The organism is Trinickia sp. (assembly GCF_051953405.1).
Lineage (GTDB): Bacteria > Pseudomonadota > Gammaproteobacteria > Burkholderiales > Burkholderiaceae > Trinickia.
Genome location: NZ_JBQCIV010000032.1, coordinates 1 through 56682, shown reverse-complemented (window position 1 = coordinate 56682; position 56682 = coordinate 1). Strand labels below are relative to the sequence as shown.

The following is a 56682-nucleotide window of genomic DNA, read 5'->3' as shown; positions in this document are numbered from 1 at the left end:
AAGCGCAAGATCATCGGCGCGGAATTCGTCGAGGTGTTCCAAGCCGAGGCGGGCAAGCTGAGCGATGCCAAGTGGCTCGCGCAAGGCACAATCTACCCGGACGTCATCGAATCGGCCGGGAAGGGTAAGAAGGCGACCCATACGATCAAGAGCCACCACAACGTGGGTGGGCTGCCCGAGACGTTGAATCTGAAGCTGCTCGAGCCGCTGCGCGAGTTGTTCAAGGACGAGGTGCGCGAGCTGGGCGTGAAGCTGGGGTTGCCGCACGAGATGGTGTATCGCCATCCGTTCCCGGGGCCGGGCCTCGGCGTGCGGATTCTCGGCGAAGTGCGTCGCGATTTTGCCGATCTGCTGCGTCGTGCCGATGCGATTTTCATCGAGACGCTGCGCAATACGATCGACAAGGAAACCGGCAAGTCGTGGTACGACCTCACGAGCCAAGCCTTTGCCGTGTTCCTGCCGGTGAAGAGCGTTGGGGTGATGGGCGATGGGCGCACGTATGAGTACGTCGTCGCGCTGCGCGCCGTGCAGACGCTCGATTTCATGACGGCGCATTGGGCGCATCTGCCGCATGAACTGCTGGGGCAGGTGTCGAACCGGATCATTAACGAAGTGCGCGGGATCAATCGCGTTGTTTATGACATCTCCGGGAAGCCGCCGGCGACGATCGAGTGGGAGTGAATTGGGATCCTCTGTAGTGGTCTGCAGAGGTCTATAAGTCCCACGATTTCCTTCGGAATCAAAGGCTTATTGTCTTTCTTGGTTTGCTAGTGTCCGACGACAGCCGCGCCTGATCACCGGTACCGGGGACGGTATAGCCTCATCTTTCTCTGCAGCCGGCCCAACTTTGATACCGTCACCGGCGTGACGGTATCAGTTCTCGAGTTGCGGGCGCCGAATCCGACAGGGAATATCTAAAGATCGCCGACCAACTTGGCCCGTATGTGGCGGTGATGGCGTCTGGGGTGGTTAGTTTCCGTTTGACTATCGCCTCAATGGCCGTCGCGAGGCGCTGGTCACGGCTCGCTACGATCCGCGGTTGCCCGCTCCCGCGACTCTAGCCGATTCGACGCGATCGATGGGTAAGTTCGTGTCGAAGCTGCAAAGCGTGCGCAGGATGACTCACCAATCAGACCGAACAGAGCCGAATCCGCAGGTGTGCGCCATGTGTTCTATACAACAAACGCAGCCGCTCGAGAGCAGTGTCGTTCTACTAGATCGGCGGATCACCAGAAGTTGGCCCACTTCAAGCCTCTCCTTCGTCAAACTTCACTGATGCTGAATTGTGAGTGACAAAGAAGCATCACCGAACTTAAAGCAAAATCTCCTTAAAAGAATGAAACTAACGATGGCATTGATATCGATGCACTACGGTGTTCGAGTTATTGCGAGCAAGCTGAAGCTATGGAAACGGCAGCTCGCTTTTGTGACAATTCTGAGCGTCATCTGCCCTGCTTACGCCTACACGACATCGACATGCGATGAGACGTGGTACGCGCCAGCTAAGGGACAGGAATTCTCCGGATCGGTAAAATCTTGGACGAAGGTGAAAGAGCAGTCTTGCGTCAAACATTCCGTAAATTTATTAAAAATCACCGGGCAAACGCAAGACGATTATACCGATACGTCAGGCGCCAACGAGTCGGGTGCATTCGCGATGGTAGACGGCAGTGGCTATTATGTAGAGTTCCTGGATGTTCATCAAGGGGCGTATTGTGGCGGCGGGGATGTTCCGGGGATAGACCCGCAATGCTTTCTTCCCGGTGGTCTAAGGCATAACGAAATTCATAAGTACCGAAGCTACTATCAGGTCAGTCCTGGGCGGGCGCTGAAATTGCTGGCTGCGGACAAAGGCGATTCTTGTGGAGGGCGTTATGCGACCGACGGCCGAGATGTGTTTATGATCTCGCATGCGCTCGATGACGAACACGGGAACTTTCCATATACACCCGTCAGGCTCGGAAATGCAGATGTGCCAACGTTTAAGTGCTTTGTGCCGATAGGTGGCCGGGCAGGGGCGTTTAGTGATTGGGCCATGGACAAAAATCGGATATTTTTCTTTGGGCGAGAAGCTAAGGGGATGAGCGTCAAATATCCGGTGCGTGTGTATGAAGGCGGTTTGGCAAGTGTCTCCGACCTGGCGATAAATGGGGATAAGGTTTTCAAAATAGAATTCGACTCGGTGGATTTGGTGCCAGGCGTGAACGCAGACATCCACATCCTGTCGAAGGAGTTTTTTACCGATGGGACGGCGGTTTTTGATAAAAATTTTAATCGGATTGCTGGCGCAAAGGCAGGCGAATTTGTAGTCCTTATGCCAGTATGTCCGGTGCCGGGAAATCCGAATCTTGCCTGTGTTAGTTTTGATCCGAAGGGAAAATTCGATTCTTCTATACCCGTTACCGGAGGGGGAATTGGCGTTCAGAATGGAAAAATCATGCTTCCTCTGGACGACACTCCTTCTAAAATATCAATCAAAGGTGTAAATGGTAAAAACGCGACTTATTTTCTGGTCGATGGGTATCAAGGTGCGGTTTATCACGTCGCGCCTTTCATGTTGTTCAATGGTCGCTTGTATAACCTAACTGCAATGGCAGAGGGCTTAGGAACGGACGGTATCTCTATCCGCGGTAAGCTGAAAAGTGCAAAATGCGGGTACGTGCTCGACGACATTGGTGCAATCCAGTTGGAGTCGCTGACAAGATCTCCTGCCCAGAAAATCCCCGATTTTTGTTAGTTTGCAGTTCAAATCGCCGACCAAGATGCTTGGCCGCCAGCCCGATTCCTTAAATCGGTTGTGGCAGCCTATCTGCGGCGACGGGGCTGTAGGAACCAGTGGCATTGCGGAAAAATCAGCGTTTTAGCGGGTGAGGCCCTCGAGCGCATGGACTCGATGTTCGCGCGCATGGACGAGAGCGATGCGACTGGCGGCCGGCCAAGCATCCCGCCAGCTGATTCGCGCACTGCTGCTGCAAGCAGCTGTATTCGTGCGAGCAGTCTTTCCTCCGCAAAGCCGGTAGACGGTGGCCGCGCCCGCCGCTTTGTGACGGCTGACGGTCCGTTGCCGCCGCGGCTGGCTGCCCTTTGCGCGCGGCGTGTGACGATCGGTAAGCGCGCAATAAATCATCGTCTTTGTCACTCGAGAGGACAACGAAACCATTGATGTCGCACTGCACGTGGCCTTACTCGATCTCCTGACTTATCCAGGCTATCCGCCTGCCTGGGTGGCGATCGAAAAGGGCCTTAGCAACGACTACGTCGTCGGCGACACCAAAGAGAACCTCTATCCAGTGCGCTACGCGGCAGCATGGGCCCTCGTGCATCGGATCAGCCGGCATCCCGTCGAGCACAAGCTTGCGCCATGGGCGTCAATCAAGGAGGCGGCGGACCACATCGACCCGCAGTTGGCCGCACCGCTGCTGCTCGCGCTCGGCGCGCAGTTGGCCGTCGACTGCGACGCCGGAACCCTGGAGGCCCTTCGCGGCGCCAATGCCTCTGACGTCCGCACCGCGCTCGCTCTATCGATGATCGACGACCGAGGAGTTGCACGAGAGCTGGCGATCCAGCATGGCCTCCTGGCGACCGGCCATCCCTTCATCGACGAAGGCGACGATGTCTCAGCAGCCGATGCCCAACTCCCCCGTTGGCCGCTCTCTTCATGCGGTCGCGCTTGGCTTCTATTTTTACAAGATGGCACCGACGTAGAGTCGACTCTGCTGTGGATGATGGCTAAGCGAACAGGCCTGACCCTAATCGACGACAAATTCGAACCATGGCAGTTTCGAAGAAAAGATGCCTTGCCGATCATGACCTTCGCCGAGATGTTCGGAATGGAATGACGACCGCACTAGAGGTAAAGCTGCAAGGGCGAAGCGGTGTGGACCTCCGCCGTCTATCGAGACGTGTGGCGGCATCTTTCAGATCCCAGAGGCCGCACAAACAAAGTGAGTGCGCTGAAATGACTGGAGGCAATGCTGAAGACATCGTCGACTGTGCGCGACGCACTCTTGATATCATAGCTGTCGATTGACTATGGGCTCATCAGAGTTGCCGCCCGCAAATTGCTCCGTCTCCCGCACCTGCAAAAGGCTTGCGGTCATGACGGTACAAGCGACGGTAAAGGCCTATCTCGATCATCGTAATTCCCTTTAACCATGCGGGTTTGCGAGACCTGTTGATGATCGAGTGGGAGTGAAGGGTTTCTCTCGAACCACTCACTGTTATGACCGACGCACCTCGGCCGATTCTCGTTGGTAAGACCATTGATCTTCGCGTCCTCGAACTCGAAGACGCGCCTCGGCTCGTCGACGCTGCGGCAGACGGCGAGTTATGGAACTTGAAAGTGACCGTCGTGCCGGGGCCGTCGACGATCGACCGATACATCGCTACAGCATTGCAGGGGCTTCACGAAGGTCACGTGATCCCGTTCGTGGTTATCGCCCGCGACAGCGGCCGCATCGTCGGCAGCACACGCTTTTGGAAGATCGACAGGGGGAATAGGAAGCTCGAAATCGGCCACACCTGGCTGAGCAAGTCCGTCCAACGAACGGCGGCAAACACTGAGGCGAAATACCTTCTGTTGAAATATGCGTTCGAAGTAATGCAATGCGTCCGCGTGCAGTTCACGACCGATGAGCTGAACGAGAAATCGAGGGCGGCGATATTGCGCATCGGTGCAAAGCAAGAAGGTGTCATTCGCCATGAGCGGATCATGCCTGATGGCCGCAAGCGGAATTCGGTGCGGTTCAGCATCATCGATACCGAATGGCCCGATGTGAAAGCAACGCTGGAAGCCAAGCTAGCGCGCTCAGCAGAAGCGCCGAATACCGAAAGCGCCTAGCTGCGCTTTTCCAGAGAAAGCGGCCTGAACTCGAGGGGCATCGCGTCCTGCGCCGCTATGTTGTGCCCGGCGAACGCTTGGCGATAGGCGGCGGGTGTCGTCTGCTTGAATGCCCGAAACCGACCGCCCATCTTTGGTTCGATCGGCGATTAGGCGCCGGATACCTGGGGGCGCCGCCTCATGCAACGCGCGGAGCGTCGACAAGCCGAGCAGGAAGGGCAACGCGTCCGCGCGCTCGGTGAACGGGACTATCTGCGCGCAGATCGGCCGATGCTCGACTCCCGGACAACGAGGCTCGGGGGCGCAAAGTACTGGACCGGTGGTCCAGGCACCTCGGATACCGATGCGAGGCGGCTTAACAGCAATTCACTGGCCTTAGTACCGAGTTTTTCCGCACCTGCGGACAATGTGGTGAGCGGTGGGTTCGTATGTTCAGCCGCGACGACGTTATCGCAACCCACGACGGCCAATGCCTTCCCGGCACGCTTTCCCATCCTGTCGAGTTCGTGTAGCACACCGAAGGCGACCTGGTCGTTATAGCAAACAGCTGCGGTTGGCCGAGGCTTCATTCCGAAAATCGCGCGTACCGCCTTCCGTCCACCTTCTGGCGTCAACTCGACGTCGACGATCCATTCATCCGCGACCGTGAGGCCATGCTTCGACATGGCGGACAGGTAGCCCTGGCGCCGCTGATTCGAAACAGCGTAACCGGGACGGTTGCCCACGAACGCGATTCGTGTGTGGCCCTGCTGGATCAGATGCTCGGTTGCAAGCGCAAAGCCGAGGTTGTTGTCTACGCCGACGGTATCGACGTCTGGGCCCATCGGACGCATAACGAGAACAAGCGGGATACCCCACGACGCGATCTCCTTTGGTAGGTCGTCGGGCGTGCCGAGCGCCGGCGACATGATTAACCCCGCCACGTTCTGCTCGCGCATCGACTGCAGCACGCGCGTTTGGGTCGCGAGGCTTTCCGCGGTGTGGGCCATCAGTGTCGTATAACCGGACTGCGCCAGCACGCGTTCGATCGAAACCAGCAACTCGACGAAGAACGGGTTGGTCAGGTCGTTGATGACCATGCCGATCGTCGTGCTGCGACCGCCGCGCAGGTTGGCGGCGCCCCGGTTATAGACATACCCGAGTTCGTGCGCAGCTTTGCGTACCTTCTCGGCGGTCTCCGCCTTAATCTTCGGGCTCTGCTGCAGCACAAGGGAGACCGTGGACTTCGATACGCCAGCCGCGGCGGCGATGTCCTGGATCGTGGAACCCGGTTTTATGGTGCTTCGCACAGTTGGATCGTTCCAAAAAAGATTTGACACACCGCATGCAGTCTACTACAGTTTGTTGGAACGATCCAATGAACGAATTGGAACGATCCAAAAAAATCCCGCATAAACATCCGGCACAACCTTGGCGTCGCGGCTCAACCAGCAGCGATGGTTTCAACGTCGAAATTGGAACGATCCAATTTCTGAATGACCGGCGGAGACGAGCATGAGCAATCGAATAGGGTGGGCGCTGATCGGCGCGAGCACGATCGCCGACGAATGGATGGTTAACGCGATTCGCTCGCAGGATGGCGCCATCGTTACGGTGGTCAGCGGTAGTGAGGCGCGCGCCCGCGAGTTCGCGGACAAGCATGGCATACCGTCGGCCACGGCCGAACTGGGTCAAGCACTGGGCCGGGCCGACGTGCAGGCCGTGTATATCAGCAGCACGAACGAAAATCATTTGCCGCAGGCGGTGGCGGCTGCCGCTTCGGGAAAGCACGTGCTATGCGAAAAGCCGCTCGCTCTTTCCGAAGCGGACGCGCGCCGGATGATCGACGCATGCGCTGCGAACCACGTGGTGCTTGCTACCAACCATCATTTGCGTTGCGCGGCCACGCATCGCAAGCTGCGCGAACTGATCCAGTCCGGGTCCGTCGGCAAGCCGCTTTTCGCTCGTGTATTCCACGCGGTTTCGCTGCCTGCCCATTTGCGCGGCTGGCGTCTTCATCAGACCGATGCGGGTGGCGGTGTGGTGCTCGACATTTCGGTCCACGACATCGATACGCTGCGCTTCGTGCTCGACGCGGAGCCGGTCGAAGTGACCGCGATGACTTCGTCGAGCGGCATGGCCTCGCACGGCCTTGCCGATGGGGTGATGGGCATCGTGCGCTTTGACAGTGGTGTGCTCGCGCAGATTCACGATGCCTTCACTGTCCCGTTTGCACCGACCGGACTCGAAGTGCACGGCACCGACGGCTCGCTGTTCGCACGCGACGTCATGACTCAGCGCGCAATCGGTGAAATCGAACTACGTTCCGCCGAGGGCAGCGAGACGATCGACGTAGAACATCGCGACCTCTACGCCACCGCGGTCGCGCAATTCCATCGTGCTGTGCTGCATGGCGAGGCCCCGGCGGCAACTGGCGCCGACGGCTACCGCTCGCTCGTCGCCGCGCTCGCGATCCAGCAATCGGCAGCGTCCTCGTCCCAAGTCGCGATCCCGTCTACCCCGGAACTCTGAAGCATCGTCAGGAGAAGTGTTGTGGCTTCCAGCAAAGTGGTGTCGCTGGCCCAGGCGGCTAGCCTAATCAACGATGACGACATTGTCACGGTAAGCTCGTCGAGCGGCCTCGGCTGTCCTGACGCGATGCTCGCGGCGATCGGCGCGCGTTTCGAACGGGAGGCTCATCCGCGCCAGCTCACGCTGCTGCATCCGATCGCTGCAGGCGACATGTACGGCATCAAAGGCATCGATCACCTCGCGAAGCATGGCTTGATCCGCACCGTGATCGCCGGCTCGTTTCCAAGCGGTCCGTCTAGCTTGCCCATGCCGGATATCTGGCGAATGGTTGTCGACAACGAGATTCGGGCCTACAACCTGCCGAGCGGCGTGATGTTCGACATGCACCGCGACGCGGCGGCGAAGCGTCCCGGCGTGTTGACGAAGGTCGGCCTCGATACGTTCGTCGATCCGAGCCGCCAGGGCGGTGCCATGAATCGTGCGTCCGAAGCCGAGCCGATCGTGCGCAAGGTCCAGTTCGACGGGCAAGAGTGGCTGTTCTTCCCAAACATCGTGCCGCGTGTCGCGATCGTGCGGGCGACCACGGCCGACGAGAAGGGCAACCTGTCCTACGAGCATGAAGGCGCGCTCCTTGGCGGGCGCGATCAGGCACTCGCGGCTCGCAACAACGGTGGCATCGTGATCGCGCAGGTCAAGCGCGTCGTGAAGGCCGGTTCGCTGCCCACCCAGCAGGTGCACATTCCCTGCAATCTCGTCGACTACGTGGTGGTCGACCCCGAACAGAAGCAGACGACGCAGATCGCATACGACCCGGAAATCAGCGGCGAGATCAAGGTACCGTCGAGCGAGTTCTTATTCGCCGATTGGAACGCGGAGAAGGTGATCGCGCGCCGCGCCGCCATGGAACTCTCTGACGGCGATGCGGTGAATCTCGGATTCGGTATCTCGGCAAATGTGCCCCGCATTCTCCTCGAGGAAGGCCACGACGGCAAAGTGACGTGGGCGATCGAGCAGGGCGCGGTCGGGGGCATGCCGCTGCTCGGCTTCGCTTTCGGATGCTCCGCGAACGCGGACGCGATCATGCCGTCGCCATCGCAGTTCATCTATTTCCAGGGCGGCGGCTTCGACGTGTCGCTCTTGTCCTTCTTGCAGATCGATCAGTTAGGCAACGTGAATGTATCGAAGCTGCCGAGCAAACCGTATTTGACCGCCGGCTGCGGCGGTTTCATCGACATCACGACGCACGCGAAGAAGCTGGTGTTCTCAGGGTTCTTCACTGCCGGCGCGAAGCTCCAAGTGGGCGATGGCCGACTCGAGATTCTTCAGGAAGGCAAGGCGAAGAAGCTCATTGGCGGCGTCGATCACGTCACGTTCAGCGGGCGCATGGCACGACAGCGCAATCAGCAGGTGCTTTATGTGACCGAGCGCTGCGTCTTGAAATTGTCGGAGACGGGGCTCGAAGTACTCGAGATCGCGCCGGGCATCGATCTGCAACGCGACGTGCTCGAGCAGGCCGAATTCCCGCTGTCCGTCTCGCCCGATCTAAAGACGATGAATGCCGCGCTCTTTACCGACGCCCCGTTCGGGCTGCAACTGAAGGGGGCGCGTCGTGGCTGAGATCGAACTCGTGCAGTACGAGCGCCGTGGCGCAATCGCCATCGTCACGCTCAATCGCCCCGAGAAGCTCAATTCGTTGACACCCTCGATGTTGGAGCGGCTGGACGAACTGACAGCTGAGATCGACGCGTCGCCGGACGTGCGGGCGGTCGTTGTGACATCGGCGGGCACAAAAGCGTTCTGCGTCGGCGCGGACATCAACGAATGGTCCGCGCTCGGTCCGCTCGACATGTGGCGCACATGGGTGCCGCGTGGGCATCGCATCTTCGATCGTCTCGCCGGGCTGCGCGTGCCGGTAATCGCGGCGATCAACGGTCACGCCTTCGGCGGCGGGCTCGAGCTGGCGGCGGCCGCCGATCTGCGCGTGACAGACCCTGCCGCGACCTTCGCACTGCCTGAAGCCGGCATCGCGACCTGTCCTGGGTGGTCTGGCACGCAGCGTCTCGTGTCGATTATCGGCGCGAGCAAGGTGAAACTGCTCGCGCTGACCGGGCTACGCATCGATGCAAAGCGTGCCGCCGAGATGGGTCTCGTCGACGAGATCGCGGCCCCGGGCGGCGCGCTCGGCACGGCACTCGAGATGGCTGCGCGCGTGGCGCGTCTCGCGCCGGTCTCCGTGCAACTGACCAAGCAGCTCGTGAACGCGGCGAATGGCGAAGGCGCCGCCGCCACGCTCGAAGCCATGGCCGGCGCGCTGGCCGCTACGACCGCCGATGCGACCGAAGGTATGTCGAGTTTCCGCGATAAGCGCGCGGCCAATTTTGAGGGCAAGTGACATGAGCGCAGCAAACATCAATGCAAAATTGAAGCCGTTGCTGGTGGCATCGTCGGAACCGCCGGTCGATGTGTACCACGGACGTCTTTTCATCGACGGCAAGTGGCGTGCCGCCACCGGCGACGGCTATATCGAGCGGCGCAGCCCGGCGCACGGCACGCTCGTGAGCACCTATGCGGCAGCCGCACCGGAAGACGTCCGTGCCGCGATCGAGGCTGCGCATCGTGCGTTCCGCAAGGGTCCCTGGCCAAAGCTGAAAGGTGCAGAGCGCGCCCGCGTGCTGCTCGCGATCGCGGAAGGCATTCGTGCGCAGGTGGAGCGGCTGGCGCTCGTCGAGTCGCTCGAGAGCGGCAAGCCGCTCTCCCAAGCGCGAGCCGAAGTGTCGGGCTGTATCGATTTGTGGCAGTACGCGGCGAGCCTCGCACGCACGACCTCTGGCGACACCTATGACACGCTGGGCGAAGACATGCTGGGTCTCGTGCTGCGGCAGCCGGTGGGCGTCGTCGGGATCATCACCCCGTGGAATTTCCCGCTCTGGATTCTGAGCCAGAAGCTGCCGTTCGCCCTTGCGGCCGGCTGCACTTGCGTCGTCAAGCCGAGCGAGTTGACCTCCGGCACGACGCTGATGCTGATGGACATCCTCGAACAAGCCGGCGTGCCCGCCGGTGTCGTCAACGTGGTCACGGGGCTCGGCGCACCGGTCGGGCAACCGCTCGCCGAAAGCCCGCTCGTCGACATGCTGTCGTTTACTGGCTCGACGCGTGTGGGTTCGATGCTCGCGGGCCTCGCATCGTCGAAGCTGAAGAAGGTCGCGCTCGAGTTGGGCGGCAAGAATCCGCAGATCGTGTTTCCCGACTGCGACTGGGACGCGATGATCGACGCGGTCGTGTTCGGCGTCTATTTCAATGCCGGCGAATGCTGCAACAGCGGCAGCCGAGTGCTCGTGCACGAGTCGATCGCGGAGCGTTTCGCGCAGGCGGTCGTCGAGCGCGCGAAGGGGGTGCCGGTGGGCGACCCGTTGCATCCCGACGCGAAGGTGGGCGCGATCGTCAGCGAGCAACAGATGAAGGACATCCTCTCGCACATCGAACGCAGCGTCGCCGCGGGTGCGCAGATTCGCGTCGGAGGGGCGCGCTACGAAAGCGCCGACGGCTTCTATCTCCAGCCGACGGTGCTAACCGGCGTGACGCCTGAGATGAGTGCGGCGCGAGAAGAGATCTTCGGACCTGTGCTGTCGGTGATTTCGTTCCGCGACGCGCAGCACGCGATCGAGATTGCGAACGATACCGCCTACGGTCTTTCCGCGGCCGTCTGGAGTCGCGATATCGACACCTGCCTCACGGTCGCGCGCGGCGTCGACGCGGGCACGGTGTGGGTCAACACGTTCCTCGACGGATACCCGGAGCTGCCGTTCGGTGGGTTCAAGGCGAGCGGTGTGGGACGTGAACTCGGGAAGCAGGCGGTCGAGGACTACACGGAAACCAAGACCATTCAATTGCACATCGGCGAGCGCAGCAGCCGGTGGATGCCGCTGGAGCAGTGACGAGCAGCAAGGCACGGGTCCGGCACAGCGCCGGACGCGTTTTTCGCATTCTCTCCGTAAGAGAGAGATCAACCTGGTGGAGTGAGACATGTTGAGGAAGACCCTTCTCGGCCTCGTGGCGGCTACGGCGCTCGGTGTCGGCACGGTTGCGGCGGCAGCCGACAGCAAAACCGTCGAAGTGATGCACTGGTGGACGTCCGGCGGCGAGGCCAAGGCACTTACGGTTCTGAAGGACGGCTTGAAGCAGCGAGGCTATGCGTGGAAGGATGCGCCGATCGCAGGCGGCGGCGGAGAAGCGGCTCGCACGGTCCTTAAGGCACGCGTCGCCTCGGGTAATCCTCCCGACGCCATCCAGATGCTCGGCTTCACGATCCCCGAATACGCTGAGCAGGACTACCTCGCGAATCTCGATCCGCTTGCAGCGAAGGAAGGCTGGGACAAGCAGGTGCCGGCGCCGATTCAACGTTTCTCGAAGTACCAAGGGCATTGGGTAGCGGTGCCGGTCGATATTCACCGCACCAATTGGATCTGGGCAAACAAGAAGATCTTCGACGATCTGCATCTGACGCCGCCGCAAACCTTCGATCAGCTCGTCGCCGATGCCGCCGTTATCCGTAAGGCCGGCTATATCCCGCTCGCGCATGGCGGCCAACCGTGGCAGGAGGCAACGATCTTCGATAGCGCGGTGATGTCCGCGGGTGGCCCGAAGTTCTATACGCAGGCGCTCGTCAATCTTGATCCCGCCGCGCTCGGCTCGAAGACGATGGAGAAGGCGTTCGAGCAGATGCGTGCATTGCGCGGCATGGTCGATCCGAACTTCCCGGGCCGCGACTGGAATCTCGCGACGGCGATGGTCATCAACGGCCGTGCCGCGATGCAGATCATGGGCGATTGGGCCAAGGGCGAGTTTGTGAATGCGGGCAAGAAGGCGAACGTCGATTATCTGTGCTTCCAATATCCGGGCACGCAGGGCGACTTCATCTTCAACACCGACCAGTTTGCGACGTTCAAGAAGGGCGATGCGAGCCTGCCGGCCGAATATGCGTTCGCCTCGACGGTGATGGACAAGGCGAATCAGGCGAAATTCAACCAGATCAAAGGCTCTATACCGGCGCGGCTAGACGTGCCCGCCGACGGCTTCGACGAATGCGGCCAGAAGTCGATGGCGGACCTGCGTAGTGCGCTCAAGAACGGCACGATGGTCGGCAGTTTTGCGCATGGGCACGCGATGCCCGACGGTCCGAAAAACGCGGTGTACGACGTCGTCACGCATTTCTTCAATTCGAACGAGTCGTCCGCCGATGCGGTAAAGCAGCTCGTCGAAGCGGTCAACAACGCGAAGTAAGCGTCTGCGACGACCGGGCGCGTCCACACGAGCGGACGTCCCGGTCCCGAAGTCCCGAAGTGGAAGGTGGCTGCTATGAACATGACTCACCGGACTCACCACGCCTCGACTCAAGATACCGTGGCCATGTCCACTCCCGAATCCGTGCGCCAAGCGAGCCTGCGCAACCGCATCGAGCGGATGTTGCCGAAGCTGGTGCTGTCGCCGACGCTGATCACGACGTTGATCTTCGTGTACGGCTTCATCGTATGGACGACCGTGCTGTCGTTCACGCGCTCGCGTGCGTTCGCCAACCTGCGCTGGGGCGGCGTCATGCAGTACGCGCGGGTCTGGGCGCATCCGCGCTGGCACGTCGCGGTGATGAACCTCGGCCTTTACGCGTCGCTCTATGTGGTGCTGTGCATGGCGATCGGCCTTACGCTTGCGATCCTGCTGGATCAGCGGATCCGCGCCGAAGGCGGGCTGCGCGCCATCTTCCTTTATCCGATGGCGATCTCGTTCATCGTCACGGGCACGGCTTGGAAGTGGATCCTCAATCCTGGCCTCGGTTTGTCGAAGCTGTTCCACGACTGGGGTTGGACGAGCTTCCAGTTCAACTGGATCATCGACGACCACATGGCGATCTACTGTGTCGTGATTGCTGCCGTCTGGCAGGCATCGGGCTTCGTGATGGCGATGTTCCTCGCGGGCTTGCGAGGCATCGACCAAGACATGATCAAAGCCGCGTCGATCGACGGCGCGCGCTTGCCGGCAATTTACCGCCGCATCGTCATTCCGCAACTGCGACCGGCATTCATCTCAGCGTTCGTGATCCTCGTTCACCTCGCCGTCAAGAGCTATGAGCTGGTCGTCGCGCTGACCGGCGCGGGTCCTGGCTATTCGACGGAGCTACCGTCGACCTTCATGTATTCGTTCACGTTCACCCGCAACGAGCTGGGCATGGGCGCGGCGAGCGCAGTGATGATGCTGTGCACGGTCGCCGCGATCATGGTGCCCTATCTGTATTCGGAGCTGAGGCCGCGCCGCGGCAGCGGCTCCCACTGAAGCGAGCAGGGAGACTGTCATGTCGCAACGAGGATGGGATTCACCGCAGATGGTCATGGGGCGACACAACTACGTGTCGCGGATCGTGATCTATGGGTTGCTGGCCGTATTCGCACTGGTCTACCTGGTGCCGCTTGCCGTGATGATGCTGACGTCGTTCAAGCCGCTGCCCGAGGTGTATAGCGGCAACATTCTCGCGCTGCCGCGCGAATGGACGCTGCAGCCGTGGATCAAGGCATGGGGCGAGGCGTGCGTCGGCCTTGACTGTTCGGGCGTGAAAGGGTTCTTCTGGAACTCGACACGCATGGTGGTTGCGGCCGTCGCGATCTCGACCTTCATCGGCGCGCTGAACGGCTACGTGCTGACGAAGTGGCGCTTCAAGGGCGACAACGTCCTATTCGGTCTCGTGCTGTTCGGCTGCTTCATTCCGTTCCAGATCGTGCTGATTCCGATGGCCACGTTTCTCGGCAAGATCGGACTCGCGCAGTCGATCACGGGTCTGGTGTTCGTGCACGTCGTCTACGGTCTGTGCTTCACGACGTTGTACTTTCGTAACTACTACATCTCGTTTCCGGATGAGCTCGTCAAGGCGGCGATGATCGACGGCGCGCGCTTCTTCCGGATTTTTCTACGGATCCTCCTGCCGTCTTCGGGCGCGATTGTCACTGTCACCGTGATTTGGCAGTTCACCAACATCTGGAACGACTTCCTATTCGGTGCTTCGTTCACGACAGGCAGTACCGCGCCGATTACGGTGGCGCTCAACAACATTGTCAACACGTCGACGGGCGTGCGTGAGTACAACGTGCAGATGGCGGCCGCGGTGATCACCGCGCTGCCCACGCTGCTGGTTTATATCATCGGCGGCCGCTACTTCGTGCGCGGCATGATGGCCGGCTCGGTAAAGGGGTAAGCACATGGCTTCGCTGCATATTTCGAATGTCCGCAAGGCCTACGGCGCCACGGAAATCCTGAAGAACATCAATATCGACGTGTCGCACGGCGATTTTCTGGTGCTGGTCGGTCCATCCGGATGCGGGAAATCGACGCTGCTTTCCTTGATCGCCGGGCTCGACACCATCTCCGACGGCGAGATCCGCATTGGCGAGGACCGGGTCAACGATCTGCATCCTAGCGAGCGCGACATCGCCATGGTGTTTCAGAGCTACGCGCTCTATCCGAATATGACGGTCGGCCAGAACATCGGCTTCGGTCTGGAGATGCGCAAGGTGCCGAAGGTCGAACGCGAAAAGGCTGTCGCCGATGCTGCCCGCCTGCTGCAGATCGATCATCTCATCGACCGCCGTCCCGCGCAGCTCTCGGGCGGCCAGCGGCAGCGCGTGGCGATGGGGCGGGCGCTTGTGCGCAAGCCGAAAATCTTCTTGTTCGATGAGCCGCTTTCGAATCTCGATGCGAAGTTGCGCGTCGACATGCGGACCGAGATCAAGAAGCTCCACCAGCGTCTCGGCGCGACGATCGTGTACGTCACGCATGACCAGATCGAGGCGATGACGCTGGCGACACGCATCGCAGTGATGAAGGGCGGCGTGATCCAGCAGTTCGGTACGCCTGCCGAGATCTACAACACGCCAGCCAATACGTTTGTCGCGACGTTCATGGGCTCGCCGTCGATGAATCTGATTCCGTCCTCGCTTGCCACGCAGGACGGCAAGCTGTTCCTGACGATGGGCGAAGGTGCGGCGGCGGTCAGTCTGGAGCTGCCGCAGCAGCAGGGCGAGGCCGTTTTCAGTCACGCGGGGAAGAAGGTCATTGCGGGTTTGCGGCCGGAAGCGATCGGTGTCGAGCATAGCCGCTCGCAGAGCGCGGTGCGCGAGGTCGACGTGAAGATGCTCGTGATGGAGCCGACGGGCCCCGACGTGTTCGCGGTCATCGAGATGGGCGGCGTCGAAGTGGCGGCACGCCTAGGCGCCGATATTCCTCATTGCGCGGGTGAGCGTTGCACGCTGCGCGTGGATTTGTCGAAGCTCGTGCTCTTCGACGCGCAGACGGAACAGAGGATCGGGTGATGAATACCGCTGTCGCTGTCGCTGACGTTGCGGGAAGCGGGCCGGGGCTCGGCGAGGGTCGTCCTGTCGCGCTGGTCACGGGCGGTAGGCGCGGCATCGGCCGGGCCATTGCGATCGAACTGGCCAGCCGCGGCTATGACGTCGCGATCACGGACCTCGAAGACGATGAGGAGGCGTCGATCACGCTACGCGGTATCGAATACCACGGCGGCCGCGCGCTGTTCGTCCAGTCGAATCTCGGCGACGTGGCATCGCACGTGGCGGTCGTCGAACAGGTGCTTGGCTGGGCCGATCGGATCGACTGCCTCGTCAACAACGCGGGAATCGGTTCGCCGGTTCGCGGCGATCTGCTTGACGTCGAGCCGCGAGCGTTCGACCAGGTGCTCGGCGTGAACCTCAGAGGGACATTCTTCATGACGCAGGCCGTGGCTAAGCACATGCTGTCCGTGGCGTCCCCGCATCCACGCTCCATTGTGACGGTCTCGTCGGTGTCCGCGACGATGGCTTCGCCGGAGCGCGCAGAGTATTGCCTCTCGAAAGCGGCGCTGCCGATGATGACCCGGCTCTTTGCGCTTCGGCTCGCGAAGTGCGGCATTCCCGTGTTCGAAGTGCGGCCTGGGATCATCCGCACGCCGATGACCGCAGGCGTCGCACAGAAATACGAAGCGCGCTTTGGCGAGGGGCTTGTACCGATGGCGCGCTGGGGCGAGGCCGGCGACGTAGCCAAAGCCGTAGCACAACTGGTCGGCGGCTCGTTGCAGTTCGCCACGGGGAGCGTGCTGAGCATCGATGGCGGCCTGTCGATTCCGGCGTTTTGAAGGTAAGCACCATGAACACTGAGACGTTCGATTACATCATCACGGGTGGAGGGTCGGCCGGCTGCGTGCTCGCGAACCGCCTAAGTGCCGATCCTGCGATCAGGGTGCTGCTGCTCGAAGCGGGCGGCAGCGATCGCCACCCGTTGTTTCAGATGCCCGCCGGCTTCGCAAAGATGACGAAGGGCATCGGCTCGTGGGGCTGGCACACGGTACCGCAGCAACACCTGAAAGGGCGCGTGCTGCGCTTTACGCAGGCCAAGGTGATCGGCGGCGGATCGTCGATTAATGCGCAAATCTACACACGTGGCGTGCCGGACGACTACGACGCATGGGAGGCGCTGGGCGGCGCCACAGGCTGGAGCTATCGCGACGTCTTACCGTACTTTCGCCGATCGGAGAACAACCAGCGCTTCGCGAACAAGTATCACGCGTATGGTGGCCTGCTCGGCGTATCGAACCCGATTAGCCCGCTGCCGATCTGCGAGGCGTTTTTTCAAGCCGGGCAGGAGATGGGGATGCCGTTCAATGCCGACTTCAACGGTCCAAGTCAGGAGGGGCTCGGCTATTACCAACTGACGCAGCTCGACGCACGCCGCTCGTCCGCGTCGGTCGCCTTTCTCGAACCCGTGTTAAGTAGGCCGAACCTAACCGTGCGGCTGCAATCGCGCGCGTTGCGCGTGATCGTGGAGGGCTGCCGTGCCGTTGGCGTCGAGGTGGCATGCGGCGCCGATCGCACGCCGGCCATCATCCGTGCGACGCGCGAGGTGATCGTGTCGTCGGGCGCGATCGGTTCGCCGCGCCTGTTGATGCACTCGGGCATCGGGCCGGCCGATCACCTCGAGTCGGTGGGGATTCGTCCCGTTCTCGATCTGCCGGGTGTAGGCGCCAATCTTCAGGATCACCTGGATCTGTTCGTGATCGCCGAATGCACGGGCGATCATACGTACGACAAGTACAACAAGCTTCACCATGCTGCGTGGGCGGGACTTCAATACTTGTTGCTGAAGAAGGGTCCGGTAGCGTCGAGCCTCTTCGAGACCGGTGGATTCTGGTACGCGGATGGCGCGCCGTCGGCAGCGGTTCGTTCGCCGGACATCCAGTTTCATCTCGGGCTTGGCTCCGGCATCGAGGCAGGCATGGCGAAGCTGAACCATGCGGGTGTCACGTTGAACACCGCATATCTGCGTCCAAAATCGCGCGGCACCGTGCGGTTGCCGAATGCGGATCTCGATGCGGCGCCGCTGATCGACCCGAACTACTGGTCGGATCCGCACGATCGCAAGACGGCGCTCGACGGATTGCGGCTTGCGCGCGAACTGATGAGCAAGCCGGCGATGAAGCGCTACGTGCAGATGGAGATATTGCCAGGCGCGAAGGTGCGCACTGAAGACGAACTGTTCGACTACGCATGCGCAAACGCAAAAACGGACCACCACCCGGTGGGCACTTGCAAGATGGGTCCGCCGGCCGATCCGATGAGCGTCGTCGCGCCGGACTTGCGGTTGGTTGGGATCGAGAACCTGCGTGTCGTCGACGCGTCAGTGATGCCGTTTTTGCCATCGTGCAACACGAATGCGCCGACGATCATGATCGGCGAGAAAGCCGCCGATCACATCCTCGGACGCATCCATCCGCTGGGCGCTGCGAATTCCGATCTTCAGTCAACCAAGGCAGCCGCATCGAACATTCATTGAGACATCCGACCATGAAAATTCGCCTTCCTGCCGCGGACGATCGTATCGCGGACTATCTCCTGCGGCGCCCTGAATCCGGGGAGTTGCCGCCTGCTTCGACTTTCAACCGTGTCGCATATGCGGCTGCACACGTCGTTGTGAATCCGTTGCAACCGTATGATCCGTGGTCCGCCACGCCGGCGATCGACTGGGACAAAACGCTCGAGTTTCGCAGCTATCTCTACGGGCTTGGCTTCAAAGTAGCCGAAGCGATGGACACCGCTCAACGCGGCATGGGGCTCGGTTGGCAGAGCGCGGCTGAACTGATCCGCCGCAGCGTTGCGCATGCCAGGCAGATTCCGGGCGCCGACCTCGCGTGCGGCGCGGGCACCGACCACCTCGACGACAGCCGCAGACACAACCTGTCGGACATCATAGGCGCTTACAAGGAGCAGTTCGACGTCGTCGAAAGTGCAGGAGGCCGGGCAATCATGATGGCGAGCCGTGCGTTGTGTGCGGCAGCGCGCTCGTCCGACGACTACAAGCATGTGTACGACGCCGTCATTGCCGAAAGCCGCAACAAGGTCGTGCTGCACTGGCTTGGTGAAGCGTTCGACGCATCGCTCACTGGCTACTGGGGTAGTGGCGATGTGCGGACCGCCATGGCGACCGTGCTGGATATCATCCGCCTTCATGCGGGCAAGATCGAAGGCATCAAGATTTCGCTGCTCAACGCGGAATACGAACGCGAACTGCGCTCGCAGTTGCCCGATGGCGTGAAGATGTACACCGGCGACGACTTCAACTATGGTGACCTGATCGCAGGCGACAGCACGGGCATCTCGCACGCGCTGCTCGGCATCTTCGATCCGATTGCCCCGGTCGCTGCGAAGGCGCTAGGTTTGCTCGCGAGAGGCGATCTCGATGGCTACCGCGCGGCGATCGATCCGACCGTTGCGCTGTCGCGCGAACTGTTCCGCGCGCCGACGCAATACTACAAAACCGGCGTGGTGTTCCTCGCGTGGTTGAACGGGCATCAAGATCATTTCTCGATGGCGGGCGGCATGGAGTCCGCGCGCTCTGTGTTGCACTTCGCGGAGGTCTTTCGTAAAGCCGACGCGGCGGGCGTTCTAATTCGACCGGAGCTGGCGGTCGAGCGCATGGCGCGCTTCCTGAGCGTGCGTGCCGATATCGCGCAGTGATTCGGTCGGTGGGGCGGGCGCTTGCCTACGTGGAATAGCCTTTACTCCTCAGGCAAGCGCCCGCCCCACCGACCCACGGGCCGGTTATGTGCCTAGCCGCGCTTTTCCAGCGAAAGCGGCCTGAACTCGAGGGGCATCGCGGCCTCTGCCGCCAGGTTGGGTCCGGCGAACGCTTGGCGATAGGCGGCGGGTGTCGTCTGCTTAAATGCCCGAAACTGCCGGTTGAAATTGGCGACGTTCGGAAACCCGGAGCGGGAAGCCACTACGGATACCGGCCATGATGTATCGACGAGCATCCTGCACGCGTGGCCGATGCGGACGCGGTTTAAGTATTTGCCAACGCTTTCGCCGAGATGTTGAACGAAGTAGCGATTTAGCGTTCGCTCCGAAAGGGTCGCTGCTTCGGCGAGTTCGCGCAGCGTCAGGCGGTCCGCAAACCGCGCGTCGATGATGCTCAGCGCGCGATTCAGACGCTCGGGTTCGTGGCCTGACGGCCGCCCCACCTGTGCTTGGCTAAATGCGGTGGGGGAGGCAAGCGGTGTCGCATCTGCGTCTGCGAGCTGGCACAAGACACCGAGCACCGCGCTCAGGCGTTCTCTCGGCGATTGCGACAGCAGCGCAACAAGCTGTCGACTGACCGCTGCCCCGGCCTCGGGTGCAAATGCGAGGCCAGACGCGCCTTTGCGCAAAAGCCTTCGGAGCGGCTCGTATTCTGGGCAGCAATCAGCCAGACGCCTCGCCCAGTCGCCGCTAAACCAGACAACGATTGCCACCTGCGGCGCGCCTGCGTCGATCGACCTGTTCGAGGCCCATGTGTGCGGCAGATTCGGCGGCACGAGCACCAGGTCGTTGCCTTCGTAGTCGGTCACCGAGTCGCCGATGTAGCGCTTGCCGCGGCTGTTCATCGTGAGGGTGAGTTCGTACTCCGGATGGTGATGCCATTCGAACGGTATGCGGGCGAGCTTGCGGTGGTAGACCCGGATGGAACACCCTGCATCCATCGTCACATGTTCGTATGCGGGTTTCATGGCAAGAAGCGCAAAGAGATTGTCCGAATTCTATCGCTATTGTCGCGTTCTGGGCGCTAAGCTGTGAGCACACACAGAACACATGGAGACGCGCTGTGGAATCCCTGCACATCGAAGACATGCCAGCGGCAATCCGCTCGGTGAAGAAGCAACTGCGCCAAAGTCTTCCCAACTACCGAGAAGTATTCGAGGAAGTGGACGCCGAAATTAGGCGCAAGGTAGACGTCATCCTAGGTCAGCGCCAACGAGGTGAATCGGTCATCCCGGAGATCCAGTACGCGGACATTGCCGCGGGACAGGTGAGCGATTCGGCTATTGCGGCGATCAAGGATCGCGGCGCATGCGTCGTGCGCGGCGTATTCAGCCCGGAGCGCGTCGACGCGTGGGACAACGAAATTGCGCAATACGTCGAGCGAAATCGCCTGGACGAAAAGCTCGCCTATAGGGCAGAAGATAAGTTTTTTGGCACGCTCTCATCGAGCAAGCCGCAAATTTACGGAATTTACTGGTCCGCCCCGCAAGTGGAAGCGCGACAGTCTCCCGAACTCACCCAGACACGCGTCTTTTTGAACAGTCTCTGGAAGTGGCAGAGCGAAGGTCGCATTCACTTCGATCCGAAGAGCGCTCCGGTCTACGCGGACCGCCTGCGTCGGCGTCCTCCGGGTTCCGAATCGTTAGGGCTCTCGGCCCATTGCGATGGCGGGTCGGTCGAGCGCTGGCTCGATGACAACTTCCGGCATGTCTATCGTCACGTGTTCAGCGGCGAATGGCGCCGGTACGATGCTTTCGACGCGGCCTACCGGCCGCAGGTGCGTGAGATTCGCTCCCCGACCGTATGTTCGATGTTCCGCACTTTCCAAGGATGGACCGCTCTCACTCGCCAAGGGCCGGGGGACGGCACCTTGCAACTCGTGCCGATCGCAAATGCAATGGTCTATGTCCTGTTGCGAGCGCTTCAAGATGACGTTCCCGATGACGATCTATGCGGCGCCATGCCGGGACGTGCGTTGTCGATCAACACGGAATGGCATGGGCCCCTTCAGGAGGCGCTTACGTCGATTCCCGTCATGCAGCCCGGTGACACTGTGTTTTGGCACTGCGACGCGATTCACGCGGTCGAGGATGCGCATCGCGGGACCGGATATAGCAACGTCATGTATATCGCGGCGGCCCCGGGCTGCGAAAAAAATGACGAATATCTGAAACGGCAACTGCCCGCATTCCAGAAAGGCGAGAGCCCGCCCGACTTTCCCGCGGACAACTTCGAGTGCGATTTCGTCGGCCGTGCGACCGAGGCCAGTTTGACGGAACTGGGAAAACGGCAACTGGGGTTCGATCTCTAGGCGCGACGTACCCGCATCGTGAATCCCGCGCGAAGCCATTCGCGCGAGGAAAGGCTCGCGCCGCGAAATGGCCGACGCGAGCGTTTCAAGCAATATTCGGAGACAACAATGCACGCCGACGTCGTCATTATCGGTTCAGGTGTGGGAGGGAGCGCCGTTGCTTGGCAGCTAGCGTCGACGGATGCGCGCATTCTGATTATCGAACGTGGGGACGATCTGCCGCGGGAGGCGGAGAACTGGGATGCCGAAGCCGTGTTCGGACAGCTCCGGTATCGGACGCGCGAAACTTGGCTGAATAGCGCGAACCAGCGGTACCGTCCCGGTCAGTACTACTACGTCGGCGGGCATACGAAGTTCTTCGGAACAGCGATGTTCCGATTCAGGGAGGCGGATTTCGAGGAGGTGCAGCACGAGGAGGGCGTCTCTCCGGCGTGGCCGATCTCGTATTCGGACCTCGCACCGTACTACGATCTTGCCGAGTCGCTCTTTGGCATCAGAGGAGATGCGAGCGGCGATCCGTCCGAGCCGCCTCATAATCGCCCGTATCCTTATCCTCCCGTACCGGACGAACCGGCTATCGCGAGGCTGCGCCGCGAGTTCGAACGCCTGGGGCTGCATCCTTTTCACATGCCATCGTCGATCGATCTTGGCTCGGGCGGGCGTTGCGCGCGGTGCGGAACCTGCGATGCTTTTCCATGCCGCATCGATGCGAAGGGCGACGCGGAGACATGCCTGTTGCGTCCTGCAATTCAGCGCGGTTCGGTCACGCTGATGACTGGGGCCCGCGTCACTCGCCTCACTACCGACGAGACCGGAAAAAGGATCGTGTCGGCGGAAGTCGAATCTCGTGAAGGTCGAAAGACAATTACCGGCGACACGTTCGTCCTGTCTGCCGGGGCGATCAATAGCGCGGCCCTGTTGCTTGCATCGGCTAACTCGCGCATGCCCAAAGGGCTCGCGAACTCGTCGGGCGCCGTAGGGCGGTACTACATGAATCACAACTGCACGGCGATTCTGGCGATCGATCCGCGCCGTATCAACGACACCCGATTTCCGAAAACGCTATCCATCAACGATTTCTACTTCGCAAGCGAGCACGACAAATGGCCGCTCGGCAACATTCAGATGCTCGGGAAAATTCGCGAAGCGATGCTGCGCGGCGCCATGCCCTACATGCCGATGCGAATGCTGCGCTACCTGAGCGATCATAGCGTCGATCTGTATGCCATGTCAGAGGATTTGCCGGATCCAGACAGTCGCATAGAACTGACTTCGCAGGGGGAAATCAGGCTTCTTTGGAAACGCACGAACCTGAAGCCGCACATGCGGTTAGTCGAGAAAACGAAGGAACTGCTGCGTCTGTCGGGGTTTCCCTTGGTCGTTGGCCGGCGATTTGGCGAGGACACGCCTTCTCATCAATGCGGCACCGTTCGCTTTGGCTCCGACCCCGCGTCGTCACCGCTGGATTCCCTGTGTAAAGCGTACGACCACCACAATCTCTACGTTGTCGATGCCGGATTCTTTCCGTCATCCGCAGCATTGAATCCAGCGCTGACGATCGCTGCGCAAGCACTACGCGTGGGTGAATCGTTGTGCCGCACACTGGGTTATCGGGTGCAGGACAAGCCGATTCGCACCCGCACGGAAGGAGCGCGGCAGCCGACGCGGATATCCATGAAGAGCGAACGGCCAATGTGAGTAAGCGGGGCGTCGGCACCGTCTCGACGTTGTGATGGACTGTTGCCAGCGTAGGCCCCACCCAAAAAGTTGAGGGGGAACGCCGTTGCAAGCGTTCCGCCGTCTTCGGTCGCTCAAGTCGGCAACTGATTGAATTTCCGAATGGCTTTGTCCACGAAGGATTCGGGCAGATAGCGGCGCAGAAAACGCACCTGACCGGCCTGTTTGCCTGCGGTGTAGCGCCGCTTCGGCGTGATCTCCGTCGCCGCTTTCAGCACCGTGGCGGCGACGATCTCGGGCGCGTCGCCCGCTTCCATCATGGCCGGCAACAGTGCATGAACGCGGGCGCGATCCGAATCGTAGACAGGCAGCGCGCGGTCCGGCTTGATCGTGTTCTCCTCGAACGACGTACGGGTCACGGCAGGCTCTACCAGCACGACACGAATGCCGAGCGTGCGCAACTCGTGGTCCAGCGATTCCGAGTAGCCCTCCACGGCGTGCTTCGTTGCGGCGTACAGCGCGTTGTACGGCGATGGGATCAGACCTAACACGGAACTCATGTTGATGATGCGCCCTCGCTTTTGGCTGCGCATCGCCGGCAAAACCGCGTTGGTGACGCGCAACACGCCGAAGACATTCACCTCGAATAGCGACCGAGCCTGCGCAGCAGACGACTCTTCGGCCCCGCCGAGCAAGCCGATGCCTGCGTTGTTGACCAGCAGGTCGATCCTGCCTGCGGCTTCCAAGACTTCGGCGACCATGTTCTGGACGGAGTCGTCGTCGGTGACGTCGCACGTCAGCATCGTGATGTCGTCAACGCTCGCGGGAGATGTCTTGCGGCTGGTGCCGAACACACGGTAACCCGCTTGCCTGAGGGCCAAGGCCGTGGCCCGTCCAATGCCGGAGGACGCTCCAGTCACGAGGGCGACGCGCATGTCGTTCTTGCTCATCAATCGATTCTCCAAAGGGTGGGCGAGCGGCATCGTCGAAAGTGTTACTATCGATTCGATACTAAGTATGCTAGCACAGTCACTATCGAAATAGTATGGACAAGGAAATTCCCTGCGATGAACCGTGCCCGATCGCGCGCAGCCTGGCCGTGTTCGGCGACGCCTGGAGCCTGTTGATCTTGCGGGATGCCCATGCGGGGCTGACCCGCTTCGACCAGTTCCGTAAGAGCTTGGGCATTGCCCCGACGATCCTTTCCCGGCGGCTTGCGACGCTGACGGAGGAAGGCATGTTGGAGAAGCGGCTTTATTCTGAGCACCCACCGCGAGAGGAATACGTGCTGACGGCGGCCGGATCCGACGTGTTGCCGGTGCTCTTCATGATTGGCGAGTGGGGGCGCCAGCACCGTAGCAGCGGTGACCTTGTGCGCTTCCTGGATGCCGAGACAGGGACCGAAATCAAGCCGGTGGCCATTGATGAGAACACAGGCGCCCGGATAGGATCGCGCCAGATACGAGTCATCCCGCCAGGGTGATCAGCCCTGAAGACGCGAGATGGTACGAACTGGCTGAATTGAAACCGCGGGGGCGTTTTATGGTCGGCGTCGGTTGGGCTCAGGCCGGGTTGCAACGCTGTACATTGCTGGACAGGAACGTGCTCCGGAGATCGTCGTGCCAAAGTCCAGCCAAATGAAACCTACCGTCGCGAAGCGAGGTGGCAAGGGATCGGCCGCTAAAGCCGCCCCAATTCAACTGGCATCTGCGAAGGCTAAGCAGCGAACGGTCGCCCCGAACGTCGCAAAGACGGCGGGCAAGCTGAGTGTGACGTTCGGCGAAGTCTCTGTCGTTGTCACGCAACCTACCGATGAAGCCATCCAGAAAGGCGTCAAGGCCAGCGCGAAGGTCATCAGGGATCTCGGCAAGCGTTTGTTGACCCCCGGAGTCGAAATCAAACGGGCGCGGGACATCCCCGTGTTTACCGCTGATCCGCACAATCCCACCCGGGTCATCCGGAAACTGAACGGCAAGTCGGAAGTCGGGCACTTCGTTCGCGGTGAATTCAGGGTGGATGCAGTAGCGGCATAAGCGATAGGCCATTATTCCCGAGCCTGGGCGCGATGGTCGCCTGCGGTCATGGGCCCAGAAGCTGCGGGATATTGATGAGATGTGGATGGCTGTCGCGCAAAAGGGCGTCCAGAGTACGGCCACGTTTAGCGCAACTTTCGATGCGGCCCGGCGAAACCCGTTTACCGCCCGGCCTGTTTTTCGATATCGCTAGCGATATAGGGATAGCTAGCCTGCAGAGCAGCGCAGCGCTCGCGCAGGAAGACATGCAACGCATTGATCGCGGGCGTCAGTTGCGTGCGGTGGGCACAAACCAGGTGGAGCGGCGCCGGCTCGCAATACGCCGGCGGAAATAACTCCACCAGCCGGCCTGCCTTCAAATCGTCGATCAAATCTAGCCGCGACTTGTAGACAAGGCCTTCCCCGGCTATCGCCCAGCGGCGAACGGCATCGGCATCGTCGCTGATGCGATTGCCCGTGACCGCCACCGTGCGCTCGCCGCCAGGCGGGGTAAAGCGCCAGCGTTCATGGATCTGCTCGCTCCAAACATACCGAAGGCAATTGTGTCGCTGCAGGTCGTCTACTTTGGTGGGTATGCCGTGCCGTTCGAGGTACGACGGCGCGGCACACAGCGCGCGTCGGTTGTGCTCGACCAGTTTCATGGCCAGCAACGACGAGTCGGGCAGGGTTCCGTAGCGCACGACCGCATCGAGCGGCTGACGGATGAGGTCGGCGGCACGGTCGCTCATTCTCACATGCAGCGACAGGCCAGGGTGCAGGTGCTGAAATTCGTCGAGCCACGGCAACAGCAGGTTTCGACCGAAGTCGGACGGCGCCGACAGCCGCAGCGGCCCGGACAACGCCCCCCGGCCGCTCGCCAGCGCCAGCTCGCCTTGCACGAGCGCGCCAATCATGACCCGCGCGTGCGGTAGATAACGCTCGCCAGCCTCGGACAGTTGCATGCTTCGCGTCGAACGCGTGAACAGCCGCGTGTCCAGCGCGCGTTCGAGCCGCTGCACCGAGGCGCTCGCATGTGCCGGCGCGATGTTCAACTGGCGTGCCGCCTCCGAGAAGCTTCCGTAGTCCACCGTGTGCACGAAGATCTGGACGTCGTCGAGTCGGATAATTTTCATCGAAACACCGAAAGTGTTTGATCGAGCAGGGTGTTTATCAGCATATCGGAGAAAGATAACATGCGCTCAAACCTTCTCGGAGAGCAAGCATATGAAAGCGATCGGCTTCTATCGGAACCACCCCATCAGTCACCCGCAGGCGCTGCAGGATATCGAGCTGCCGACGCCGGAATTGCGCGACCATGACCTGCTGGTGGAAGTGAAAGCAGTGTCGGTCAATCCCGTCGACACCAAAATCCGCCGCGGCGGCGATATCCCGGAAGGCGGTGTGCGCATTGCCGGCTGGGATGCGGCGGGGATCGTCCGCGCAACCGGCGCGTTAGCCTCGCGCTTCAAGCCGGGCGACCGTGTCTGGTACGCCGGCGACATTACCCGGCCCGGCAGTAACAGCGAGCTGCACGCGGTGGACGAGCGCATCGTCGGACCGATGCCGACAACGTTGGACTTTGGACAGGCCGCGTCGTTGCCCCTGACGACGATCACGGCGTGGGAACTGCTGTTCGACCGCCTGCGCGTTCAGGCCGCGGACCCGAGCGACAACAACGTGCTGCTGGTCATTGGAGCGGCTGGCGGCGTCGGCTCGATTCTGACTCAATTGGCGCGCGAGTTGACCGGCATGACCGTGATCGGCACGGCCTCGCGGCCCGAAACTCGCGAATGGGTGTTGGCTCATGGCGCGCACTACGTCCTCGATCATGGTCAGGCCTGGGCCCCCCAATTGGCCGCGCTCGGCATCGAGCACGTGACCCACGTTGCCGGGTTGAACAACAGCGCCGCCTATGTGCCGCAAATCGCTGCCGTGCTGCGCCCCGAAGGCCAATTCGCCCTGATCGACGACCCGGTGGGACTGGACATCGGTCCATTCAAGGGGAAGTCCATCTCGATTCACTGGGAGCTGATGTTCACCCGCGCAATGTTCGCCACCGACACCATGGCACGGCAGCACGCTTTGCTGCGCCGCGCGGCTCAACTGGTCGATCAGGGCCGCCTCAAGCACACCCTGACCCGGCGCATCGACGGCATCCATGCAGCCAGCCTCATCGAAGCGCATGCGCTGGTCGAAGCCGGCAACATGATCGGCAAAGTCGTCGTGGCCAACCCCTGAACCCGTTCGAGAAGGAGTATCGATATGAAATCGCCAATCGTCAGCACGGCCACGATTAGTCTGGAAGCCGCGCAAGCGCTGCTGGCCGAAGCGCGCCGCGCGTGCGCCGCGCGCGGGTTCGACGCGACCGTCGCCATTGTCGATGCAGGCGGACACTTGCGCGCGTTCGAGCGCGCAGATTCCGCCCCATTCCTGACTGTCGACGTTGCCATCGACAAGGCATGGACTGCCGCATCGTTCGGCATGGCCACGCAGCAATGGAATCAGTACATGGCCGAGCCGACCGTGGCCCCGCTGGCAACCCATCCACGGCTCATGCCGGTGGGCGGGGGCATCGCGATCTTGCATGAAGGGCGCCTGATAGGGGGCATCGGCATTTCCGGCGGAACATCGGTTCAAGACCATGAGGCCGCGCAGGAGGCGCTGCGACAAGCCGGTTTTTTGCAGTAGGCACTAGGGGTGAATGGTTTCGCCGCGTGCGAGCATGCCGATGAACTCCTCGATCTTGCGGATCCGTGTTTCAGGCTTTTTAGCGTTCTGTATCCGAAACAGGATGGCATAGCGGTTCCGCGCGTTCAGCGTTGCAAAGAACGCGCGGGCCTTGGGATTGGCGTCCAGCGCGGTCTGCAGATCGTCTGGTACGACCGAGTTGCTGGGCGACGCGTAAGCCGCCTCCCAGCGGCCATCCTCTTTGGCTTTTTCGATCTCTCGCATGCCGGCAGGAAGCATTCTGCCTGCGGCGACCAGAGCATCGGCTCGGTCTCTGTTCAGCCGAGACCAGATGCTTTTTGCGGACCGCCGAGTGAAGCGTTGCAACCAGTATTCTTCGCTTTCGGTCTGTTTTTGGCCGTCGATCCAGCCGTGGCAAAGGGCGCTCTCCACAGCCTGTTCGTAAGTCAAGGTGGGCTGCCGGGCACCCTTTTTGGCAAGACGCAGCCAGACCCCGGTCGACGTGCCGCCGTTGCGGGCCAACCAGTTTTCCCATTCGTTCCGGTCACGGAATGTCAGTCCAGGTTCAGTCATGGCGATTCGAATGCTCGCGTTCACGCCGCGAGGTTTTTTGGCCGATCGAAACCTCGCAGATTACCGGTTCGCACGGATTTTGGAATGCCAGGTCGACCTTAGGATGGGCGAAACGCGCCGCGCCGATTTCGCCGATTTCGGCGGATTCGGCGCGAAAGGCGGGGAGCGATTGGACTTACCGCGGCGCCGATAGCGCGTTTCCGCCAGATTTCCATTCCACGTTGTCTTATCGCCGGCGGGCTGACATAGTCGGGGCAACCCAATAGGCCGAGCGACCGCACCCGCCTTCATGAACCGTACGCTCCCCGCCCTGACCGGGCTCAGATTCTTCGCCGCGCTAGCTGTCTTTCTCTTTCACTTCGGCGCAACGTGGTCGCAGCGGCATCACTTCCCGCATGCGCTTACCGCTCTCCTGAATCATGGTTTCATGGGAGTGAGCATCTTTTTTATTCTTTCCGGCTTCATCCTGTCGCATAGCTATAGCAATGGACTCGGGGCGTGGCGAGACGTCGCTCGCTTCTGGGTGTCGCGCGTCGCTCGGATCTATCCCGTCTACTTGATTGCGCTCGCGCTTGCCTTTCCGCTGCTAGACGACGTATCGCTTCGTTCCGCGGCCGATGTCGTGTTGATGGTGCAGGCATGGGGGCCGGCTCGGTCCGATGCCGGCTACTATTGGATCGAACAGGCGTGGACGCTGTCGGTCGAGGCCACGTTCTATCTCGGTTTCCCGCTCCTCTTCGCATTCATCCGCCGAGCGAGACGCGTCTACGCCATCGCAGGCGTGGCGATCGCTTCCCTCTGTATCGTGTCGTTCTCGATACCGTGGATCAGCCCCGCATCCGTCGAGCATCGCGAGCTGCGCGATTGGCTGCTCGATGTCCCACTCCCATTCACCCGGATGGTCGAGTTCGTCTATGGCATGTTCTTGTATCGAGTGTTTTTGTTCGCAGCGCACCGACAACGATCGAGCGTGGCCGCTTCGGTTGCCGTCACGGCAAACCTTGCGGCGATAGCGGCCTTGCTCGCGAGTCCGCTCGACTCGCACTGGAGCTCTTTGGCGGTCGTGCTTTGCGGTGTGTTGATCTATCAGCTGGCTGCGTACCGCACCTGGTTAAGTACGCTGCTTGCCAGCCGGTGGGCACTGACGCTAGGCTGCGCGAGCTACGCGATTTATTTGCTGCAGGGGCCGGTGCGGGCATGGGTGGGGACGCTGGTGGCCAGCGAATCGCTGGGCGCGGCAATCAATCCCCTCGTCCTCGTCGCTTCGTCCATCATTGTCTATCGCTGGATCGAGGAACCCGCGCGTCGGTCGATCAAGCGGGCTGCCGAGTCGCTGCTCTCGGACGGCAGGACGGCGCAAACCTCCGTCTCCGCTCGCCACGACGCGTGACCGCGAACGTTTCCGATTCGCGACAGCCGACAACCGCTGTACGCATTACCGGTGCGTTCTAGCGTGCCGGCCGCGATGAACGATCAGTGCCGGGTAATGGCGGGCCACACTAGGCGTTATGCGCCAATTTTTGCGTCGATGTTGCGCTGCATTCGGCAAACCGGGATATTTGCCGCGTACTCGATTCGTTATGCGAGGGACGGCGCGAATTTGCGCGGACCGCACCATCGCGCCGGGGAACGTGAATTCGCTCTGATTCGCTACTCGACGATATGACGGCAAGAACAAATTTCGATCCGATTCGACTTGCGATTGCCCGAACGGCCGATGGGGGCGAGCGATTGCTGTGCCGGTCAGCGAACAATGTCGAGTGCTCGATGCAATTAGTCAGTGACGACCAATAGGCGGATGTCGCGATTCGAGGCGAGTTTCGCGTGACTTCGCAGCCGATCGAATCGACGCCGGTACGACGTTCGATGGAGTCGGAACGAAATTCGAACGATGGCTGGACCGCGAGCTTCGAGCGTCTTGTCCGATACCGATTCGGACGAAGACATTTGCGGTACTCGCGCGAGTCCGGCCGACCTAGTCTGCTTTCGGCAAATCTTCTGGTGAGGAAAATGGTAGACGCTAGTTCGATGCCGCGGGGCAGTGCAATTTCACATGCCAGACGGAGGAGCCATGTATCTCTGGAAAACTAACGCACAGCCCGCGACTTCCCAAGGCCGGTTCCCCGCGGAAGAAAATTCGAAAGAGGCCAGCAAGGTGCCCATCGAGGGCAGTCAAAGCAATTGCCGGATCGGCGTGGTGATAAGCGACGATTGTTCGCCGAGCGACGTTGCGAGAGTCCTGGCGCATACGTGCGAGCATTTCGGCACCGAGTACGGGCCCGGAAATAAGGTCGGTAAGTTCAGCGTCACGATGATCGCGGCTCGAAGCGGGTTCATCTTTCGCGAAAACGCATCGCTGCCCGTCTGGTGCGAGGCCATTTGCGACGTCGATCCGTTGCAGTTTCATTATTTCGTGGTACCTAAGTCCGGCAAAGGGACGGTGGAGCCCCGGCCCGAGATCGTCGCTTGGCTGACCCGCGCCGGGGCCAGCGGCAAGATCGTGTTGCTGTCGCTCGAGGCGGACAGCGCTCGCGCGCGCGCCGAGGGGCCGGTGTCCGACGCAAGCGTGGCACGCGAAGCAGATCGACGCGAGAGCGGGCGAGACGAGACGGTTGCGGCTCGCCTGCATGAGGCCCAACGCGGCTACGAGGGCTCGCAAGTCAGCACCGTGCTCGAGAAACCTACGCCGAGCGAGCGGATCAAGGCCACCGTCGAATGGCTCAACGAGAATTACGGCGGCCGTATTTCGATCGCGAACATGGCGGAGTACGCCTTGATGAGCGAACGCAATTTCCTGCGGCGCTTCAGGGCCGAGATCGGACACACGCCGCACGAGTATCTCTCGCAGATCCGGCTCGAAAGCGCCCGGCAGTTGCTGCTGTCGACGGCGCTGCCCGTGGATAAGATCGCGCGGCACTGCGGCCTTTTCAACGGCGATCATCTCCGCAAGCACTTTCTGAAACGCTTCGGGATTAGTCCCGCGGAATATCGAACGGCCCGTTTCACCGCGCTGCACGCGCTGGGCGGCGCCGACGCGGATCGCGATCCGCAGCGATAGCGATGGTTCGTTCGTGTCTTTCCTCGCGGTGCGCGAACCGAATCGGGGCGGGCCGGTAGCGCGCCTTTTTCGCTCCGGTCCGATGTGCTCGCATCACTGGCCAAGAACAATGAAAAACGTCGAAAAAATGGGCGCTTTGGATATTTACGTCCTCGAAGGCGGGATCGATTTGGTCGAGCGTGTGAGCCGGTGCTTCGACCGGGTGGATGTCAACATCATCCCGATCGACGACTTGGCAATATCGCCGGCTCCGGCGGCCGCGCGCAGGTCGGTCGCCGTGATCGGTATGCAGGCGGTGGGCGGCGGCGCAGCCATGCTCGATCAATGCCAGCGCGCGAGTGTCATGCCCGTCGTTTGGGTGGGCGAGCCGCTGCCGTCGCTCGATCTCGCGGCGCATGCCGATCTGCACGTATTGCCGCTCGATTTCACCGCCGCCGCGTTACGGGCCCTAGTGACGAAACTTGCCGAGCGGATCGTTGCCCCGGCAACGGATGGGTGCGAAGCGAACCCGTTCGTCGCCCGCTCCGATTGCATGCGTGCGCTCTTGCAAGAAGTCGATATGTTCGCCGATTGCGACACCAACGTCCTGATTCGCGGCGAGACCGGTGTCGGCAAAGAGCGCGTGGCGAAGCTGCTTCATACGAAGCATTCGCGCCGCAGCCGTGGGGCGTTCGTCGCCGTCAACTGCGGCGCGATACCCGACGGGCTGTTCGAATCGCATTTTTTCGGGCACGCAAAGGGGGCCTTTACGGGCGCCGCGAGTGCGCACCGGGGCTATGTCGAGCAAGCCCATGAAGGTACGCTTTTTCTCGACGAAATCGGCGACCTACCGCTACATCAGCAAGTGAAGCTCCTGCGAGTGCTGGAGGACGGGGCCGTGACGCGAGTCGGCGCGAGTGCGCCGATCAATGTGCATCTTCGTGTCCTCGCCGCTACCAACAAGGATTTGCCGCGCCTCGTGGCGGACGGTTCGTTTCGGGCCGATCTGTACTATCGGCTTGCTGTCATCGAGGTGTACGTGCCGTCGCTCCAGGAGCGCGGCGCGGCCGATACGATCGGCATCTTTCGCTCGGTCGTCGGTTCGCTCTTCAGCGAGGAGCTGCTTGCGACTTTGCCGGATATGCCGTCATGGCTCGGCGACGCGATCTCGCAGATGCGCTTTCCTGGGAACGTGCGTGAGCTTCGCAATCTGGCCGAGCGTATCGGCGTGACCGTGCGGCAGATGAGGGCGTGGGACCGGCTGCGGCTCGAAGCGGTGTTGGCGCATGCGCAAAGGACTCAGGCGGCCCTGTCGGCGCGAACGGGTGCGGTTGCGCGGTGGGATGTCGCCGATCGTACCCGCGTGCTCGATGCGCTGGCGACGAATGGGTGGCGGCGCCAAGACACGGCCCATTACCTCGGCATCAGCCGCAAAGTGTTGTGGGAAAAAATGCGCAAATATCAGATAGCCGATCCTGAAAGGGCGAGGGTATAGTGTTTTTCCGGCGGTTCGCTCGAACCGCCTTCTGCGTTTCCTGCACCTCCCGCACCTCCCGCACCTCCCGCACCTCCTGTTTTTCCTAATCCTCGATCTACCGATAGTCGGGGCGGCCGTCGCACGCCGAAGCCTATCGCGCTCCGTGTTGTCGTTGGCCGTTCGGATGACTATCGGCGCGGACCGACCGAGCACGAAAATCGATCGTCGATGACCAACGCGGCGAGGATCTATTGACCAATGGAATACGAGATGAAGGCAGGGGTGGGCGACCGCCGCCCCGGGGCGCGATCCGGTCCTCCCGTTCCGGCTTCAGTGTGGCGCGGACCTATCCGGAGACGGATTCGGGGGCGATGCCGTGCGCTCGATCGAACGGATGCCGTCGATCGGTTGCCGGATTTGCAATCATTGATTAAAATGCAATCAATGATTAATGGAGGGCCCCGGCATGGCGAGCATGACGATCCGCAATATCGACGAACAACTGAAGTCCCGGCTCAGAGTGCAGGCGGCCCACCACGGACGTTCGATGGAGGACGAGGCACGGGACATTCTTCGCGCCGCGCTCTCGACGGAGGGAGAGGGTGGGCGGCAAAGCCTGATCGAGTCCATTCGCAATCGCATTTCACCGCTTGGTGGAGTCGATCTGGCCTTGCCGGCTCGCGAGACGATCCAGGACCGAGTGGATTTGGGCGCATGATCATCTTGGATACGAACGTCCTCTCGGAGACGTTGAGATCGGCGCCGGATCCGCGCGTGATCGAATGGTTCCGGGCGCAGCGGCGTGCGGCCCTCTTTACGACAACCATCACCCGCGCCGAAATTCTTTACGGTCTCGGGCTGTTGGCCGACGGGGCTCGCAAAGAGGCGTTGTCGGGTGCGGTTCAAGCCATTTTCGAAGAAGATTTCGCCGGCAGGCTGTTGAGTTTCGATAGCGATGCCGCGGATTTGTACGCGACGATTGCCGTGTCACGCAAGAACGCCGGGAGGCAGATCAGCCAGTTCGACGCGATGATTGCGGCAGTCGCGCGATCCGCGGGGGCGACCCTGGCGACGCGAAACGTTAAGGATTTCGTCGACTGCGGGATAGCGGTTGTCGATCCTTGGTCAGCATGACCGTTGCCCGTATGCCCGCCCCGGTGGTGCCACTGAGGTGCATCTACTCGGCGCGCCAAGGTACCGTCGGTGAGAATCGACCGGCGATCCAATCGATGAATGCACGCGTTTTGGCCGGCAAAAGCCGGTTCGTGGGCACCACGGTATAGATGGCGCCCTCGTCGCGCGGCAGCCATTCGGTGAGCACGGGCACGAGCGTGCCGGCGGCGAGTTCTCTTCCCACCAGCCAGTCCGTGCTCAGCATGATGCCCATTCCCCGCACGGCGGCATGGACCAACGCTTCGGCATCGTCCGATACGAGCGGGCCTTGCGCTCGTATCGTTGCGCGTTCCCCTTGCGCATTGACGAACGTCCAGTTCGGGTGAGACGCCAAGCCCGTGAACACGAGGCAAGGCGAGCGCGCCAAATCTTCCGGCTTGGTCGGTGCGCCGTAGCGATCGAGAAAGTCCGGCGCTGCGCACAGCAGCCGGCGGCGCGGTGCGATCCGACGAGCGACGAGCCTCGAATCGGCGAGTTCTCCGAGGCGAACGGCCACATCGAAGCCTTCCGCCACGAGATCGATGAATCGATTCGAGTACGAGACGTCGATACCGACTTGCGGGTACGCCGCCATGAACTCGGGGAGATACGGCGCGATCCACATTCGCCCGAACGTGGCGGGAAGCGCGAGCCTGAGCGTGCCGCGCGGCGCTCCCCGGCCGTGCGTCGATGCTTCTTCCTCGGCGTCGGCCAGCGCGGCGGAAATGGCCTGCGCGCGTGCGAGAAAGGCCGCCCCTGCCTCGGTTAGCGCAACGTGGCGCGTTGTGCGGGTCAGCAACTGCACGCCCAGACGCCGCTCGAGCGACTGCACGCGGCGCGACAGCACGGTGGCATCGCGGCCAAGTATCGCGGCTGCCTTGGTGAACGAACCCTGTTCCGCCACAGCGGTGAAGGCGGCTATCTCGGCGATCTGATTTCCGTCGAGCCATTGCTGCATGGGGTGCATGAGTATCCTGTAATGAAGACAGTTTATCTGGTTTATGTGCACGAGTAATCTTCGTTCATCCCAACCAGGAGCCCAGCCATGCATGCCATCGAACTTTCCGCGCCTTCCCTTGATGCTTTGCGTTCCGTGACGTTGCCGCAGCCCCAGCCCGGCCCGGGCGAGGTGCTGTTGCGGATGCGTGCGGCGAGCCTGAATTTCGTGGATCTCGCCGTTGCGACCGGCCGCTATCGTGTGCCTCGTTTTCCCATCATTCCGGTGGCGGACGGTGCGGGCGAGGTGGCAGAGGTGGGTGCCGGCGTGAACGAGTTCGCCGTCGGCGATCGCGTCATCCCCCACTCGAAGCCGCTGTGGGTGGGCGGCCCGGCACGGGCGCAACTGAGTACGGCAACACGCGGCGTGGTGTTGCCCGGTTCGCTCGCCGAATACGTGGTGTTGCCGGCCAGCGCGCTCGTGCCGACGCCGGCACATTTGAGCCACGAAGCCGCGGCAACTTTGCCCATCGCGGCCACCACGGCATGGCGCGCGCTGCGCGCCGCGAACGTGCGTCCCGGCTCGGTCGTGACGTTGATCGGCACGGGCGGGGTCAGCATCTTTGCGTTGCAGCTCGCCAAGGCGGCCGGCGCCACGGTCATTATCACGTCGTCGTCCGACGAAAAGCTCGAGCGTGCGAAGGCGTTAGGCGCCGATCATACGATCAACTACCGGACAACGCCGGCTTGGGATGAAGCCGTCCTGGAAATCACCGGCGGCAACGGCGCCGACTTGGTCGTCGAAACCGGCGGCACGCAAACGTTCGGCCGTTCGATCAACGCGGCGGCGGTGGGCGCAACCGTGTTCGTCATCGGCTTCGTGACGGGCGCGACGGCGTCGGCCGATCTCATGGCGATCATGACCAAGGCGGTGAACGTGCAAGGGAACAACACCGGGGCGGTGTCCGACCTGCGCGATGTCGTACGCGCCATCGCGGCCAGCAAACTCGTGCCGGTCATCGACAAAACCTTCGGACTCGATGAAGTGCCGCAGGCCTACGACTATCTCGCGCATGGCGGTCAGCACTTCGGCAAGATTGCCATCGCGCACTAGTCGGGAAAGGAGCAGGGCGGGCGAGGCGAGGTAAGGGGCGCGCCGTTCTTCGCCCGTTTCGCGCCGCTCCATGCTTCACCGGCACGCCTTTATCGCCCTGGCACGCCCCACTGCGTCGACACGCAGTCCCTCAGCAGGTCGGCGAGCACGTGCGCATCGTCCGAGCAGCGATCGGCCCGGTGCAAGACGATATCGACCGATCCAAGCGCGGGCGCGCCCGTGAGGACGGATAGGGGCGCAGGGACGGTGAGCGGCGTGCGCACCGTCACACCTAGGCCTGCTCGCGTTCCGCACCATAGGCTCGCTAGACTCGGCGTGGCCATCGCTACACGCCATGTCAAACCCGCACGGGAAAGCGAATCGATTGCCATGTCGCGGAAAAGGCATGGGCCGTCGAAGACCGCCAGCGGAACGGTCGAGCGCGTGCCGCTGCGGGACAGCGTCGCGGGGCACCCGAGCCAAGCGGCGGGTACCGTCGCGATCTGCTCGCCGCCTCCCGTCCCAGGCATCGCAAACGCTACGGCGGCATCGAGCTTGCCGCTCGCCACATCGGCGGCGAGTTCGAAGTTGCGCCCGGCCTTGACTTCGACTTGGACGTTCGGCCGCGCATCGGCGTAACGCGCGAGCAGATCGGACAACATCGTGTCGGCAAAGTCCTGCGCGATGCCCATCCGGACGGCGGCGCGCGTATCGACCGCGCCGAGCGCATGGCCGATCTCGTCATTGAGCGCGAGCACACGCCGCGCATAGTGCAGCAGCACGTTGCCCGCGTCGGTCAGCGCAAGCCCGCGTCCTCGACGGCTGAACAACCGTTGGCCGGCCTGCGATTCGAGCTTGCGCAACTGCATGCTGACGGCCGACGGCGAGCGATGAAGCCGCGCGGCGGCGTGCGAAAAGCCGCCGAGTTCCACCCCGACGACCATCGTGCGCAGCGCATCCATGTCGAAATTGAGCGGTTGTCTCATTTTCGATTTCCTGAAGTAGCGGTTTCGAAGTTTGCGATTTTCAAAACCATAGCAGGTCTCTACGATGCGTCGGGCGCTCGAATCGCCGAGCGCTCCGAACGGTCGATTCGCGCGGACCGACGTGCGAGCGAGCGGTTCGGTTCGAGGTGGATCGAGACAACGAACGAGGGACGATGCGATGACCGAGCGGCACGCGCCGATAGGATTTGTCGGGCTAGGAGCGATGGGCGAGCCGATGGCGCTCAATTTGAGGAAGGCGGGCGTGGCGCTCGTCGTATGGAATCGTTCGGCACCGAAACGGGCCGTGCTGGCGCAAGCGGGCGCGAGTGTCGCCGAGGACGCGGCGCACGTGTTCGAGCGTTGCGAAATCGTGTTGCTGATGTTGGCCAATGCCGAGGCGATCGACGGTGTGCTGGGGCGCGGCGAGCCCGTCTTTCGGCAACGTGTTCGAGGGCGCACGATCGTTCATATGGGCACGACCTCGCCCGGCTATTCGCAAGGACTCGAACAAGCCATCCGTGCGGCGGGCGGCCGCTACGTCGAGGCCCCGGTATCCGGTTCGCGCAAGCCAGCCGAAGCTGCGCAACTCGTGGCCATGCTGGCTGGCGAACAAGACGTCGTCGAAACGGTGCGCCCGCTCGTCGCGGCGATGTGCCGGCAGTGCGAGTATTGCGGAGCCGTGCCCGCGGCCTTGACGATGAAGCTCGCCGTTAACCTTTTTCTCATCACCATGGTGACGGGCCTTGCCGAAGCGGCGCATTTTGCCAAGCGCCATGGCTTGGATCTTGCGCAGTTCGCAGCGATCCTCGATGCGGGACCGATGGCCAGCGACGTTTCGCGCGTGAAGACCGCGAAGTTGCTGCATGAAAATTTCGACGAGCAAGCCAGCATCGAGAACGTATTAGACAACAACCGCCTCGTCGCAGCGGCCGCTCGCGGTGCGCGGATCGCATCGCCGCTGCTCGACGTCTGCCACGCCTTGTATCGCGAAACGCGCGAACTCGGGCTTGGGCGGGCGGACATGATCGCCGTCGTTCGAGCGATCGAGGCGCGAAGCGACAGCGTGTCGCGCGCACCCGCCGGCCTCGGGTAGCACCAGGCCGTAGCCGATGCGTAAACTCGTCACCGCGTGGCCTTAGCGAGAGTGCGGCGCCCGCTGAGTAGTGGACGATCGAGCCGACCCGGTATATAAGAGTTGGACGAGGCGTACGCGGCCGTCCGCTCGCTTGGCCTCGCCCAGAACAGATCGATAGGAACGCCCACTATGACTCCCGATCCGAACCGGCCGAAAGAAGAACCCACGAATCCCGATGTCGGCCAACTCAATGACGCGTTAAACCACGTCGATACCTTGCTGTCGTCGGGCAATATTGCTGTCAGTGCGGCAAAGGGCATTCTCTACAGCCTGATCGAAACGCTTGGCGCGCTGGTAGGCGATCCGGACTTGCCCGAACACAGCCGGGCGGGATATGAGGGTTTGCTCGAGACAGCGCGAGAACTGCGTTCACGGGTAGGCAAGTGAGCGGATCCCCGTTGGCCAGGCCGCAGGGCGTTGCGGCGCAGGGATGGGGCGGTGGTGGCCCGCGATGGTCCGCGCCGACAAGCCGTCCCGCGCCGTCTGCGCATCGCGCGGCGGCACCCCGAGGGGGGCCTCCACCAAACCCGGCTCGACTCCCTGCTAAAATGCGCTCGCCGCAATGTAGTGGATCGCAGATGAAATTGCTTGATGCCTTGGTCGAACAGCGCATTGCCGCTGCCGCCGCGCGTGGCGAGTTCGACGACTTGCCGGGTGCCGGGGCGCCACAGGACCTAGACGACGACTTACTCGTACCCGAGGAAGTCCGCGTCGCCAATCGCATATTGAAAAACGCAGGGTTCGTGCCGCCGGCGGTCGAACAGTTGCGTTCGCTGCGGCATCTTCAGGACGAACTGAATGCCGCGGGAGACCGTGCGACGCGGTGCCGGCTGCAAGCGAAACTGCTCGCGCTCGATATGGCGCTGGAATCGCTGCGCGGGGCGCCCACGGTCGTGCCGCGCGAGTATTGCCGCCGTATCGCCGAACGGCTCTCCGAACGCGTGCTGGACGACGAGAGCGAAATGGCCGCCGCGCATCCGGCGAGGATTTCGTGAGCGAGCCGTTCGCGTCGCCAAACCTGGCCGCGGCTACCTCGGCCGCATGCGCGGGCGGCGACATGCCTGTCGATACCGCGGTGTCGGAGCGCGATCGCCGCTATATGGCGCTGGCGCTCGAGGCGGCCGAATCGGCTCGCGCGGCGGGCGAAGTGCCTGTCGGCGCCGTCCTGGTGCGAGGTGACGAGGTGGTCGCGACCGGATTCAATCATCCGATCGGCGGGCACGATCCTTCCGCGCACGCGGAGATGGCCGCGCTTCGCGCGGCCGCGCAAACCCTTCGGAATTACCGGCTACCCGGCTGCGAACTATACGTGACGCTGGAGCCGTGCCTCATGTGCGCCGGGGCCATCATGCATGCCCGTATCGCACGTGTCGTCTTCGGTGCGCACGATCCGAAGACGGGCGCGTGCGGCAGCGTCGTCGACGCATTCGCCAATCGTCAGCTCAATCACCATACGCAAGTAGAGGGCGGGGTCCTCGCGACCGAATGCGGCGATGCGCTCAAGTCGTTTTTCGCGCATCGGCGACAAGCCATTCGCGCCGAACGGGCGGCCGTGGCTGCCGCGGCCCAGGCTTGCGTGCCCGAGCAGCCGGTCTAAATGCCGTACCGGGCCGCTGCGCGTCCAATCGCTCGAAAACAACGAGGTCGGCCATGACCCATTCGCGCACGATCGAGATCGTCGCTCCCTCCGGTTACCCGCACGACGAATACGCTGCCGCGCGCGGCATCGCTCGCCTTGTCGCGCAGGGGCACCGCGTGCTCGGCACTGAGCGCGTCCTGCGACGCCACCAGCGCTTTTGCGGCACCGACGCCGAGCGCGCACACGATCTGAACAGCCTCGCCGATCCCGCTCGTCCGCTGCCCGACATCGCCCTCGCATTGCGCGGCGGCTATGGCGCCGTCCGGATACTCGACGCGCTCGATTACGCCGGTCTAAAACGCCGGTTCGCTGACGCGCCGGTCGCCCTGTGCGGCCATAGCGATTTCACGGCCATTCAATTGGCGTTGTTCGCGCGCGCGGACATCGTGACGTTCGGCGGCCCGATGCTGACGGCCAACTTCGGCGCCGAAACGCTAAGCGCATTCACGAGCGAGGCATTCTGGCGCGCCCTCGAATCGCCGGAATTTACCGTCCGCGAAACGGCCCCCCAAAGCGTGGAAATCGATGTGAGCGGCCCGCTTTGGGGCGGCAACCTCGCCATGATCGCCGCGCTCGTCGGCACGCCTTACATGCCGCGCATCGATGGCGGCATCCTGTTCTTGGAAGACGTCAACGAACACCCCTATCGCGTCGAGCGCATGCTTTACCAACTCCATCTGGCCGGCATCTTGGCGCGTCAGCGTGCGCTCGTATTGGGCGATTTCACGGGCGCTAAGCTCTCGCCGTACGACAACGGGTACGACTTCGCGTCGATGGTCGAACAAATCCGAGCAGCGACCAGGCTACCCGTCGTGACCGGGCTGCGCTTCGGCCATGGTGTCGATCTCGTGACGCTGCCGTTTGGTGCACAGGCTCGCCTCCAAGCCGCGCACGATGGCTTTTCGTTGACGGTCGCCGGGCATCCCACCCTTCGTTGACGCGAACGCGCGGGCGGGCGTCCGGCGCGAGCGTCGAACGGATCTAGCTCCAAGATTGTTGACAATTTGCAGGCCAGGCGGTGCCGAAAGTCGGTGCATCCCGAAACTGGAAATGCGCGAGATTGGTGCTTTCATGCCCATAAATGGCCTATTTGTCGGGTAAGTGCTTGGCGCGAATCGACGCGCCGCCGCAAAATAAATTGTTGACAATCTTTATGTCGAATCTACTATACCCACCATGCCGACGACGAAATTGTCCGAGCCCGTTACGCCGATGGCCATTGCCGAACGCATTCGCGATGCGATTCTCGAGCACCGGCTAGAGCCCGGCGCGAAGCTCACCGAAGCGCAATTGTGCGAGGTGTTCGGCGTGAAGCGCGGCGCGGTGCGCCAAGCGCTCTCGCAACTCGCGAGCGAGCATCTCGTCGATCTGGAGCCGAACCGCGGCGCCTTCGTGGCAAGCCCTTCGCTCCAAGAAGTGCATGAGGTGTTCGAGATGCGACGCATCATCGAAGGCGCCGTCATAGCGCGCGTTTGTCGGGATCAAGGCGGGCAGGGCGCCGCGCATTTGAAGGCGATCGCGAAGATGATCGAACGCGAGCGCAGTGCATTCGAGCACCGCGATTTTCGTTCCTGGATTCGGCTCTCGGGCGAATTCCATACCGCGCTGGCGGCATTGACGGGCAATGGGGTGCTTTGCGATTGCTTGGCGGGACTCGTCGCTCGCTCGACGTTGATTTCGGCGCTCTACGAATCGCTCGGACGCAGTCCCTGTTCCTTCGACGACCACGCCGAGATCGTCGAGGCGATCAAGTTGGGCGATAGGGCCCGTGCATCGGAGTTGATGGCACGGCATCTGGAGTCGGTCGAATTGAAGATGCTCGATCGGCCGGCGCGCGGCGCGGCCGATTTGCGGGAAGTCTTCGGCGTCTAGATCGCTGCTTTGCGGCGCTAGCCGGTTGCGATGCAAGCGACCGCTCGGGTTGGACGATACGGGGCCCGCGGCTCCGATATAAATAATTAGGATAACTAACTACCTGTCGGGGCATTAGGGGGACGATGGCCGCACAAGCGCCGACTGCGGCCGGTCGAACGAGGCGCTTACTTGCGCGTCGGCATCGAACATGCCGCGTCGCAACGCTCGTGTATTTGAATGGAGACGTCATGCCTGATTTGACCGTACCCACCGACGCCGGGGCTCTCGGCTCGTCGCCCGCTCGCAGCGATACCGGCTTTCCGGCCGGCTATAGCGAGCGCTTGTGCAATGCGGATCTCGCGCCGTTGCGCGATCAGCATTGGGGCACTTACAACATCTTTGCATTCTGGATGTCGGACGTGCACAGCGTCGGTGGTTATGTTTTCGCCGGCAGCCTGTTCGCGCTCGGTTTGACGAGCTGGCAGGTGTTGATCGCATTGCTGGTCGGCATCGGCATCGTGAATGTCTTCGCCAACCTGATCGCGAAATCGAGCCAACGCAATGGCGTGCCCTATCCGGTCATTTGCCGAGCGACGTTCGGCGTGCTCGGCGCCAATATCCCGGCCGTGATTCGCGGCCTGATCGCCGTTGCTTGGTATGGCATTCAAACGTATCTCGCATCGAGCGCGTTCGTCATCGTCCTGCTCAAGTTCGCGCCGCAATTGATGCCGTATGCCGACGTTCATCGCCACGGCTGGCTCGGGTTGTCCACGCTCGGATGGGCCGGCTTCATGTTGCTCTGGGTGCTGCAGGCGCTCGTGTTTTGGAACGGCATGGAGACGATCAAGAAGTTCATCGATTTCGCTGGCCCCGCCGTGTATGTCGTCATGTTTATCTTGGCCGGCTACATGGTGGCGCGAGCTGGAATCTCCAACATCCACCTCAATCTCGGGACCGTCAAATATCACGGCTGGGAGGCGCTGCCCGTCACCATCACGGCGATCTCGCTCGTCGTGTCGTATTTCTCGGGGCCGATGCTGAACTTCGGCGATTTCTCGCGGTATTGCAAGAGCTATGAGAGCGTCAAACGCGGCAACTTTTGGGGGCTGCCCGTCAATTTCCTCGCGTTTTCGCTCGTGACGGTGGTGACGACTTCGGCGACGCTGCCCGTATTCGGCGAGATGATCACCGATCCCGTGGCGACGGTCGGCCGTATCGATCATTCGTTCGCGGTCGTGCTGGGCGCCTTGACGTTCATGATCGCGACGATCGGCATCAACATCGTCGCCAACTTCGTCTCGCCGGCATTCGACTTTTCCAACGTGGCGCCCAAGCACATCAGCTGGCGCGCCGGCGGCATGGCCGCTGCCGCCGCATCGGTGTTCATCACGCCGTGGAACCTGTTCAACAACCCGGCCGTGATCCATTACACGCTCGACGTGCTGGGCTCGTTCATCGGGCCGCTGTACGGCGTGTTGATCGTCGATTACTTCATCGTCAAACGGCAGCACGTCGTGTTGGACGAACTGTATTCGATGTCCGAAGCCGGCGCGTACTGGTATCGCGGCGGCGTGAACCGTCGCGCCGTGGTAGCCGTGTTGGCCGCCGCGGCGATTGCGGTCGTTTGCGTCATGACGCCGGCGCTTGCGTCGCTCGCCAACTTCTCCTGGTTCATCGGCGTTGCGCTGGGCGCCGCGTTTTACGGCATCGCGGCGCGCGGCGATCGTCGGTAACGTCTGCGCCTAAGGCATGGGGGAGCAGCAGTATGAAGATCAAACTCATCAATCCCAATACGACCTCGCGCATGACCGATACGATGGCGGCGTGCGCGCGTGCCACGGCGGCTGCGGGCACCGAAATCGTCGCGGCCACGTCGACGATGGGGCCGCCGTCCATCGAAAGTTGGTACGACGAATCGCTCGCGTTGCCGGGGTTGCTGGCCGAGGTGGCGGGCGGCGAGCGTGACGGAATCGACGGCTACGTGATCGCTTGTTTCGGCGATCCGGGATTGTTCGCCGCGCGCGAATTAGCGCGCGGTCCCGTCATCGGCATCGCCGAAGCGGCGATGCATGCCGCAAGCGTGATCGCGCCGAGTTTTTCCGTGGTCACGACGCTGGCGCGAACGACCGGTATGGCATGGCATTTGGCCGAGCGCTACGGCATGAAACGGTTTTGCCGCTCCGTGCGGGCGACGGAGGTCGCCGTGCTCGATCTCGATCGGCCTGGCAGTGCGGCGCGCCGGCTCATCGTCGACGAATGCCGTCGCGCGCTCGAGGAGGACGGGGCCGATGCAATCGTGCTCGGGTGCGCCGGGATGGCCGATCTCGGCCGGGCGATCGAAGATGCCGTGGGCGCGCCGGTCGTCGAAGGCGTCACCGCGGCGTTGAAATGGGTCGAGGCCCTCGTTTCCCTCCGGTTGCAAACCGCCAAACGGGGCGAGTACGCTCGCCCGCTCGTCAAACGCTATGACGGACCGTTAGCCGATTTCAGTCCCCGCGCTACCTGAAGCGACTGCCCGAAGCGCTATCGGAACCGGCCGCCGCGGCCCAGTGCGCGGCGCGACATATGTTTGCGGTGACCCCCGCTATCGGCCTATCTATATGGGCGCGCCACGGGGTTTTCTATACACTGATTCGACCGAATTGAACCGTTGCGGCGTGGTGCACCTCGGCGTTGCCGTGCCGCTCTCCAACGCTTGTCTCGAATCCTTGCCATGACATCCGACTCCCGCTATCCGCGTGACCTGATCGGCTACGGCCGGCAGCCTGTCCAGGCCAACTGGCCGGGGCGCGCACGCGTTGCCGTCCAGTTTGTCCTGAACTACGAAGAGGGCGGCGAAAACTGCGTGCTGCACGGCGATCCGGCCTCGGAGCAATTCCTCTCCGAGATTGTCGGCGCACAAGCGTATCCGGCGCGGCACATGAGCATGGAGTCGATCTACGAGTACGGATCGCGCGCAGGCGTCTGGCGCATTTTGCGCGAGTTCGACAAGCGTGGTTTGCCGCTGACCGTGTTCGGCGTCGGCATGGCGATCGAACGCCACCCCGAGGTGGCGCGCGCATTCGTCGAGTTGGGGCACGAGATCGCCTGTCACGGATGGCGCTGGATCCATTATCAGGACATGTCGCCCGAACGCGAGGCCGAGCACATGCGGCTCGGGATGGAAGCGATCGAGCGCGTGACGGGGGTGCGGCCGCTCGGTTGGTACACGGGCCGCGATAGTCCGAACACGCGCCGGCTCGTCGCCGAATACGGCGGCTTTCTATACGACTCCGACTACTACGGCGACGATCTGCCGTTTTGGACGGAAGTCGACGTGACTGGGGGCGAGACGCGCACGCAGCTGATCGTGCCTTACACGCTCGACACGAACGATATGCGTTTTGCGACGCCGCAAGGCTTCAATACCGCCGATCATTTCTTTACGTATTTGCGCGACGCGTTCGATGTGCTCTACGAAGAGGGCGACGAAGCGCCGAAGATGCTGTCGATCGGCATGCATTGCCGCTTGCTCGGGCGTCCCGGCCGTTTTCGTGCGCTGCAGCGGTTTCTCGACCATATCGAACGGCACGAGCGCGTCTGGGTGGCGCGCCGCGTCGATATCGCACGCCATTGGCACGCGCATCATCCCTATCAGTCGAAAACGGACAGCTCACGCGCATGAAGCCGATGCAATACTCGCTGGAACAATTGAATTCGATGCCGCGCGATGCGTTCGAGGCGGCACTCTCGGGCATCTTCGAGCATTCGCCTTGGGTCGCGCAGCAGGCGGCGGCCGCGCGTCCGTTCGAGAGCATCGACGCGTTGTACTCGGCCATGCGCGAGATCGTCGCGAATGCCGGCGCGGCGCGGCAGCTCGCGCTCATCGACGCGCACCCGGAACTGGCAGGCAAAGCCGCGGTGCGGGGCGAATTGACGGCCGAATCGACGCGCGAGCAAAGCGGCGCGGGCCTTGCCGACTGCACGCAGGAGCAATTCGACAAGCTGCAGCGCTTGAACGCGTCGTATCGCGAGAAGTTCGGCTTTCCGTTCATTCTCGCCGTGCGCGGCTACGACCGCGCCGCGATCATCGCCAACTTCGAAGCGCGCGTGAACAATACGCGCGACGACGAACTGCGCGAGAGCTTGGAGCAGATCTATCGCATCGCACGGTTTCGCATCGACGATCTCGTCACGGCATGAGCGCGGAAGGCGCCTAAGGCAAGCGAAGGGCGCACGACGCGGCACGACGAGGTTTCATTCGCAGTACGAACGAATTGACAGACACGAAGGACGACAACGATGGCTCTCCCGATTCTCGACCCCAACGCGCCCGATTTCACGCGCCGCTACGTCAACTTGGCCGATCCGCGCCTGGGCGCACAGGCGCTCGAGGCGAGCGACGAATTCTTCGCGCCGAAAGAGCGCATGCTGAGTCCCGAGCCGGCCGTGTTCATCCCCGGCAAGTACGACGATCACGGCAAGTGGATGGACGGTTGGGAGACGCGCCGCAAGCGCACCACCGGGTATGACTGGTGCGTCGTCAAGCTTGCGCGAGCGGGCGTCGTGAAGGGGCTCGACATCGACACGAGCCATTTCACCGGCAACTTCCCACCCGCCGCATCGGTCGAGGCCGCTCGCGTACCGGCCGGCGAACAGCCGAACGAAGCGACGCAGTGGACGGAAATCGTGCCGTCCACGACGCTGCAAGGCAATACGCATCATTACCTCGACGTTGCCGATGGCGACGCGTATACGCACATTCGCTTGAATCTGTATCCGGACGGCGGCGTTGCGCGTCTGCGCGTGTACGGCCAACCCCAGGTGGACTGGGCCAGCGCGAGCCGTAGCGCACCGGTCGATCTGGCCGCGATGGAGAACGGCGCGTATATCGTGGCCGCCAACAATCAACACTTCGGCGCCGCGTCGAACCTCTTGATGCCGGGTCGTGGCGTGAACATGGGCGACGGCTGGGAAACGCGCCGTCGGCGCGAACCGGGCAACGATTGGGCCATCATCGCGCTGGCGCAGCCGGGAACGATCGCGAAGATCGAGGTGGATACCGCCTTCTTCAAAGGCAACTACCCCGATCGCTGCTCGATCCAGGCCGCCTACGTCAAAGGGGGTACCGACAGCTCGCTGATTACCCAGGCGATGTTCTGGCCGACGCTGCTCGGCGAACAGAAGCTCCAAATGGACAAACAGCACTTCTTCGAAGCCGAACTGGCCGCGCTGGGTCCCGTCACGCACCTGCGCTTGAACATCATCCCCGATGGCGGCGTCTCGCGTTTGCGCGCCTGGGGTGTGCTGGCATGAGCAGCGCGCTCATGAAGGCCCTCGCGATCGAGCCGCTTGAGCGGGCGGCGTTCGCCCCGTTCGGCGACGTGATCGAACTCGAAGGCGCACGGCAGATCCCGATCAATCTCGGCACGACGATGCGCTTTCACGATCTTGCCCGCGTGGACGTGGCGGACGCAGGCGGGCGGCCGCTCGTGAACCTATTTCGCGGCCAACCGCGCACGCTGCCGTTCGAGGTCGCCATGCTCGAGCGCCACCCGCTCGGCTCGCAAGCCTTCATTCCGCTGACAGATAAGCCCTATCTCGTGGTCGTGGCGCCGGCCGGCCCGCTCGAGACTCGAGCCGTGCGCGCGTTCGTCTCGCACGGGTGGCAAGGCGTGAACTACGCTAAAGGGGTCTGGCACCATCCGCTGATCGCACTCGACGCGGTGAGCGATTTCATCGTGGTCGATCGGGGTGGAGACGGACACAATTGCGATGAGCAAACGCTGCCGGAATCGCTGTGGCTGACAGCCGAGGCGCTGGCCGGGGCGCGCCGCTAGCCGCGCTCGAAGTCTGGCACGATTCAAACGCCCGTGCGAGGTTTGCACGGGCGTTTTTGCGTGCATCCGGCAGGCGTAGCCCTTGCGTACCTTGCTCGTAGGAAAACACTGACACGGGGGCTGCCAGATATGACGCAAGGTTCAGCGGCGGCTGATTTGTTTCGCAAGAGGACTCGCCGATACTTTCGTCACAGGAAAGCGATTTCGTACGACGCATCACGGCACGAACGCTTCGAACCTCGAGCCACGGAGAGATCGCCATGAGCCGCTTCGCCAAAGACCTCATCGAACTTCAACGCCTTTGCCTTGGCGGCTCCGGCGCGCTGACGCAACATCTGCTGCGCGAAATCGCCCGCAACCTGATCGCGGCGGGCGTGGCCGACGAACGCAACGGCTGTTGAGCGCATTTTCGCGCAAACGTTTGGCGCGCAAGCGCAACAGTTTTCAGTGACGGCAATGAGACGCGCAGTAGTGAGTTTTACGTTTATCCGTCACCTTTTAATTCGAATCACGAACCCCTGGCAGAGACAGTCATGAACGGTTGCGAGACGCTTGAATCGATCCGCGAGATCAACCTGTCGTACCTTTCGCTCGCGCAGCGCCTGTTGCGCACGGACCGCGCAAGCGGCATGGAGCGGCTCGGACTGTCGGCGCAGATCGCGGACGTGATTGCCGATCTTTCGGGGCCGCAATTGCTGAAGCTGGCCGCGTGCAGCCAACTCGTGTGCTTTTTCCGGTTCAACGATCGGGCGATGCTGTCCACGTTGGCCGCGCCTGCCGCCTCCGCTGCGCATACGCTGAATCGCGAAGCGTTGATGGCGCAAGCCGCCTAAACGCAGGCCGCGGCGCGCGGCCTGCGCGTCACTGTCCCAACGAGAAAGCCCCTCGAGCATTCGTCTTGCTCGAGGGGCTTCGTTTTCTCCGGCCGTCACCGTGTCGGGCAGTCGGGCCCCCATCGCTTACTGCTGCTTGCCTGCGGTAAACCAAGCGGCGATCTTTTCTCGCTCGTCGGGCGTCATCTTCGTCACGTTGCCGAGCGGCATCGCCTTGAGCACGACGGCCTGCTCGTACAAGCGCTGCGCGTTCGTCGAAATCTCTTGCGGCGTGTCGAACAGCACGCCGGCCGGTGCGCTGCCCATCAGCGTTGGATGGGCCGAATGGCACTCGGCGCATCGTTGCTGCAAGATCGGCCGGATGTCGGCGAGCTTGACGGCGGGCGCGTTGGCGGCTTGCGCTTGCGGCATGACGGGCCTGGGCAGCGTGACGGCCAATGCGAGCGCGAGCAGCGCAACGCCGCCCACCGGCAGGTACCACAGCACCTGGCCCCGATGGCGCATGACAAAGAATTGCCGAATCAGGGCGCCGGCGAACAGGATCGCGACGAGCACGGCCCAGTTGTACGGATGGGTGTACGTCATCGCGTAGTGGTTCGAGAGCATCGCGAACACCACGGGCAACGTGAAGTAGGTGTTGTGTACCGAGCGTTGCTTGCCGCGTTTGCCGTAGATCGGGTTCGGCGCTTCGCCCTTGAGCATCGCGTTCACCATCTTGCGTTGGCCCGGGATGATGACGAAGAAGACGTTGGCCGACATGATCGTCGCGAGCATCGCGCCGACGATCAGGTAGGCGGCGCGTCCCGAGAAGACATGACAAGCCAGGTACGCGGCGACCAGCACGTACAAGCCGACGCAGATGCCGAGCGCACCGTCCTTGTGACCGAGCAGGCGGCACAGCGAGTCGTACACGATCCAGCCCGCGGTCAAAAAGGCTAACGCGGCGGCCACCGCTTCCACGGGGCTCATGGGGAGCACGTTCGGATCGACGAGGTAGGTGCTCGGGGAGAATAGGTAGAGCACCGTAAACAGGCCGAAGCCGGACATCCACGTGGTGTACGAGGGCCACTTCGACCAATGCAGATCGTCGGGCATCTGCGCGGGCGCGACCATGTACTTCTGCATGTTGTAAAAACCGCCGCCGTGGACGTGCCAAAGTTCGCCGAACACGCCGCGCTCGACGAGCGTCTGATCCTTCGGCTTCTTCAAGCTGTTGTCGAGTGCGACGAAATAGAACGATTCGCCGATCCACGCGATCGCGGCGACGACATGCAGCCAGCGAATCGCGAGATTCAGCCAATCGGTGATAAAGCCTTCCATGAAATGCCTCCAAGCTCCTGATGTCGTTGGTATCGTGCGTTCAGCTGCCGCGATAGGTGCTGTAGGCCCACGGCGAGACCAGGAGCGGCACATGATAGTGCGCGCCGGCATCGGCAATGCCGAAGCGTAGGACGACGCGATCGACGAAGCGCGGTTGCGGCACGTTCACGCCCAGCGCGGCGAAGTAATCGCCGGCATGAAACACGAGTTCGTATTCGCCCGGGATCAACGCATCGCCGTCGAGCAGCGGTTTATCGCAACGGCCGTCGTCATTGGTGACGGTTTTCGTGATCAGACGGCGCGTATCGCGCTCGAGCGCATACAGCTCGAGTGCGATACCGGCCCCGGGGCGGCCGTGCGCCGTGTCCAGAACGTGGGTAGTGAGCTTTCCCATTCGCAGTTTTCCTTGTGATGAACGCGAAACGTGTCATGGGCGGCCCGATCCCATACGCAAACGGCGGATCGAGGCTCCACGTCGGTGGCTACATACCCGTCGGCGATGTAATGCGAGCGCCGTGCCGTCATTCTAAGAAGTTGGCGACGGCTCGCGCGCAAGCGATAGGAAAGATAAGGGCCGGCGCATGAGGCGAGGGCGGCGCGTCCTATCGCGCCCGCGCCTGCTCGACGCAAGCGGACAAAACCGGCGAAAGCCGACGAAAATGGCGATGGAAAAGGACCCAATATATCGAATCGCTGAAGGCGAGTATCGCTGAATCGTACATTGCCAGCGCTATTTTGGCTCCTGATCGTTATGGCATCGCCCATCCGCCTACTCCAACGACTCAACGCATACGGAAGCCATCGAATGACGAACGAACAGCCCATGCACGCCAGCGGTGCGGCACGCCCTCGAACGATGCTCGTCAAGCATGCCGACGTGCTCGTGACGATGGACGGCGCGCGCCGGGAACTGCGCGATGCGGGGCTCTATATCGAAGGTAACCGGATCGTCGCGGTCGCCCCGACGAGCGCATTGCCCGAGACGGCCGATCAAGTGCTCGACGCGCGTGGACATCTCGTGATGCCCGGGCTCGTCAATACGCACCACCACATGTATCAAAGCTTGACGCGGGCGGTGCCGGCTGCCCAAAACGCCGAATTGTTCGGCTGGCTGACGAACCTGTATCGGATTTGGGCGCATCTGACGCCGGAGATGATCGAGGTGTCGACGCTTACCGCGATGGCCGAGCTGCTCTTGTCGGGCTGCACCACGTCGAGCGACCATCTTTACTTGTACCCGAACGGGAGCCGGCTCGACGACAGCATCGGCGCCGCCGCGCGCATCGGGATGCGGTTCCACGCAAGCCGTGGAAGCATGAGCGTCGGGCAAAAGGATGGCGGGTTGCCGCCCGATTCGCTCGTCGAACGCGAAGGCGATATTCTGGCCGACACCCAGCGGCTGATCGAGACCTATCACGACGAGGGCCGCTACGCCATGCTGCGCGTGGCGGTCGCGCCGTGCTCGCCGTTTTCGGTGAGCCGCGATTTGATGCGCGAGTCCGCGGCGCTGGCGCGGCACTACGGTGTGTCGATGCACACCCATCTCGCCGAAAACGTCAACGACGTCGCCTACAGCCGCGAGCGTTTCGGCATGACGCCGGCCGAGTATGCCGAGGATCTCGGATGGGTCGGCGCCGATGTCTGGCATGCCCACTGCGTCCAGCTCGACGCGCCCGGTATTGCGCTGTTCGCGCGCACGGGCACCGGCGTGGCGCATTGCCCGTGTTCGAATATGCGGCTCGCCTCGGGCATCGCCCCGATTCGCCGTATGCGCGACGCGCAAGTACCGGTGGGGCTCGGTGTGGATGGGTCGGCTTCGAACGACGGCGCGCATATGCTGGGCGAGGCGCGTCAAGCGATGCTGTTGCAGCGCGTCGGCTTCGGCCCCGATGCGATGAGCGCAAGAGAAGCGCTGGAGCTTGCCACGTTGGGCGGCGCCGCGGTGCTCGGGCGCGACGATATCGGAGCGCTCGCGCCTGGGATGGCGGCCGATTTCGTGGCGTTCGACTTGCGCCAGCCGAGCTTCGCGGGGGCGCTGCACGACCCGGTCGCGGCGCTCGTGTTTTGCGCGCCTTCGCAGGTGTCGCTGAGCGTCGTCAACGGGCGGGTCGTCGTGCAGGATGGGCGTTTGACGACACTCGAGCTTGCGCCTTTGCTCGAGCGTCACAACGCGCTCGCGCGCACGCTCGGCGAAGCGGCGCGCACGGCCTGAGCATGCGAATGCGGGTCGCGCTCGTGCGCTTGCCCCGAGCGGGCTCGGGGCGGGGGCGGCGAGAGAGGACGGCCGTATGGCCGGTACGGTTAGGCGCGCTCGACGAGCGTGCGCGTCGCATCGGCGACGAGGCTGCGCAGCCAGCGCACTTCGTCGGAGTAGTGGCAGCGCTCGTGCCACAGTTGGTAGTACTGCATGGGTGGAAAGTCGAGCGGGGCGGGCAAGACCGTCAGCGGCAGATACTTGGCGTAGTGATCGGCGAATAGCCGTGTCGTCGTGAAAATGAGGTCCGACTTGATCAAGACGTATGGCGCGAGATTGAAATACGGCAGGGTGACGACGACATGGCGCTTGAGCCGTTCGCGCGCGAGATGAACGTCGATCGCGCCGCGTTGGCCGACCGAATACGGTGTGGGCGCAAGGTGCGGCGCGTTCAGATACTGGTCGAGCGTGAGCGTGCCGCGCTTGGCGAACGGGTGCGTGTTGGCCATCAGGCACACGATTTCGTCGACGAACAAGTTCGACAGATGCAATTGCTCGGGCGGTTCGGGCCAGTTGCCGATGACGACGTCCAGTTTGCCGTCTTCGAGCGCCAGTTCGTAATCGAACGAGGGCCCGAGCGAATGAAATTCGAGCTGTGCGTTCGGTGCGGCTTGCCGGAATCGTTCGACCACCGTCGGGACGAACAGGACGTTCAGGTAGTCGGGACAGCCGATGCGGTAGCAGCGGATCGACGTTGCGGGATCGAAGTTGTGCTGCTGAAAGCGAATCCGTTCGATTTCCCGCAGCGCGTTCTGCACGGGCTCGAGCAGGCGCAGACCGTACTCGGTCGGCACCATGCCGGACTTGCCGCGTACGAGCAGCGGATCGCCCGTGATGTCGCGCAAACGGCGCAGCGCGGCGCTGATCGCCGGTTGCGATTGATTGAGCTTGACGGCCGCGCGGGTCACGCTGCGCTCCATCAAGAGGGTGTGCAAGACGCGCAAAAGATACGTGTCGATCGCCTCGCGTTGCTGACTCATGAATGGCTCCGATATATGTTGCGGCTGATCGAGCGGGGGTGGGAGTATCAGATTTTTAATATGTGCATGAAGCACAGTCAAGGGCGCACATACCCGTGTGGCGCAACGGCCGCATCGAGTGTTCGTACGATATTGTCGGCTCGACGCTCGCGCGCGATTTGGGTATCGTCGGGCCACGGCCGCCGGTCGGCGCGGCGCGAAGCGGCGCTCGACCGGGGCAGGCGGCATAGGGGAACGGGGAACGCGACGAGCATCGAGCGCGTCGCGCGATAAGCGGGTAGGCAGTCAGTTCGACGGATCTCATGGGCGATCAATCACATTTCCACGGCCAGGCGGGCGCGCGTTCGCCGGTCGTGCCACGGCTCGCGTTGACGGGCATCAGCAAGCAATATCCGTCGGTGAAGGCGAACGACGACGTGCATCTCGTCGTGGCGCCGGGCGAGATCCACGCCGTGCTCGGCGAAAACGGGGCCGGCAAGAGCACGTTGATGAAAATCATCTACGGCTCGGTGCGGCCCGATGCGGGCGAGATTCGCTGGGAAGGCGATCTCGTCGACATCGCGAGCCCCGCGCAGGCGCGCAAGCTCGGGATCGGGATGGTGTTTCAGCACTTCTCGCTGTTCGAAACGTTGACGGTGGGCGAGAACATCGCACTGGCGCTCGACGAGCCGTTCGATCTGTCGGCGCTCGGCAAGCGCATTCGCGACGTGTCGGCCGAGTACGGCCTCGACATCGACCCGCAACGGCATGTGCACAGCTTGACGGTGGGCGAGCGCCAGCGCGTGGAAATCGTGCGTTGTCTGTTGCAGCACCCGCGGCTCCTGATCATGGACGAGCCGACTTCGGTGTTGACCCCGCAAGCCGTGCGCAAGCTGTTCGATACCTTGAGGCGTCTCGCGGTGCAAGGTTGTAGCGTGCTCTATATCAGCCACAAGCTCGACGAAATTCGCGAGCTGTGCGATACGGCCACGGTCATGCGCGGCGGCCGCGTGACGGGCCACGTCAAGCCGCGCGAACAAACGCACGCGTCGCTCGCGCAGCTGATGGTCGGCCATGCGCTGCCCGACTATACGCGCCGCGCCCATACCCCGGGCGAGGCGCGGCTTTCGGTACGGAAGCTGTCGGCGCCGAGCGACGACCCATTCGGGACCTCGCTGGAGAATGTGACGTTCGACGTGCATGCGGGCGAGATCTTCGGGATCGCGGGCGTGTCGGGCAACGGCCAAGCGGAACTATTGGCCGCGCTCTCCGGCGAAAAGCGTAGCGCCGCCCAACCCGATGCCGTGACGATCTGCGGCAAAAGCGCTGGAAGTCTTTCGGCTGGTGCACGCCGTCGCTTGGGCTTTGCGTTCGTTCCCGAAGAGCGGCTCGGGCGTGGTGCCGTGCCGGCCATGTCGCTCGCCGACAATGGTCTGCTCACTGCGCATCGCCAGCCCGGCATGGTCCGCCACGGTTGGATCGGCACCGGCGCCATGCGCGCGTTCGCGACGCGTTGCATCGAAGCGTTCGATGTGCGCTGCGGCGGCCCGGACGCGCTTGCCCAGTCGCTATCGGGCGGCAATCTCCAGAAGTTCATCGTGGGCCGCGAGCTCTTGCAAGCCCCGAAAGTGCTCGTGGTCGCACAGCCGACGTGGGGCGTCGACGTCGGCGCGTCCGCGTTCATCCGGCAACAGCTGCTCGATTTATCGGCCAAGGGGGTTGCCGTGCTCGTTATCTCGGAGGAACTGGACGAGCTATTCGACATCTGCGACCGGATTGCCGTGCTCGCGCGCGGGCGTTTGTCGCCGGCGCGCAAGACGGGCGAGACGAATGCCGAGGAAATCGGCCTCTGGATGGCGGGCATGTTCGGCGACCCTGGCGCGGCGCCGCCCGCTGCGCAGCCTTTGCATGTTTGACACGACATCGGTGCGCTGCCGCGGCGACGCAGGAACGGCCTTAGTCGGCCGGTGCCCCGCGCGGCCGCGCCGACGCTAGGTATCGAAGAATCGAAGAATCGACCCCCCACGCTCGAATTGACCATGTATTTTCCTTACCGACTTGAAGCCCGTCCGACGCCTTCTCGCGCCATGCGGCTCGCCGTGCCCCTGATCGCCGCGTTGTTGACGCTTGCGATCGGCTTTCTGATCTTCGGCCTCGTCGGGCGCGACCCGGTGCAGGCCATGCGGGCGTTCTTCATCGATCCGTTGGCCGACGTCAACGGTTGGTCGGAGTTGCTGCTCAAGGCCTCGCCGTTATGCCTGATCGGGCTCGGCCTCGCCGTCGGCTATCGTGCGAATGTATGGAATATCGGCGCCGAAGGGCAGATGCTCGCGGGCGGTATCGCGGCCAGCGGCGTTGCGATCCACTTCGATCAGGCAAGCGGCGCCTGGATCTTGTTTCTGATGATGGGGGCGGGCATCGTGGGCGGCATGTTGTGGGCCGCGATCCCGGCGTTTCTCAAGACGCGTTTCAACACGAACGAGATCTTAACGAGCCTCATGCTGACCTACGTCGCGACGCAGTTGTTGATCTATCTCGTGAGCGGCCCATGGCGCGATCCGCAAGGCATGAACTTCCCGTTGTCGGAGATGTTCTCGGGCGACGCGTTGTATCCGACCTTCGGTGGCGATTGGCGTTGGCACTGGCTGCGCGGGACACGGCTCAATGCGTCGATCTTCCTGACGCTGGCGGCGATCCCCGCGGTGTGGTTCTTTATGCGCAAGAGCTTTGCCGGTTTTCGGATGAACGTGGGCGGCCTCGCGCCGCTCGCCGCGCGCTATGCCGGGTTTTCCGATGCGGGCACGGTCTGGACGTCGCTCTTGATCAGCGGCGCGCTTGCCGGCTTGGCCGGCATGGGCGAGGTGGCCGGACCGATCGGTCAGTTGCAGGCGACCTGGTCCCCAGGCTACGGCTTTACGGCGATCATCGTCGTTTTCGTGGGGCGGCTGCATCCCATCGGCATCGTGTTGGCCAGTTTGCTGATGGCGCTGCTCTATTTGGGCGGCGAGGCCGTGCAGACGTCGATGCAGCTTCCGCAGGCGTTGTCGGGCGTATTTCAGGGCCTGTTGCTGTTCTGCCTGCTCGGGGCGGACTTGTTCGTCAACTATCGTCTGCGCCGCGTGCCTCGCGCGGTGCACGGCTGAGCAAGGCTATCGAAGCAGGTTTCGCGTAATCGTATGACTCGCCAATCGAAATAGAACGACCATGGATATTCAACAAGCTGGCTCGCTAGCGTCGAGCGCTGTCGTCGCCGCCATTCCGTTGATGCTGGCGGGCGCCGGCGAACTCGTCACCGAAAAATCGGGTGTGCTGAACCTCGGCGTCGAAGGGATGATGCTGATGGGGGCGGTGACCGGGTATGCCGTCACCGTGGCGACCGGGCATCCCTGGCTAGGGGTGGCGGCTTCGATCGGGGCGGGTGTTGCGATGGCGCTCCTGTTCGCGTTTCTGACGCTGACCATGCTGGCCAATC

Annotated in this window: 55 protein-coding genes and 1 pseudogene (1 of these 56 only partly in view); 46 read left to right on the top strand and 10 right to left on the bottom strand. The window is 62.4% G+C overall.

The features are described from left to right. The 5 genes and pseudogenes from guaA to ACTHN9_RS05495 all read left to right on the top strand — a co-directional run. Window positions 1–681: the 3' end of a glutamine-hydrolyzing GMP synthase gene (guaA, locus tag ACTHN9_RS05515; RefSeq protein WP_440535739.1), read on the top strand. Its footprint begins 903 nt before the window's first position; the window shows 681 of its 1584 coding nt (coding positions 904–1584); its start codon lies off the left edge, out of view; its stop codon occupies window positions 679–681. 604 nt (window positions 682–1285) lie between these two features. Beyond that, window positions 1286–2737, top strand: coding sequence for a hypothetical protein (locus ACTHN9_RS05510; RefSeq protein WP_440535738.1), 1452 nt, complete (start codon window positions 1286–1288; stop codon window positions 2735–2737). A 135-nt stretch (window positions 2738–2872) separates the two neighbouring features. Continuing rightward, window positions 2873–2996: pseudogene (locus ACTHN9_RS05505) on the top strand (IS5/IS1182 family transposase); the annotation flags it as partial. Between the two features lie 180 nt (window positions 2997–3176). Then, on the top strand, window positions 3177–3839 hold the full coding sequence (locus tag ACTHN9_RS05500; protein WP_440535737.1) for a hypothetical protein: 663 nt from the start codon (window positions 3177–3179) through the stop codon (window positions 3837–3839). 383 nt (window positions 3840–4222) lie between these two features. Further along, the gene (locus tag ACTHN9_RS05495; protein ID WP_440535736.1) at window positions 4223–4840 is read left to right on the top strand and encodes a GNAT family N-acetyltransferase; all 618 of its coding nucleotides are present in this window, start codon (window positions 4223–4225) and stop codon (window positions 4838–4840) included. Window positions 4841–5088: 248 nt separating this feature from the next. On the opposite strand, the gene ACTHN9_RS05490 is transcribed toward ACTHN9_RS05495, so the two are convergent. Next, a complete protein-coding gene (locus ACTHN9_RS05490) occupies window positions 5089–6129 on the bottom strand; it encodes a LacI family DNA-binding transcriptional regulator (protein WP_440535735.1) in 1041 nt (346 codons plus the stop codon). Between the two features lie 205 nt (window positions 6130–6334). Here ACTHN9_RS05490 and ACTHN9_RS05485 point away from each other — a divergent pair, with 205 nt between their 5' ends. From ACTHN9_RS05485 to ACTHN9_RS05435, 11 genes are all read left to right on the top strand, one after another. Next, window positions 6335–7351 (top strand): Gfo/Idh/MocA family protein, encoded by a 1017-nt coding sequence (locus tag ACTHN9_RS05485; RefSeq protein ID WP_440535734.1) that lies wholly within the window; start codon window positions 6335–6337, stop codon window positions 7349–7351. Window positions 7352–7372: 21 nt separating this feature from the next. Further along, window positions 7373–8968 (top strand): acyl CoA:acetate/3-ketoacid CoA transferase, encoded by a 1596-nt coding sequence (locus ACTHN9_RS05480; protein ID WP_440535733.1) that lies wholly within the window; start codon window positions 7373–7375, stop codon window positions 8966–8968. After that, window positions 8961–9743, top strand: coding sequence for an enoyl-CoA hydratase/isomerase family protein (locus ACTHN9_RS05475; protein ID WP_440535732.1), 783 nt, complete (start codon window positions 8961–8963; stop codon window positions 9741–9743). Before ACTHN9_RS05480 ends, ACTHN9_RS05475 begins: the two co-directional genes overlap by 8 nt. Before the next feature lies 1 nt (window position 9744). Beyond that, on the top strand, window positions 9745–11286 hold the full coding sequence (locus tag ACTHN9_RS05470; RefSeq protein WP_440535731.1) for an aldehyde dehydrogenase family protein: 1542 nt from the start codon (window positions 9745–9747) through the stop codon (window positions 11284–11286). A gap of 88 nt (window positions 11287–11374) precedes the next feature. Further along, entirely contained in the window at window positions 11375–12631 is a 1257-nt protein-coding gene (locus ACTHN9_RS05465) for an ABC transporter substrate-binding protein (protein ID WP_440535730.1), read from the top strand. Between the two features lie 126 nt (window positions 12632–12757). Further along, a complete protein-coding gene (locus ACTHN9_RS05460) occupies window positions 12758–13675 on the top strand; it encodes a carbohydrate ABC transporter permease (RefSeq protein WP_440535729.1) in 918 nt (305 codons plus the stop codon). A gap of 49 nt (window positions 13676–13724) precedes the next feature. Next, window positions 13725–14588, top strand: a complete 864-nt coding sequence (locus ACTHN9_RS05455) for a carbohydrate ABC transporter permease (protein WP_440535750.1) — start codon at window positions 13725–13727, stop codon at window positions 14586–14588. 4 nt (window positions 14589–14592) lie between these two features. Beyond that, window positions 14593–15702 carry an ABC transporter ATP-binding protein gene (locus ACTHN9_RS05450; RefSeq protein ID WP_440535728.1) on the top strand — a complete coding sequence of 370 codons (1110 nt, stop codon included), beginning with the start codon at window positions 14593–14595 and terminating at the stop codon, window positions 15700–15702. Beyond that, the gene (locus ACTHN9_RS05445; protein WP_440535727.1) at window positions 15702–16520 is read left to right on the top strand and encodes a 3-ketoacyl-ACP reductase; all 819 of its coding nucleotides are present in this window, start codon (window positions 15702–15704) and stop codon (window positions 16518–16520) included. Before ACTHN9_RS05450 ends, ACTHN9_RS05445 begins: the two co-directional genes overlap by 1 nt. Window positions 16521–16531: 11 nt before the next feature. Further along, complete coding sequence (locus ACTHN9_RS05440; protein WP_440535726.1) at window positions 16532–18214, top strand: GMC family oxidoreductase; 1683 nt, start codon at window positions 16532–16534, stop codon at window positions 18212–18214. Window positions 18215–18225: 11 nt separating this feature from the next. Then, window positions 18226–19395 (top strand): dihydrodipicolinate synthase family protein, encoded by a 1170-nt coding sequence (locus tag ACTHN9_RS05435; protein WP_440535725.1) that lies wholly within the window; start codon window positions 18226–18228, stop codon window positions 19393–19395. A gap of 92 nt (window positions 19396–19487) precedes the next feature. Here ACTHN9_RS05435 and ACTHN9_RS05430 read toward each other — a convergent pair whose 3' ends face one another. After that, a complete protein-coding gene (locus ACTHN9_RS05430) occupies window positions 19488–20423 on the bottom strand; it encodes a helix-turn-helix domain-containing protein (RefSeq protein ID WP_440535724.1) in 936 nt (311 codons plus the stop codon). A 119-nt stretch (window positions 20424–20542) separates the two neighbouring features. Here ACTHN9_RS05430 and ACTHN9_RS05425 point away from each other — a divergent pair, with 119 nt between their 5' ends. Together ACTHN9_RS05425 and ACTHN9_RS05420 are read left to right on the top strand one after the other, a co-directional pair. Further along, entirely contained in the window at window positions 20543–21766 is a 1224-nt protein-coding gene (locus tag ACTHN9_RS05425; protein ID WP_440535749.1) for a DUF1479 domain-containing protein, read from the top strand. Between the two features lie 108 nt (window positions 21767–21874). Beyond that, complete coding sequence (locus ACTHN9_RS05420) at window positions 21875–23464, top strand: FAD-dependent oxidoreductase (RefSeq protein ID WP_440535723.1); 1590 nt, start codon at window positions 21875–21877, stop codon at window positions 23462–23464. A 113-nt stretch (window positions 23465–23577) separates the two neighbouring features. Here the strand turns inward: ACTHN9_RS05420 and ACTHN9_RS05415 are convergent, their stop codons facing one another. Then, a complete protein-coding gene (locus ACTHN9_RS05415; protein ID WP_440535722.1) occupies window positions 23578–24393 on the bottom strand; it encodes an oxidoreductase in 816 nt (271 codons plus the stop codon). A gap of 95 nt (window positions 24394–24488) precedes the next feature. On the opposite strand from ACTHN9_RS05415, the gene ACTHN9_RS05410 reads away from it, so the two are divergent. Together ACTHN9_RS05410 and ACTHN9_RS05405 are read left to right on the top strand one after the other, a co-directional pair. Continuing rightward, complete coding sequence (locus ACTHN9_RS05410) at window positions 24489–24926, top strand: winged helix-turn-helix transcriptional regulator (RefSeq protein ID WP_440535721.1); 438 nt, start codon at window positions 24489–24491, stop codon at window positions 24924–24926. Between the two features lie 154 nt (window positions 24927–25080). Continuing rightward, window positions 25081–25476: a hypothetical protein gene (locus ACTHN9_RS05405; RefSeq protein ID WP_440535720.1), complete on the top strand. Its 396-nt coding sequence runs from the start codon at window positions 25081–25083 to the stop codon at window positions 25474–25476. Between the two features lie 161 nt (window positions 25477–25637). On the opposite strand, the gene ACTHN9_RS05400 is transcribed toward ACTHN9_RS05405, so the two are convergent. Beyond that, window positions 25638–26582, bottom strand: coding sequence for a LysR family transcriptional regulator (locus tag ACTHN9_RS05400; protein ID WP_440535748.1), 945 nt, complete (start codon window positions 26580–26582; stop codon window positions 25638–25640). Between the two features lie 97 nt (window positions 26583–26679). Here ACTHN9_RS05400 and ACTHN9_RS05395 point away from each other — a divergent pair, with 97 nt between their 5' ends. Together ACTHN9_RS05395 and ACTHN9_RS05390 are read left to right on the top strand one after the other, a co-directional pair. Further along, window positions 26680–27693 (top strand): zinc-binding alcohol dehydrogenase family protein, encoded by a 1014-nt coding sequence (locus ACTHN9_RS05395; RefSeq protein ID WP_440535719.1) that lies wholly within the window; start codon window positions 26680–26682, stop codon window positions 27691–27693. A 24-nt stretch (window positions 27694–27717) separates the two neighbouring features. After that, window positions 27718–28143, top strand: coding sequence for a GlcG/HbpS family heme-binding protein (locus tag ACTHN9_RS05390; protein WP_440535718.1), 426 nt, complete (start codon window positions 27718–27720; stop codon window positions 28141–28143). 3 nt (window positions 28144–28146) lie between these two features. Here ACTHN9_RS05390 and ACTHN9_RS05385 read toward each other — a convergent pair whose 3' ends face one another. Then, window positions 28147–28716, bottom strand: coding sequence for a YdeI/OmpD-associated family protein (locus tag ACTHN9_RS05385; protein WP_440535717.1), 570 nt, complete (start codon window positions 28714–28716; stop codon window positions 28147–28149). A 289-nt stretch (window positions 28717–29005) separates the two neighbouring features. Between ACTHN9_RS05385 and ACTHN9_RS05380 the strand changes: the two genes are divergently transcribed. The 5 genes from ACTHN9_RS05380 to ACTHN9_RS05360 all read left to right on the top strand — a co-directional run bounded on the left by ACTHN9_RS05380 (window position 29006) and on the right by ACTHN9_RS05360 (window position 34364). Further along, window positions 29006–30106 carry an acyltransferase family protein gene (locus ACTHN9_RS05380; protein WP_440535716.1) on the top strand — a complete coding sequence of 367 codons (1101 nt, stop codon included), beginning with the start codon at window positions 29006–29008 and terminating at the stop codon, window positions 30104–30106. A gap of 681 nt (window positions 30107–30787) precedes the next feature. After that, complete coding sequence (locus ACTHN9_RS05375; RefSeq protein ID WP_440535715.1) at window positions 30788–31774, top strand: helix-turn-helix domain-containing protein; 987 nt, start codon at window positions 30788–30790, stop codon at window positions 31772–31774. Window positions 31775–31883: 109 nt separating this feature from the next. After that, the gene (locus ACTHN9_RS05370) at window positions 31884–33248 is read left to right on the top strand and encodes a sigma 54-interacting transcriptional regulator (protein ID WP_440535714.1); all 1365 of its coding nucleotides are present in this window, start codon (window positions 31884–31886) and stop codon (window positions 33246–33248) included. A 448-nt stretch (window positions 33249–33696) separates the two neighbouring features. After that, window positions 33697–33948 carry a FitA-like ribbon-helix-helix domain-containing protein gene (locus ACTHN9_RS05365; RefSeq protein ID WP_440535713.1) on the top strand — a complete coding sequence of 84 codons (252 nt, stop codon included), beginning with the start codon at window positions 33697–33699 and terminating at the stop codon, window positions 33946–33948. Then, window positions 33945–34364, top strand: a complete 420-nt coding sequence (locus ACTHN9_RS05360; RefSeq protein ID WP_440535712.1) for a type II toxin-antitoxin system VapC family toxin — start codon at window positions 33945–33947, stop codon at window positions 34362–34364. The genes ACTHN9_RS05365 and ACTHN9_RS05360 overlap by 4 nt, the downstream gene beginning before the upstream one ends. Before the next feature lie 43 nt (window positions 34365–34407). Here the strand turns inward: ACTHN9_RS05360 and ACTHN9_RS05355 are convergent, their stop codons facing one another. Further along, window positions 34408–35349, bottom strand: coding sequence for a LysR substrate-binding domain-containing protein (locus ACTHN9_RS05355; RefSeq protein ID WP_440535711.1), 942 nt, complete (start codon window positions 35347–35349; stop codon window positions 34408–34410). A 78-nt stretch (window positions 35350–35427) separates the two neighbouring features. On the opposite strand from ACTHN9_RS05355, the gene ACTHN9_RS05350 reads away from it, so the two are divergent. Then, the gene (locus tag ACTHN9_RS05350) at window positions 35428–36432 is read left to right on the top strand and encodes a zinc-dependent alcohol dehydrogenase family protein (protein ID WP_440535710.1); all 1005 of its coding nucleotides are present in this window, start codon (window positions 35428–35430) and stop codon (window positions 36430–36432) included. 89 nt (window positions 36433–36521) lie between these two features. Here ACTHN9_RS05350 and ACTHN9_RS05345 read toward each other — a convergent pair whose 3' ends face one another. Next, window positions 36522–37397 carry a LysR family transcriptional regulator gene (locus ACTHN9_RS05345; protein WP_440535709.1) on the bottom strand — a complete coding sequence of 292 codons (876 nt, stop codon included), beginning with the start codon at window positions 37395–37397 and terminating at the stop codon, window positions 36522–36524. 64 nt (window positions 37398–37461) lie between these two features. On the opposite strand from ACTHN9_RS05345, the gene ACTHN9_RS05340 reads away from it, so the two are divergent. The 14 genes from ACTHN9_RS05340 (at window position 37462) to flhD (ending at window position 48677) form a co-directional block, all read left to right on the top strand. Next, window positions 37462–38490: an NAD(P)-dependent oxidoreductase gene (locus ACTHN9_RS05340; protein WP_440535708.1), complete on the top strand. Its 1029-nt coding sequence runs from the start codon at window positions 37462–37464 to the stop codon at window positions 38488–38490. Between the two features lie 171 nt (window positions 38491–38661). After that, window positions 38662–38919 (top strand): hypothetical protein, encoded by a 258-nt coding sequence (locus ACTHN9_RS05335; protein WP_440535707.1) that lies wholly within the window; start codon window positions 38662–38664, stop codon window positions 38917–38919. 191 nt (window positions 38920–39110) lie between these two features. Continuing rightward, window positions 39111–39527, top strand: a complete 417-nt coding sequence (locus ACTHN9_RS05330) for a DnaJ family domain-containing protein (protein ID WP_440535706.1) — start codon at window positions 39111–39113, stop codon at window positions 39525–39527. 62 nt (window positions 39528–39589) lie between these two features. Further along, window positions 39590–40129, top strand: a complete 540-nt coding sequence (tadA, locus tag ACTHN9_RS05325; protein ID WP_440535747.1) for a tRNA adenosine(34) deaminase TadA — start codon at window positions 39590–39592, stop codon at window positions 40127–40129. A 53-nt stretch (window positions 40130–40182) separates the two neighbouring features. Beyond that, the gene (gene ldcA / locus ACTHN9_RS05320; RefSeq protein ID WP_440535705.1) at window positions 40183–41109 is read left to right on the top strand and encodes a muramoyltetrapeptide carboxypeptidase; all 927 of its coding nucleotides are present in this window, start codon (window positions 40183–40185) and stop codon (window positions 41107–41109) included. Between the two features lie 238 nt (window positions 41110–41347). Continuing rightward, a complete protein-coding gene (locus tag ACTHN9_RS05315; RefSeq protein ID WP_440535704.1) occupies window positions 41348–42043 on the top strand; it encodes a GntR family transcriptional regulator in 696 nt (231 codons plus the stop codon). Between the two features lie 230 nt (window positions 42044–42273). Next, a complete protein-coding gene (locus tag ACTHN9_RS05310; protein WP_440535703.1) occupies window positions 42274–43758 on the top strand; it encodes an NCS1 family nucleobase:cation symporter-1 in 1485 nt (494 codons plus the stop codon). Between the two features lie 32 nt (window positions 43759–43790). Next, the gene (locus ACTHN9_RS05305; RefSeq protein WP_440535702.1) at window positions 43791–44531 is read left to right on the top strand and encodes an aspartate/glutamate racemase family protein; all 741 of its coding nucleotides are present in this window, start codon (window positions 43791–43793) and stop codon (window positions 44529–44531) included. A 207-nt stretch (window positions 44532–44738) separates the two neighbouring features. After that, a complete protein-coding gene (gene puuE / locus ACTHN9_RS05300; RefSeq protein ID WP_440535701.1) occupies window positions 44739–45689 on the top strand; it encodes an allantoinase PuuE in 951 nt (316 codons plus the stop codon). Continuing rightward, window positions 45686–46207 (top strand): 2-oxo-4-hydroxy-4-carboxy-5-ureidoimidazoline decarboxylase, encoded by a 522-nt coding sequence (gene uraD / locus ACTHN9_RS05295; protein WP_440535700.1) that lies wholly within the window; start codon window positions 45686–45688, stop codon window positions 46205–46207. Before puuE ends, uraD begins: the two co-directional genes overlap by 4 nt. Before the next feature lie 99 nt (window positions 46208–46306). Then, window positions 46307–47320, top strand: a complete 1014-nt coding sequence (alc, locus tag ACTHN9_RS05290; RefSeq protein WP_440535699.1) for an allantoicase — start codon at window positions 46307–46309, stop codon at window positions 47318–47320. 11 nt (window positions 47321–47331) lie between these two features. Further along, window positions 47332–47844, top strand: a complete 513-nt coding sequence (locus ACTHN9_RS05285) for an ureidoglycolate lyase (RefSeq protein ID WP_440535746.1) — start codon at window positions 47332–47334, stop codon at window positions 47842–47844. A gap of 260 nt (window positions 47845–48104) precedes the next feature. After that, the gene (locus tag ACTHN9_RS05280) at window positions 48105–48245 is read left to right on the top strand and encodes a hypothetical protein (RefSeq protein WP_440535698.1); all 141 of its coding nucleotides are present in this window, start codon (window positions 48105–48107) and stop codon (window positions 48243–48245) included. A gap of 132 nt (window positions 48246–48377) precedes the next feature. Continuing rightward, complete coding sequence (flhD, locus tag ACTHN9_RS05275; protein ID WP_440535697.1) at window positions 48378–48677, top strand: flagellar transcriptional regulator FlhD; 300 nt, start codon at window positions 48378–48380, stop codon at window positions 48675–48677. Window positions 48678–48803: 126 nt separating this feature from the next. Here the strand turns inward: flhD and ACTHN9_RS05270 are convergent, their stop codons facing one another. After that, window positions 48804–49997, bottom strand: coding sequence for a urate hydroxylase PuuD (locus ACTHN9_RS05270; RefSeq protein WP_440535696.1), 1194 nt, complete (start codon window positions 49995–49997; stop codon window positions 48804–48806). 40 nt (window positions 49998–50037) lie between these two features. After that, entirely contained in the window at window positions 50038–50391 is a 354-nt protein-coding gene (gene uraH, locus ACTHN9_RS05265; protein WP_440535695.1) for a hydroxyisourate hydrolase, read from the bottom strand. A 411-nt stretch (window positions 50392–50802) separates the two neighbouring features. Between uraH and ACTHN9_RS05260 the strand changes: the two genes are divergently transcribed. Continuing rightward, complete coding sequence (locus ACTHN9_RS05260) at window positions 50803–52209, top strand: 8-oxoguanine deaminase (RefSeq protein ID WP_440535694.1); 1407 nt, start codon at window positions 50803–50805, stop codon at window positions 52207–52209. Between the two features lie 89 nt (window positions 52210–52298). On the opposite strand, the gene ACTHN9_RS05255 is transcribed toward ACTHN9_RS05260, so the two are convergent. Continuing rightward, window positions 52299–53231, bottom strand: a complete 933-nt coding sequence (locus ACTHN9_RS05255) for a LysR substrate-binding domain-containing protein (protein WP_440535693.1) — start codon at window positions 53229–53231, stop codon at window positions 52299–52301. 302 nt (window positions 53232–53533) lie between these two features. Here ACTHN9_RS05255 and ACTHN9_RS05250 point away from each other — a divergent pair, with 302 nt between their 5' ends. The 3 genes from ACTHN9_RS05250 to ACTHN9_RS05240 all read left to right on the top strand — a co-directional run. Beyond that, window positions 53534–55126, top strand: coding sequence for an ABC transporter ATP-binding protein (locus tag ACTHN9_RS05250; RefSeq protein ID WP_440535692.1), 1593 nt, complete (start codon window positions 53534–53536; stop codon window positions 55124–55126). Between the two features lie 123 nt (window positions 55127–55249). Continuing rightward, on the top strand, window positions 55250–56353 hold the full coding sequence (locus ACTHN9_RS05245) for an ABC transporter permease (protein WP_440535691.1): 1104 nt from the start codon (window positions 55250–55252) through the stop codon (window positions 56351–56353). A 61-nt stretch (window positions 56354–56414) separates the two neighbouring features. Continuing rightward, the coding region (locus ACTHN9_RS05240; RefSeq protein WP_440535690.1) for an ABC transporter permease subunit at window positions 56415–56682 on the top strand (268 nt) is incomplete at its 3' end.

Excerpts from the sequence above, each read along its gene's own strand:
- ACTHN9_RS05430 (WP_440535724.1), bottom strand. The coding sequence starts at position 20,423 with ATGAAACCCGCATACGAACATGTGACGATGGATGCAGGGTGTTCCATC.
- ACTHN9_RS05285 (WP_440535746.1), top strand. The coding sequence starts at position 47,332 with ATGAAGGCCCTCGCGATCGAGCCGCTTGAGCGGGCGGCGTTCGCCCCG.
- ACTHN9_RS05420 (WP_440535723.1), top strand. The coding sequence starts at position 21,875 with ATGCACGCCGACGTCGTCATTATCGGTTCAGGTGTGGGAGGGAGCGCC.
- ACTHN9_RS05315 (WP_440535704.1), top strand. The coding sequence starts at position 41,348 with ATGCCGACGACGAAATTGTCCGAGCCCGTTACGCCGATGGCCATTGCC.
- ACTHN9_RS05280 (WP_440535698.1), top strand. The coding sequence starts at position 48,105 with ATGAGCCGCTTCGCCAAAGACCTCATCGAACTTCAACGCCTTTGCCTT.
- uraH (WP_440535695.1), bottom strand. The coding sequence starts at position 50,391 with ATGGGAAAGCTCACTACCCACGTTCTGGACACGGCGCACGGCCGCCCC.
- ACTHN9_RS05260 (WP_440535694.1), top strand. The coding sequence starts at position 50,803 with ATGACGAACGAACAGCCCATGCACGCCAGCGGTGCGGCACGCCCTCGA.
- ACTHN9_RS05345 (WP_440535709.1), bottom strand. The coding sequence starts at position 37,397 with ATGAGACAACCGCTCAATTTCGACATGGATGCGCTGCGCACGATGGTC.
- ACTHN9_RS05385 (WP_440535717.1), bottom strand. The coding sequence starts at position 28,716 with ATGACTGAACCTGGACTGACATTCCGTGACCGGAACGAATGGGAAAAC.
- ACTHN9_RS05415 (WP_440535722.1), bottom strand. The coding sequence starts at position 24,393 with ATGAGCAAGAACGACATGCGCGTCGCCCTCGTGACTGGAGCGTCCTCC.
- ACTHN9_RS05250 (WP_440535692.1), top strand. The coding sequence starts at position 53,534 with ATGGGCGATCAATCACATTTCCACGGCCAGGCGGGCGCGCGTTCGCCG.
- flhD (WP_440535697.1), top strand. The coding sequence starts at position 48,378 with ATGAACGGTTGCGAGACGCTTGAATCGATCCGCGAGATCAACCTGTCG.
- ACTHN9_RS05340 (WP_440535708.1), top strand. The coding sequence starts at position 37,462 with ATGCGTCGGGCGCTCGAATCGCCGAGCGCTCCGAACGGTCGATTCGCG.
- ACTHN9_RS05390 (WP_440535718.1), top strand. The coding sequence starts at position 27,718 with ATGAAATCGCCAATCGTCAGCACGGCCACGATTAGTCTGGAAGCCGCG.
- ACTHN9_RS05380 (WP_440535716.1), top strand. The coding sequence starts at position 29,006 with ATGAACCGTACGCTCCCCGCCCTGACCGGGCTCAGATTCTTCGCCGCG.
- puuE (WP_440535701.1), top strand. The coding sequence starts at position 44,739 with ATGACATCCGACTCCCGCTATCCGCGTGACCTGATCGGCTACGGCCGG.
- ACTHN9_RS05395 (WP_440535719.1), top strand. The coding sequence starts at position 26,680 with ATGAAAGCGATCGGCTTCTATCGGAACCACCCCATCAGTCACCCGCAG.
- ACTHN9_RS05370 (WP_440535714.1), top strand. The coding sequence starts at position 31,884 with ATGAAAAACGTCGAAAAAATGGGCGCTTTGGATATTTACGTCCTCGAA.
- ACTHN9_RS05465 (WP_440535730.1), top strand. The coding sequence starts at position 11,375 with ATGTTGAGGAAGACCCTTCTCGGCCTCGTGGCGGCTACGGCGCTCGGT.
- ACTHN9_RS05255 (WP_440535693.1), bottom strand. The coding sequence starts at position 53,231 with ATGAGTCAGCAACGCGAGGCGATCGACACGTATCTTTTGCGCGTCTTG.
- ACTHN9_RS05355 (WP_440535711.1), bottom strand. The coding sequence starts at position 35,349 with ATGCACCCCATGCAGCAATGGCTCGACGGAAATCAGATCGCCGAGATA.
- ACTHN9_RS05410 (WP_440535721.1), top strand. The coding sequence starts at position 24,489 with ATGGACAAGGAAATTCCCTGCGATGAACCGTGCCCGATCGCGCGCAGC.
- ACTHN9_RS05460 (WP_440535729.1), top strand. The coding sequence starts at position 12,758 with ATGTCCACTCCCGAATCCGTGCGCCAAGCGAGCCTGCGCAACCGCATC.
- ACTHN9_RS05445 (WP_440535727.1), top strand. The coding sequence starts at position 15,702 with ATGAATACCGCTGTCGCTGTCGCTGACGTTGCGGGAAGCGGGCCGGGG.
- uraD (WP_440535700.1), top strand. The coding sequence starts at position 45,686 with ATGAAGCCGATGCAATACTCGCTGGAACAATTGAATTCGATGCCGCGC.
- ACTHN9_RS05350 (WP_440535710.1), top strand. The coding sequence starts at position 35,428 with ATGCATGCCATCGAACTTTCCGCGCCTTCCCTTGATGCTTTGCGTTCC.
- alc (WP_440535699.1), top strand. The coding sequence starts at position 46,307 with ATGGCTCTCCCGATTCTCGACCCCAACGCGCCCGATTTCACGCGCCGC.
- tadA (WP_440535747.1), top strand. The coding sequence starts at position 39,590 with ATGCCTGTCGATACCGCGGTGTCGGAGCGCGATCGCCGCTATATGGCG.
- ACTHN9_RS05305 (WP_440535702.1), top strand. The coding sequence starts at position 43,791 with ATGAAGATCAAACTCATCAATCCCAATACGACCTCGCGCATGACCGAT.
- ldcA (WP_440535705.1), top strand. The coding sequence starts at position 40,183 with ATGACCCATTCGCGCACGATCGAGATCGTCGCTCCCTCCGGTTACCCG.
- ACTHN9_RS05335 (WP_440535707.1), top strand. The coding sequence starts at position 38,662 with ATGACTCCCGATCCGAACCGGCCGAAAGAAGAACCCACGAATCCCGAT.
- ACTHN9_RS05360 (WP_440535712.1), top strand. The coding sequence starts at position 33,945 with ATGATCATCTTGGATACGAACGTCCTCTCGGAGACGTTGAGATCGGCG.
- ACTHN9_RS05310 (WP_440535703.1), top strand. The coding sequence starts at position 42,274 with ATGCCTGATTTGACCGTACCCACCGACGCCGGGGCTCTCGGCTCGTCG.
- ACTHN9_RS05440 (WP_440535726.1), top strand. The coding sequence starts at position 16,532 with ATGAACACTGAGACGTTCGATTACATCATCACGGGTGGAGGGTCGGCC.
- ACTHN9_RS05435 (WP_440535725.1), top strand. The coding sequence starts at position 18,226 with ATGAAAATTCGCCTTCCTGCCGCGGACGATCGTATCGCGGACTATCTC.
- ACTHN9_RS05450 (WP_440535728.1), top strand. The coding sequence starts at position 14,593 with ATGGCTTCGCTGCATATTTCGAATGTCCGCAAGGCCTACGGCGCCACG.
- ACTHN9_RS05485 (WP_440535734.1), top strand. The coding sequence starts at position 6,335 with ATGAGCAATCGAATAGGGTGGGCGCTGATCGGCGCGAGCACGATCGCC.
- ACTHN9_RS05495 (WP_440535736.1), top strand. The coding sequence starts at position 4,223 with ATGACCGACGCACCTCGGCCGATTCTCGTTGGTAAGACCATTGATCTT.
- ACTHN9_RS05455 (WP_440535750.1), top strand. The coding sequence starts at position 13,725 with ATGGTCATGGGGCGACACAACTACGTGTCGCGGATCGTGATCTATGGG.
- ACTHN9_RS05245 (WP_440535691.1), top strand. The coding sequence starts at position 55,250 with ATGTATTTTCCTTACCGACTTGAAGCCCGTCCGACGCCTTCTCGCGCC.
- ACTHN9_RS05425 (WP_440535749.1), top strand. The coding sequence starts at position 20,543 with ATGCCAGCGGCAATCCGCTCGGTGAAGAAGCAACTGCGCCAAAGTCTT.
- ACTHN9_RS05470 (WP_440535731.1), top strand. The coding sequence starts at position 9,745 with ATGAGCGCAGCAAACATCAATGCAAAATTGAAGCCGTTGCTGGTGGCA.
- ACTHN9_RS05375 (WP_440535715.1), top strand. The coding sequence starts at position 30,788 with ATGTATCTCTGGAAAACTAACGCACAGCCCGCGACTTCCCAAGGCCGG.
- ACTHN9_RS05405 (WP_440535720.1), top strand. The coding sequence starts at position 25,081 with ATGAAACCTACCGTCGCGAAGCGAGGTGGCAAGGGATCGGCCGCTAAA.
- ACTHN9_RS05270 (WP_440535696.1), bottom strand. The coding sequence starts at position 49,997 with ATGGAAGGCTTTATCACCGATTGGCTGAATCTCGCGATTCGCTGGCTG.
- ACTHN9_RS05330 (WP_440535706.1), top strand. The coding sequence starts at position 39,111 with ATGAAATTGCTTGATGCCTTGGTCGAACAGCGCATTGCCGCTGCCGCC.
- ACTHN9_RS05365 (WP_440535713.1), top strand. The coding sequence starts at position 33,697 with ATGGCGAGCATGACGATCCGCAATATCGACGAACAACTGAAGTCCCGG.